This window comes from Chromohalobacter canadensis, assembly GCF_029544075.1.
GTDB classification, from domain to species: domain Bacteria; phylum Pseudomonadota; class Gammaproteobacteria; order Pseudomonadales; family Halomonadaceae; genus Chromohalobacter; species Chromohalobacter canadensis_A.
In genome coordinates, this window is the sequence record NZ_JAJQJH010000014.1 from 57672 (window position 1) to 100047 (window position 42376).

A 42376-nucleotide genomic window follows, 5' to 3' on the forward strand; every position below is an offset into this window, starting at 1 on the left:
AGGGATTTCGAAAGCCTTGACCGCGACGCCGTGGCACGACACATCAGGCAACGCGTGGCGGGGAGCAGGGACCAGCGTTGAACGTTCGTCATTGTGAAAACAAATCACAATTCTTATCATATGCGATAGGCTTTGCTTGACGCGCGTGCTCCCGGGCGTCTGCTAATAAAATGTCACAAGGAAACCTCATGTCCCGCTCCTTCTCCCCGTCGCTGCCGATCAACGTGCTGTCGTCCCCGGCACGCTGCCTGGCCATGGCAACATTACTGCTCGGCTGCCCGCTGGCGGCGCAGGCACAAGATAACGCAGCACAGAGCGATACAGTGGTCGTCACCGCGACGGCGCTGAAGGTTGCCATGCCGCTTGCCGAGACGCCGCGTTCGGTCTCGAGCGTTGATCGCGAAGAACTCGATGCACGTAACGTCCAGAGCCTCGATGAAAGCTTCCGTTATCGTAGCGGGGTGCTGTCGGGGCATTTTGGCGCGGATAACAATACCAATTGGTTCAAGGTGCGCGGCTTCGATCAGGCGACCTACTTGAACGGATTGCGTCTTTACTCACCGGGATATTACAAGTGGACGCCCGAGCCTTATGGTTTGGAGAGTGTCGATGTCTTTAAAGGACCGGCGTCGATTCTCTACGGTGAAGCGCCCTCCGGCGGCATCGTCAATGCCGTGAGCAAACGCCCTACCGCCGAGAAGCGTGGTGAAGTCGAGATCCAGGCCGGCAATCGCAATCATCGTCAGTTCTCCTTCGATACCTCGGGGCCGGTCACCGAGAGTGGTGATGTTCGCTACCGGATGGTGGGGCTGTATAAGGAGCGTGATGGCGATTTGAAGGACACTGATAATGAGCGTGTCTACTTCGCGCCGAGTCTGGCATGGGATATCAGCGATGATACCCAACTGACAGTGTTGGCCAGCTACCAGAAGGATGACGGCGTCCCTGAAAACCCCTTCAAATTGGCTTACAGCACACTTGAGGACACGCCCTTTGGTAAAGTCGATCCCGAAACCAATTATGGCTCACCGGACTATGACAAGGATGAGCATACCCAGTTAGGGATCGGTTATGAACTTCAGCACCAGCTCGACGACACTTGGAAGTTCGAGCAAAACTTTCGTTACAGCCACTTAGACCTGGAACTGCGTAGTACGTACCTTATGTCGTATCGCAACGATGCGCGGACAGCTTATCGTGGTCATCTGCAGCGTGACGGTGAGATCGACAGCTTTACCATCGATAACCGTATGGTCGGCAAATGGTATACCGACAACACGGAGAATACGCTGCTTTTCGGGGTCGACTACCAGAACCTGAGTCTTGATGGCAAGGAGTACGACAGTTATACCTACGATACCGTCGATATCTTCGCTCCTGACACAACCGCTACACCGGTGCCTGACAGCCAACTGATAGGCAGGCAGATCGACAAACAGCAGTTGGGTATTTATGTACAGGATCAACTGCGTATTGACGATCGCTGGGTGCTGCTGGGCAGTGTTCGCCATGACAGCGCAGATGTGAAGAATACGAATCAGGACACCGATGTCACAGTTGATGAGACCCAGTCCGAAACATCGTTCTCCGGCGGCGTGATGTACTTGGCTGACAATGGAGTGAGTCCGTATTTCAGTTATACCGAGTCGTTCAGACCGCAAGCCCAAACTGATGACCAGGGGGCGGTTTTCGAAGAGATCGAAGGCAATCAGTGGGAGGCGGGTGTTAAGTACGCACCTGCATCTTGGGACGGTTACATAAGCGCGGCTGTGTTCGATATTGAGGAATCCAACTCCTTTGTTACCCAGCCTACTGGGGATCAACAGCAGGGAGGTGAAACAACCTCTACTGGATTTGAGCTCGAGGGCGTTGGCTATCTCACTGATTCGCTCCAGTTGACGGCCGCATATACGTATACAGATGCACGTAACCAAGATGACCAGCGCAAGGAGCTTATTCCGCGTCATCAGGCTTCCGCGTGGCTGGATTACGACTTCACCAAAGGGGCCGTCAAAGGACTGAAACTGGGCGGTGGTGTGCGCTATGTAGGCAAATCCGTGGCTAGCCCGGGTAGTAGCATCGATAGTGATGTGCCGTCCTATACGCTGTATGACGCCATGGCGAGCTACGACTTCAATACGCACTGGACTGCTCAGATCAATGCCAATAACCTCACCGATGAAGAGTACGTCGCCAGCTGCGACTATTATTGCTACTACGGTGAGTCGCGTAGCGTGATCGGCAGCCTCAAGTATCGCTGGTAAGCGGAAAGTTATACGAAGTCAGAAGAAAGATGTAAAAAAATGGCCCGGGATCCCCCGGGCCATTTTTTATTGATCGTCATACTTCATGTGCCGGTACTATTGTCTTCCGTCTTCCGTCTTCCGTCTTCCGTCTTCCGTCTTCCGTCTTCCGTCTTCCGTCTTCCGTCTTCCGTCTTCTGCCTGCCCACAGCGCTACAGTCGCCGCAGCGTCCACATGAAGTAGGCGCCGCCGAGCAGGGAAGACATCAAGCCGGCGGGAATTTCCTGGGGGAACAGCCACTGGCGTCCCAGCCAGTCGGCCAGCACCATCAAGAGCGCCCCCAGCAGGGCGGCGGCGAGCAGGTGAGCGCGTGCCCGCGACGCGCCCAGCAGGCGTGCCATGTGCGGTGCGAGCAACCCCACGAAGGATAGCGGTCCGACCACCAGCGTGGCGGCGGCGGTGAGCAAGGCGACGACGCCCAGCAGCGCGAGACGCGCCCGGTCGACATTGACGCCCAGCGCGCGGGCGCTGGAGTTGCCCATCGGCAACAGATCCAGCCAGCGCGACAGGGACTGCATCGCCAGCGTCAAGATCACGGCGCTTGCCGCCACGGCGACGGCCAGCACGGTGTCGACGTAATAGGTCGAGCCGGACATCCAGGCGAGCAGTTGCTGCGTGCGCGGGTCACCGTTGGCCAGCACGATGCTGCGCAGGGGATCGAACAGAGCGGTGATGGCGATCCCCGTCAGCAGCACGCGCTCCGGTTGAAAGCCGCTGCGGCGGTTGATCAGCAGCAGCACCCCGAGCGTCGCCAAGGCGCTCAGGGTGCCGGCGATCAGTAGCATCGGCAGGCCCACACCGGGCACGAACATGACCACGCCGATCAGGCCGATGGCGGTGCCGCCACTGATCCCGACGACTTCCGGACTGGCCATGGGATTGCCGGTGACGCGCTGGATCAGCGTGCCGGCCAGGGCGAGTAACGTCCCGGCACCCGCCGCCGCCAGGGTACGCGGCAAGCGCCATTCATGGGTGGCTTGCCACACCGACCACGAGGGCAGGGCCCAGCCTTGGCCGTCCTGGCCGAGCAGCAGGGATGCCGCGAGCGCGACCAGCAATGCCAGCCCCAGTGCCAGCTGCAGGCGCATCGGATGCCGACGACGTGGCGCCGCCAGCATGGGGGCGGTCTGGGGGCGATCGCCGCCGAGCTTGAGGCGCGGAATCAGCCAGAGCAGCAGCGGGGCGCCGAGGGCGGCGGTGGTCGCGCCGGTGGGAATCATCGTCGGCAGTGCGCCGGAAACATGCTGCAGGAGTTGGTCGGTGGTGGTCAGCAGCAAGGCGCCGAGCAGCGGCGCCCACAGCAAGCGCTGGGGCAGCGTGCGCGCCCCCAGCAGGCGGACGATGGCCGGTGCCGCCAGGCCAATGAAGCCGATGATGCCCACCACGCTGACGACACAGGCGGTGATGAAGACCGCCAGCCCGAGGCTCAGCAAGCGCAGATGCCTGAGCGAGACCCCGAGGCTGCGGGCATTGACGTCGTCGAGCTCGAGAATCGCCAGCGGGCGCAGCATGAGCGCGGCCAGGGCAAGCGCGATGAGCAATCGCGGGAGCAGGTAGAGCACGCCGTCCCAGCTGTTCTGCGAGAGCGAGCCCGCGCCCCAGACCATCAGGCCGCGCAGCTCTTCCTGATGGAAGAGGATCAGCGTGGTGCTGACCGCGCCCAGGTAAAGGTTGACCACCAGCCCCGCGAGCACCACCACCATGGGCGCCAGGCCGCGTCGCCAGGCCAGCGCGAACACCAACCCCATGGCCAGACCGCCACCCGCCACGGCCACCCACTCGCGGCCGAGAACGAGCAGTCCCGGTGCGAACAGGGTGGCGAGCAGCAGGGCGAGCTGTGCACCGGTGGCGACGCCCAGGGTCGTGGGGGCGGCCAGGGGGTTGCGCAGCACCTGCTGCATCAGCACCCCCGCGATGCCCAGGGCACCGCCCGCCAGCAGAGAGATCGTCCAGCGCGGCAGCCAGCTGTAGTGCGTGAGTACCTGGTCGATATTGCGTTCGTCGGGCACGAACAAGGCTTGCGCCCACTGCGCGGCCGGCAACTGCGTGGCCAGCGAGTAGCCACTCAAGGCCAGGCAGGCCAGGGCCAGCAGCACGCATAGGCGCGCCGGGGTCATCACGACATGAGGAAACGGCAAGGAGCGAGAGATCCAGTCACGCATCGGGTGCCTCGCGGTGGGCAGCGGTGCGAGGCGCCTCATGCAGGGCCTGGGTCAGGTTGTCGGCGAAGCGCCGTGCTGAAGGGGCGCCACCAAAGCTCCATACCGGTGGCAGCGTGAGAACGTCATCGCGACGCATGGACGGCAGGTGTTGCCAGAGCGCGCTCGTCTCGAGGCGTTCCTCGACGCCCACGGGCATTGGATCGACCACGACCAGGCGAGCGTCGTCCAGCCCGGCCAGGGCTTCCAGGCCTACCATGGAGAAGCCCCAGTAATTGGTCTCCCGCTGCCACGCATTTTCCAGCCCTAGGCGCTGCATGACGGCGTTATAGAGGCTATGGTCGCCGAACACGCGCACATGGCGGGCATCCATGAACTGCACCACGAGCAGTGGCCGTGCCTTGGTCGCGTCGCTAAGCCCGTCCCGCAGCTCGGCCAGGTGCGCGTCCAGCGAGGCGAGTAGCGTGTCCGCGCGCTCCTCGCGATTCACGAATGCGGCGATTTCACGGGTGGCTTTCTCGAGTCGCGTCCACAGGTCGCTGCCCGGCGTATACAGCGCCACCGTGCTCGTCGGTGCGATACGTTCGAGGCTTGGCTGCAAGGTGCTGAACATCGGCGAGATCAGAATGCGGTCGGGCGATAACTGGGCCAGCAATTCCCGGTTGGGCTGCGCCCGCAGGCCGATGTCGGCCACCTCGTCGGGCAGCGGCGGCGCGCCGACCCATTCGCGGTAGGCGTCGGTTTGTGCCACGCCCACGGGCGTCACGCCGAGGGCCAGCAAGGTTTCGGCGATGGTCCAGTCGACGGTGGCGATACGCGGTGTATCAGCGGCGCTGGCGGTATACGGCCCGGCGAGAAGCACCAGCAACGCCAGGGCAAGGAGGTGAAAGCGGAGAGTGTCTCCGCGCATCGACAACGGCGTCACAGCGACTCCATCAATGCAGCACGGCGATGGGGTGCTCGCCGCCGGGGTGGGACATGACCCGCATGGGGATGCCGTAGATGGCTTCCAGGGTGGCATCGCACATCAAGTCGCTGGGCGCGCCTTGGGCAAGCACTTGTCCGCTGTGCAGGGCGATTAGATGATCGCAGTAACGCGCCGCCATGTTTACGTCATGAAGGACGATGACGACGCCTAGCCCCAGCTCACGACACAGTGATCGCACCAAGGCCAGTACTTCCACTTGATGCGCGATGTCCAGCGCCGCCAGTGGTTCGTCCAGCAGCAGAAACCGGCTTTCCTGGGCCAGTAGCATGGCGAGCCACACACGCTGGCGCTCGCCGCCGGAGAGCGTGTCGACCAGGCGGTCGGCGAAGGCTTCGGTATGGGTCAGCGCGATGGCGCGATCGATCTGCGTCTTGTCCTTGCCGTTGAGACGCCCCAGAAGGCCATGCCAGGGATAGCGTCCGAAGCCCACCAGCTCGCGGCCGGTAAGGTTATCGGCGCTGGGCAGGTGTTGGGGCAGATACGCCACATGGCGAGCGAACTCGCGCGTGCCCCAATCGGCGAGTGGGCGCTTGTCGAGGCGGATCTCGCCTCGGCTCGGGGCTTGCTGCTGCGCGAGAAGCTTGAGCAGGGTCGACTTGCCCGAGCCATTGTGGCCAATCAGCCCATACACCTTGCCTTCCTCGAAGGTGAGGTCGGTGGGCTGCAATAGGCACTGGCCGTTGACCTCGAAGCTGGCAGCGTCGACGTTGAACATCAGGTGGACCCCAAGCGGGAGAAAGCATAGGGCGCAATCGTAATTCAAATAAGAACGGTTATCAAAACTCCTTGCCCCGTCATGTCAGGCGTCAATGGCTTGGCGACAGGCGCGCAGCGCTTGCTCGATGTAACGTCCGGCCATGCGTTCCGAGACCCCGAGGCGGGCCGCGATCTCGCGTTGGGGCAGTCCCTCGAGGCGATGCCATAGCAACGCCTGACACACGTGACGAGGCTGTCGTCGTAGGCAGGTGCGTACGCATGCTAGGCGCTGAGCTTGGCAGACATCGGCCTCGGGGCAATGCCGTGCGCAGGCGAGTCCGGTCGTGGTGTCTTCTAGGGGGATCGTCTCGGGCCGGGCCCTGGCCTGGCGCTGATGATCGATCAGCAGGTTGCGGGCAATGCGGAACAGGTAGGCGCGAGGATTGGCGAGCGGTTGAGTGAGTGTCGCGCGCTGCAGGCGCAGATACACCTCCTGGCAGAGGTCGGCCGCTAGCTCCGGCGTATCCAGCTTGCCGGCCAGATAGCCGACAAGCTCCCGGGAATGCTCCATGAACAGTCTATCGAGTGTATCGACCATATATCGGGTCCGTCCGTGGGTAGCGTCGCGTGATGGCGTCATGCCGTCTCGGCGTGGCGCCGGGCATCGTCCGTGTCATGCGTCCTTGGTCGCCAGGGGGCGATCGGGTTGCTCAGTTCGCCGACCAGCTGCAGGTTTTTCGAGGGGGCGGCGAGGTCGATCATCTGCCGGTTGTTACCCAGTTGCAGGCGGTTGAGACAAGAGCGCGCGAAGGTCGGCGTGAACAGGTCGTGACGCGCGAATTTATCAGCGAATTCGGGATGGCGACGCTGGTAATCGAGAATGCATTCGGCGACGCAGTGCCAGAAATCGGGTTCGGTGAAATCGCCCCGGGCTTCGCCATGCTCGACCATGATCGGGGCCAGGTAGCGGAAAAAGCAGTCGAAGGTATCGGTGAACAGCGACAGCACCTTGAGGTGCTCCGGTACGGCCACGGCCAGGCGCTTCACATCTTCAGGAAGCGCGGCGTCGGGGTCCATGATCGCGCTTTCCTCGGCGATGTCCTTCATGATCGCGCGTACCGGCACGTGCGCATCGAGCTGCAGGATCACGTTTTCGCCGTGGGGCATGAAGACCAGGTCGTGGGCGTAGAAGCAATGCAGTATCGGCGTCAGGTAGACGGTGAGATAGCGCCGTAGCCAGTCGTGGGGCGCGAGCCCCGAGGCCTCGACAAGCGCCGGGAGGAGTGCCTGGCCGTCCTTGTCGCGATGCAGCAGCGCGGCCATGGTCATCAGGCGCTGACCGCGTGGCAGATGATTGAGCGGACTTTCACGCCACAGGCAGGCGAGCATCTTCTTGTGAGGGCTGTCACGGGCGACGGCATCCTCGAAATAGGCGTTGCGATACCCGATGGCGGCTTCCTCGCGCAGCAGGGTGAAGCCGTTGTCGGCCAGGAAGGCGTCGCCGTCGAGCAGTGCCTTGAGCCATTCATTGATGGCCGGCGTCGCCTGCATGTAGTAAGGCGAGAGACCGCGCATGAAGCCCATGTTGAGGATCGAGAGCGCCGTCTTCACGTACCGGCGCTGGGGCTGCGAGGTGTTGAACAACGTACGGATCGATTGCTGGGCACGGTAGCGGTCGTCGCCGGTACCCAGGTACACGATGCGCCGGTTGGCGATCTCGCTGGCAAAGCTGGTCGCCAGCTTGTTGTGCCATTGCCAGGGATGCAGCGGCATGAGCAGGTACGCGCCAGGGTCCAGTCCCCATGCCTGCAAATGGCGGTGGAAGCGTGCCACGGTGTCGCGGCCCAGCTCCTGTTCGAGCAGTTCGGTGTAGGGCAGATCGCTCACGCTGCTGAATTCGGCACACTGCGTATGCACGGCCAGCCACACCAGATGGATGTCGGCGCCGGCCTCGGGAGCGTAGGCATGGTAGTCGTCGGCGTCGAAGCCGATGCGTCCGTTGTTGGCGACGAAGCTCGGGTGGCCCTCGGTCATGGCGCTTTCGATGGTCTGGAAGTCGCCATGGGCCAGCTCGGCCGCCGTGAGTCGCTGATGCGCCTGCTTGTAGGCACTGCCGGACAAGGTGCTGCCGATCTCCTCCAGATACACGGGAAGCGTCTCGTCGTCGAGGCCGAGCACGGCGCTGAACTCGATGATGAAACGTTGCGCATCCAGCTCGGCGGGCTCGTCGTCGACGATCTTCGCGAGGGAGCCGGGGGCGATCCACCAGTGATCGAGCTGCATGCGACGCGCCCGGAAGCGGTAATGGCCGTTCGCACCGGGAATGGGCAAGGTGTAGTCGCCCCAATCGCCTTGCCGGTCGAGTCGGCGGGGCGCCACGAGGCGTTCGTGGGCGAACTCGGCGATGGCCTTGCGGATCAACTGACGATTGGCCCGGGCCCAGCGCTCGGGGTCGAGATGGGCGAGGCGCGGGTCGATTGCCGGAGGCGTCTCCATGGCGGTGGTCTCCTGTTCCCTGGATGGCAGTGGTTCTCTGACTGGCAGACTTTCACGGGAGAGCGCTGCCAGCGCCTGGTGATAGGCGGCGTGGAATTGGGCACGGGTGCAGAACGCCAGATGCGCGGTTTTTCCCGGCAGGCGCACCTGGCGGTCGTAGCGAAAGCCCACCCGGCGGTTGAGCGGATGGATACGTTCGTTGCGGACATCGGGTTCGACGACCACGCGGTCTGTGTCGGGATCGCTGAACATCAGCGCCATCACGCTGCTGAGCACGCCCCAGGTGAAGCGGGGGATGCGCGTTTCCGGTGGTGCCACCAGCACGTGCATGCCCCGATCGCCGGGGCGCACGTCGTAATGCGCGCCGATGGGATCGTGTTGAGGCTGGTAGCACTCGACCAGAAAGGCGGGGCGGCCTTCGAAAAAGCCCAGATAGCCCTGGCTGTGCGGACTTTCGTGCAGCCCTCGATAGAACGCCGCCACCTGCTCGCGGCTATCGCCGCGCATGCCCCAGAAGCGAGCGTAGTCGCGGCTGACCCAGTCATGAATCAGGGCGCTGTCCGCATCGCAGTGGATGGCGCGCAGATGAAAGCGGCCAAGCCCGGGAATGGCGTCGGTGTAGGTATTGCCTGGATCGTACAGCGGGCTGAGAAAGGCGGATGTCGTCATTTCGGCACCTCACAGGTCAACGGGGCGGACTCGTCGGCGGTTGGCTGGCGCCGGGCCGGCCGGGGCGCGGGGCGGAAGACGGCGTCGTCGGGCGTGCCGAACGTCTGGAAGGCGATGCGACGCTCGATGGGGTAATGCTCGATTCCCGTCAACTCGCGGATGATGCAAGCGTTGCGATAGCAGGCCATGCCCAGGTCCGGCGCCGCCAGGCCGTGCGTGTGTCGCTCGGCGTTCTGCACGAAGAGGCGCGAGCGGTCGTGATCGATGCTGTAGAAGCGGTCCACCGCGAAACGCCCGGCGGCGTCGCGGCGAATGTGCGCGTGGATGGGTGACAGGAAGCCCGGCTCCCGATAGCGATAGCCAGTGGCCATCACCAGTGCCGGGGTCGTATGGCGGTAGGGCTGTCGTTGTTCGGTCTGGTAAAGGCCGAGTTCGAACGTGGCGCGTGCCGCGTCGTAGTGGCAGTCCTGCAGCTCGGCGTTGGTCAGCAGGTGCGTGTCGACGGGACCACCGAGCCGCTTGGCATACAGCAGGTCGTAGATCTCGTTGACCAGCGCCAGATCAATGCCCTTGTAGAGGTTCGCCTGTTGCGACATCAAGTCGTCGCGGGTGGCCTGCGGCAGGGCGTGGAAGTAGTCGATGTACTCCGGCGAGGTCATTTCCAGCGTCAGCTTGCCGTATTCGAGAGGAAAGAAGCGCGGCGAGCGGGTGATCCAGTTCAGGGTGTAACCGTAGCGGTCGATGTCCTGCAGCAGGTCCTTGTAGATCTCCGCGGCGCTCTGGCCGCTGCCCACCAGCGTGATCGCCGGCTGCTGCTGGAGCCAGGCCTTGTGCGCAAGGTAGTCGGCGCTGTGGGTGATCCGCTCGGCGTGCGGCCGGCAGCATGCGGGCAGGTCGGGCTGCGTGCCGGTGCCGAGTACCAGCTTGCGGGCCCGATGGCTCGTCGCGGTATCGCGGGCGGTATCCACGCAGTGCACGACATAGCAATCGTCGTCGGCATCGAAGTCGATGCGCTGCACCTCGTGATGAAAGCGGATCGACGTGAGCTGATCGATGGCCCATTGGCAGTAATGGTTGTATTCGCGTCGCAACGGGAAGAAGTTCTCGCGAATGTAGAAGGCGTAGAGCTTGTCCTGGCGCTTGAGGTAGTTGAGGAAGCTGAATCGGCTGGTGGGGTCGGCCAGGGTGACCAGGTCGGCCAGGAAGGGCGTCTGCAGGGTGGCGTCTTCCAGCAGCATGCCCGGGTGCCAGTCGAAGCCGGCCTTGCGCTCCAGAAAAAGGCCGTTGACGTCCTCGAGCGGGTCCGTCAGGCAGGCCAGGCCCAGGTTGAAAGGGCCCAGTCCGATGGCGATGAAGTCGTGAATCGGCGTTGGCATGATGGCTCTCATCGTTGAAGACCGGGGATCAGGAGAAGGCGGCGGCGAGGTCATGCCGCCTGGGCGGCGCGGCATCGTCGCGCGTCAGGAAGTCGGCGCCATGGGCCTGAAGGCGCTCCACGATCGTGGCCAGATCGTCGATGCCGGTCTCCGGGTTGAGCAGCGTGAACTTGAGGTATCGGCGCCCCCGGACACGCGTCGCCGCGACGACCGCCTCGCCGTGGCGCGAGAGGGCCTGTCGGATATGGGCGTTGAGCGCATCCAGGCTGGCGTCGTCCAGGTCGTGGCCACGCGGTCGGTAGCGAAATACCAGCGTGGTGAGCTGTGGTGCCGTGACCACCTCGATGTCCGGCGCGGTCCGCAGCAGATGGTACGCCTCACGGGTCAGCGCGATGACGCGATCGAACAGCTCGCCCAGGGCATCCGGCCCCAGCAGGCGCAAGGTCATCCACAGCTTCAGGGCGTCGAGGCGGCGCGTGGTCTGCAGGCTCTTGTCGACCAGGTCCGGCGGTGCGTCGTCGTGCCGGCCGGCAGGGTTCAGGTAATCGGCGTGATGGGTGACATAGCCGAGCCTCTGGCGTTCGGCGACCATGAAGGCGCTGCAACTGACCGGCTGAAAGAAAGACTTGTGGTAGTCGACGCTGACCGAGTCCGCCTGTTCGATACCGGCCAGCCAGTGGCGGTGCCGTGGCGATGTCAGCAGGCCGCCGCCGTACGCGGCATCGACGTGCAGCCACACCCCATGCCGGCGGCAGAGCGCGGCGATATCCGCCAGTGGGTCGATGCTGCCGAAATCCGTGGTGCCGGCCGTGGCGACCACGGCCATCGGAATCGTTCCTGCTTGCCGGCTCTCGGCCAGGGCGTGTGCCAGCGCCCCGGTGTCCATGCGGTAGCGGTCGTCGCAGGGAATCGGCACCACGGCACGGTGTCCCAGCCCCAGCAACGCGGCGGCCTTTTGCAGACTGACGTGGCTCGCCTCGGAGGCGAAGATGCGCAACCTGGCCGCGTCGGCGGGCAGGCCGTATTCGCGATTGCCCTGATGCCCGTCGAGGGCTGCGCAGCGATGATCGCGCGCGATCAACAGGGCCATCAGGTTGGACTGGGTGCCGCCGCTGGTGAAGACACCGTCCGCGTCATCGCCCAGGCCGATACGGCGGACCGTCCAGTCGATCAGTGCCTGCTCGATGAAGGTGCCGCCGGCGCTCTGATCCCAGGTCTCGATGGCGGTGTTGATCGGTGTGGCGATCGCTTCGGCGAGGATCGACGCCAAGGTGATCGGACAGTTGAGGTGCGCGACATAACGCGGATGATGAAAATACACTGCGTCGTCGAGATACAGCCGTTCGACTTCCGCCAGCACGGCGTCGAGGTCGTCGAGCCGATGGTTCAGATCCAGCCCCTCGAAGCGTCGCTGCATCTCGCTGGGCAGAATTCCCGAGAACGGCTGGCCGGTCTCGGTCAACTTGCGTTGCACGAGTTCGATGCAGCGCTGCATGCCCTGACGATAGGCATCGGCATTGCGCGGCATGAACAGGGCATGGTTCGCGTCTTCGCCCATCGCCCGAGATGCGAGCGGCCGGGAAGAAAGCGGCGCCATCCGAATGGCAGCGTTTTGACTCATGGCATCACCTATATCCTGGTGGCGTAAGAGGTCGCAACGGACATCATGAGGTTGCGACTTTCTTCCTTGTGTTAATGATAATCGTTAGTAAATCAGTGTGGCCTACAGGAAGACGATGCCGGCCCCGGTTTCTGAACCGAGCGGACAACTTTTTTTCACCCGGTTTTGTCATCCGGTCGTTGGTGCCATGGGGAGGTAACGGGGAATGACCGCTCGGCTGCGGCAGGCCGGCACGCAAGACGGCCCGCCAGGGCAGCGGGCCGTCGTGAGCGTGCGGTCTTGAGGTGTCGTGGTCTTGAGGTGTCGTGGCCTTGGGAAGCGGCGCCGAATGCCTAGTAGGCGTGCGACCAGGTCAGGGTATAGGTGCGTCCACGCCCCTGGAGATCCCACAGGGATTGCGCGTCATAGACTTCATAGAACACGGCGGCGCGTTGTCCCCAGATCGTCACGTAGCTCTCGTCGAGCAGGTTTTCGACGCCCAGGCTGAAGGTGCCGTAGGCCGTGTCCTGGCTGGCGGTGGCATCCACCGTGGTGAAGCCGTCGATCTCGTTGCCCGAGGCGTCGTCGATGCCGAAGGCACGGTTGACCTGCAGGCGCGCGCGGGTATCGACGTCCGACCATTCGCCATACAGGGTGGCGGTGGGCAGGCTGGCTTCGGTGACGCTGGTATCGACCCATTCACCGCCGACCTTCTCCTCGGACTTGACCCAGTTGAAGGCCGAGCCGAACAGCCAGTTGGCGCCGACGAAGCGCTCGACCTTGCCTTCCAGGCCGTACGTTCTCACGTCCTTGTCGATGGTGGTCACCCCGATCTCGAGTTCGCCATCGTTGGTATAGAGATAGTCGATCGCCTTGTCCGACCAGCTGTAATACGCGGCGATCTGCGATTGCCAATCGCGCCCGGTGAGGCGCCAGCCGGCCTCGAGCTGCTGGGTCTTGATGCCGTCCACGGGGTTGTCGGAGATGTCGAAGCTGACGTCGCGATACGCCTTGGCGATGTCCGGAATCTCGAAGCCCTGGGTATACGCCAGCCAGGTCTGCTGCCCGTTCTGGAAGTCGTAGAGCGCCTTGAGATTGAACAGCGAGACGTCGTAGTCGTTGGAGCCGCCGTCGTTGCCGCCCTGAGGCTCGACCTCGACATCGGTTTGCTCCACCCGCGCGCCGCCGGACAGCTGCAGGTTCGAGGTGAGCTGATAATCCGCCTGCACGAACGCGGCCAGGGTGTCGGCCTGGAACGATGGATAATACGGGTCGAGCACGTCGGTCTGGTCGAGTTCCAGGCCGCCCTCGGAAGGCGCCAGCGTATAGCGCTTGGAATCGAATTCCTCCCGCGAGGCGTCGAGCCCGTAGGTCACGCTCAGCGGGTCGCTCGGTGATGCCGTGAAGACCGCCTTGGCGCCGGTCAAGTCGGTGTTCTGTTCCGAGACGGTGAAGGTGCTGCCGCCGGGGAACGGGTTGAAGACCGAGGACTCTTCGCGGTGGTAGGCCTGGAAATAGAAGCGCTGGCCGAGCAGGGCATCGTGATGGTAGTTGGCGTTGAGATACAGCCGCTCGGTCTCGGGGTCGACGTCCGAGTCGTAGCCGTCGCGGACCTCGCTGTTCTGGATCTTGTCCGAATATTCCGCGCCGCTTTCGTAATTCGGGTAGTAGAGCCCCTTGTCGCCCACGTAGGCGGAGTCGTAATACTGGGCGGTGATATCCAGGCGCTCATGGTCGCTCAGCTTGGCCTCGATATTGCCCATCAGGTCGACGGAGCGATTTTCCTGGAGTCCCGTCTGGGCGATGTCGGGCTTGATGATGTCCCCGTCGGCATCGTAGAACGAGCCGTTTTCCTGCACCGCCACGGCCAGTCGCCCCTGAACGCGCTCGTTGCCGCCCGAGACCGATTGCGCGGCGCGCCGAGACAGGTCGTCCGAGGCATTGAAGCCGCTGGTCAGGCCCAGCTCGCTTTCGAAATGCGGGCCGCCTTGCTCGCCCTTCTTGGTGATGATGTTGATGATGCCGCCGGTGGCGCCGCCCCCGTAGAGGCTGCTCGCGCCGGAGAGCACCTCGATGCGCGCGATGTTGAAAGGGTCGATGGAATCGAACTGACGCGACAGACTGCGCGAGTTGTTCAGCGACACACCGTTGATCATCACCAGCGCATCGCGGCCCCGGAAGTTCTGGGCGTAGTTGGTGCGGTTGGTGCTCGAGCCGAAGTCGAATCCCGGAATCAGCCGCCCCAGGGCCGACTTCAGGGACTGCCCCGAACGCAATTGCTGCTGGATCTGTGCTTCATCCACGACCCAGACCGCCCCGGGGATCTGGCTGATTTCCGTGGGCGTGCGCGCGCCGACCACCACCATCGTCTCCCCGGTCTCCTGCGCCGAGGCGCCAAGCGCCACGCCCCCAGTGGCGACGACCAGGCCGAGTGACAGAGTCTTCTTCATGACGGGTCCCTTGAGATTGAGTGTTATTCGTATGCGCGTGCCAGCATACGCATGCGAAAACAAAACTCAACGATAATCATTATTATTAGAGGGCGTTCAACAAGCAGGAAGACACACAGGGGGCAGACTCAGGTTCGTTCAAGAATGCGCGGGGGGCTCGTGCGCCTGGGGTAACGCGATTACGCTCAAGAGCCGCCGTGGGTCCGCCACGTACTGGCCATGGCACGGTGTGTCGGCAGGCCAGTCGGGGGCAAGCGTGGTGAGAAGACGAAGCGTGACGCGGCCTTCCTCGGGCTGCCAGTCCGCGAGTTCGGCATCCTGGAAGTAAAAGCGCCGCTGCACGAGCGGAAAAAGTGCCTTGAACAGGCTTTCCTTGCAGGAAAATGCCAGGGTGGTGAACAGTGCCTGCGCCTCGGCGGGGAGCCGGTCGCGCCAGTCGCGTTCCCGAGGCGTGAGAATCTGCGGCGCGAGGCGTGTCGCGCGCGCCGCCGGCATGGGCGTCTCGGCATCCAGCCCCAGGCCTTGCCAATGGCGAGCCGGCGCCGCCAGGGCGGCGGCGAAACCGGCACTGTGCGTGATGCTTCCGACCGTGCCCGCCGGCCAGCAAGGGGCTCGTGTCTCGGCGACTCCCGGCACCTCGGCATGGCCCGTCACGGCGCGCAGGGCATCGCGCGCGCACAGGCGTCCGGCGAGAAACTCGGCGCGGCGCTTGGCAACGGCAGACCCCAGCCCCGTCGGCAGGGCGATGCCGTGCTCGGCAAAGGCCGCTTCGCACATCGCGTCCGCCGTGAACGTCACCCCCCGCCAGACGACATGAGGCAGCGCATGCGGCCAGGGCCACGTCTGCCGCCAGTCCTGACAGCCGGGGGGGAGGTCGAGCGCTTCCTGCATGCGTCAGCGGTCCACCAGCACCGCGTCGAGCTCGACCGGCACCTCGTCGTCGATCTGCTGATAGCCGAGCAGGCCGAGCACCGTGCGTGCGGTCTGGTTCTGCATGATGACCTGGCCATCCAGGGCCACCGCCTCGGCATTGCGAACGCGTATCTCGCCTTCGCTCTCACGCGTGAAACGCACCTTCAGCGGCTCCTGCTGCGAGGCATCGCCATCCTTCACGCTGAGCATCAGCGTCTCGGTACGGGACTCGCCGACGGGCAGGTTCTCGAGCACGCTCGGATCCATTTGCGTGACCACCGTGGTCAACTCGGTATCCGACAGACTCTCCATCCACGGCGGCAGGTCGCCCAGCTGCTCCAGCACATCGGTTTGATTGAGCCGCACGGGCAGGCGCAGCGTGCCATCCTCGGCGATATGACCGTCCATGCGCTTCAATGCATGGCGATGCGCCACCGACTCGCCGGACGACGTGATCTCGGTGATCGTCGCCTCGACGTGGGAGCGCGCCGGATCCAGTTGCCAATCCGCCTGCGCCGCCCACGGCAATGCCGCCAGTCCCAGCGCGACGACCCCGGCGGCCCGACGCCCCATACGCTTCATCTCATACATCACCAAACCCTCCTTGGGATGGAACGACAATCCAGGGGATGCCCCCCTAGTCTCGCCTATCGGCTTCCGCTATGATACTGCCCCGTCGCGATAGGGCCTATAGCTCAGTTGGTTAGAGCAGGGGACTCATAATCCCTTGGTCGCAGGTTCAAGTCCTGCTGGGCCCACCAATGCAAGACGCCTCGCCGCGATTTCAATGCCTCCCTGTAACCGCCGTATGCCAAGTTGTTGATGCGTCCGTGGACTCATGTGTCACTTGGGGTCTAACTTTAATTAACGTTTCGGCGAAAAAGTCAGTCAATCAAGATGCATGCTCCCCATCCTCTGGATGCCTCGCTCTCATGGGATGTCTTGACGCCTCAGTCGGTTCCCTTCTTTTACTCATGAACCCACTAAGGTCAGGGTATGACAGATACCCATGCACTAGATATGCTGCATGTATCAGGATGGTGACAAGGCCAGGGAGCAGCCCATGCCCGAGAAAGCGTGGTTCAAGCAGGTCATGCAGGATTCGGAAGACGCATACCTTTTCATCTCGAAAGACAGCATGATCGAAGATGTGGCAGGGGCTATCCAGAATGTCTTGAAGGTGCCAAGAAAAGAGCTTGTTGGTGCCGCGTTATCCGATCGGGATATTTTGCGAGCGGATTTCCTGAAAAGTTTCATCGCAGAGTCCGTCAAAGCGCCGTGCTCCAGCGACAAGAAAAACGATGCCTATCTGGATCGGCGGAACCAGTTGCGCTGGAAATACTATGAAGCCAGAGATGGCAATGTCGTAGCCAAAGTCTCTCGCATGAATACCCACCTGGAGGCTGAAGAAGCGATCGTCGATCAGCTCGCGGATGCGCTGCCGATGATGATTACTTATGTCGACAGGAATTGGTGCTTTCTTTTCAACAATAAAGCCTATGAAGAATTCATCGGGCTGACCCGTGAGGAGTTGTACCGAAAGCCTGTCTCCTCGGTCATGACCGAGGAGTCATTCAAGAAGATCGTGCCGCGTTTTGAGAGAGCTCTGAGTGGAGAGCGAGTCAACTATGAAGATAGGTTGACTCTTGCCGATGGCCGGTCTCTTCACTTCAACGTCAGCTATATTCCTTATTTTATTGGTGATGAAGTCGGTGGTTTCTATGCCGTCATCAATGATGTCTCGGAATACAGCGCGATGATCAATCTTCTAAAGGGCATTCATAACGCTGTCAACCGAACGGATATTGATACACAAGAGATTATCAGCAATCTGCTGCGTGATGCACTGGATTATCTGGGGCAGGATATCGCGATCGTCAGCCAGGTGGTGGGGGATCAGTACACCATCATGTGGAGCGAATCGAAGGAAGCAGCGATTGAGCCGGGTACGGTATTTTCCCTTGGAGATACATACTGCCGTCTGACGCTGAACCATGATGATGTGTTTCACACCATCGATGCAGGCAATGATATACGCTTTTCAGGCCATCCTTGCTATGAAACGTTTGGCTTGGAAACCTACATCGGAGCCCCCGTGCGCATCAATGGCATTGTCTGGGGGACCGTCAACTTCTCCAGCGCTTCGCATCGCGTGAAACCCTTCAGTGATATCGAAGTGGAGCTCGTGCGCTTGGTCGTGGGGGCAGTCGAGAAGGTAGTAACGCAATTCGAGTATTTATCGCAGGTCAAAAAAGAGCGCGATGAAATGGCGGCGCTGGCAAGAAAGGACCAGTTGACGGGGTTACCTAATCGAGCATACCTCAACGAATATGTCGACATGCTCGTCAAAAGCCCCGACGTTCAGTACCACGGTATTTGCCTCGCCGTCATCGACATCGATCATTTCAAGGTCATCAACGATACCTATGGCCATGATGTTGGCGACAAGGTAATCATCTGGCTCTCGGAGCTCGTCACGGAAGTTCTTCGCGCCCGAGAGGGCGACTTCGCGGCACGCGTGGGTGGTGAGGAATTCGTCGTCATGATCAATAACTCGTCACTGGAGGTGGCTCGCAGCGTGATGGAACGCGTGAGGTCGAAGGTCGAATCGACGCCGATTCCCATCGAGGGAGTGTCCCCGCTTTTCGTAACGATCAGCAGTGGCGTCACTCAGTGGCAGCCCACCGACACATATCCCCATGTATTCAAACGTGCCGACGAAGCGCTGTACGAGGCGAAGCACGGTGGGCGCAATCAGGTGTGTATTAAAACGTAGGAGAGCCATATTGCTTGCCTCAGGCTTCCACTGAGGGCGGAACGGCCGATCGCGAAGCTACGCTAGCCATGAGAGACGCTTCATGGCCCCTTGTGTGAAGTGGCTGCCGCCCGTCATGCGGTAGTATCCAAGAAGATCGGCAGAAGGCTGGCATGGATAAGCGCTAGGCAGTGTATATGGTGCGCGTACAGGCAACATCGAGGCGGTTACGCGCCATGCCCGGCGTGGTTCTTGCCGTGACCCGGGATCGATGGCTCGGCCGAATTCCAGGTCATTGACCATGAGGCCAGGAAGGCGCGTCGCGTCGATCGAGGCGGATGTCGCAACGAAGACAGTGATCCGTATGCAAGTGCTTAACATGGCGGTAAATTTCAACAACAAGTGTCATTCGCCATGATCTATACCGCTGCCATCCTCTTGAGCCTCGTCGGCTACTTCATTATCGGCAATCTGGCCGGCCGCCGGGTCAAGAATCTCGACGACTACCTGGTCGCCGGGCGTAACGCCCCCACGTTGATGATCCTCGGCACCCTGGTCGCCAGCTACCTGAGTACCAGCGCCTTTCTGGGCGAAACCGGTTTCGCCTACCAGGGGTATCCCTTCGTCATGCTGATCTTCGCCGCCATCAGCACCTCGGGCTGTCTGCTCGGGGCGCTGGTGTTCGGCCGTTACCTGCGCCGCAGCGAGGCGCTGACGGTGCCTGAGTTCTTCGGCAAGCGCTTCGCTTCGAAACGCGTGCAGATGATCGCCGGGCTCACCACCGTATTCGGGCTGGGGGCTTACTTGCTGGGCGTGATGCAGGGGGCCGGCATCATGTTCGAGGAGCTCACCGGCTTGCCCTATTGGGCCGGGTTGGTACTGGTATGGCTCACCTACACCGGGTTCATTCTCTACTCCGGCTCCCAGGGCGTGGTGCTCACCGACACCGTGATGTTCGTGATTTTCTCCATCGCCGCGGTGGGCGGCTCGCTCTACATCATCAGCGATCTCGGCGGCTGGTCGGGGGTTATCGAGGGGCTGCTGGCGCAGTCCGACAAGCCCGGCATCGCGCTGTGGCACGGCGTGATCGAGGGTGAGGGAGCGACCTTCTCATCACCCGGCGAAGCGCTCATCTGGGGGCTGACGCTGGGGCTGGTATGGGCCACGGTGCTGGCGGCCAGCCCCTGGCAGGCGAGCCGCTATCTGATGGCGCGCAACGAGCACGTGGTGATGCGCTCGGCCATGCTCACCGCCGTGGTGCTGGCGGTCTTCTACGCGCTGATGATGATGACCGGCGCGGCGATCAACCTCTACGACCCGACGCTCGACGGCGAGCGTGCCATGGTGTGGGCGGCGCTCAACGTGCTGCCGAGCTGGCTCGGCATCATCATCCTCACTGGCGTGTTTGCCGCCGGACTCTCCTCGTGCTCGACCTTTCTGTCGATCATCGGCTTCAGTCTCGCCCACGATATCCTGCCGTCTTCGCGCAGCCAGCGCAGTGCCATGCGGGCCAGCCGCATCGGCGTGCTGGTGGCCGGGCTGGTAGCGCTGCTGCTGGCACTCTTCCAGCCGCCGGCGGTGATGGCAGTGGTATGGTTCGCCGCTACGCTGTTCGCCTCCTCCTGGGGACCGGTGGCGCTGATGAGCATCTGGAGCCGTCGGATTACCGCCGCTGGTGCCGGCTGGGGCCTGGGGGTCGGCTTCGTCGGCAACCTGATCTTGTCGCTGATGGTGCAGGCGGAATGGGTCTCGCTGCCCGTTTATCTCCACCCGGTGATACTCAGCACCCTGGTGGCGCTGGTGGCGATCGTGATCGTCTCCAGGTTGACCCACGTCAGCCAGGCAGAGAGTGAGTACCGCGCCTTTCTGCACCGTAGCCCGGTGGAGAACGAGCGCAGCTGGGCGGCGGTCAGTCGACGGGTGGCCGGGGCGACCATGCTGGCCGGCGTCGCGGTGGGGGCCTTTCTATGGTGGCAGTACGCCGGCTCGCTGGCGGCGCTGGCCGGACGTTTCGGCGTGGCCGATAGCGCGGTGACCGGCGCCTACCTGCTGGCGACGGGATGCGGTGTCATGCTGGTGATCGCCGGTGCGGTGGGCTTCCGCCTGGTGAGCGCACGCAGCACGAAAGTCGGCAGTGCCCACATGGCGAAGCCCTGAGCGGTTCTCTTAGCGCTGGTGATAAAGCCTCATCGCCAGCGCTAGTCGTCGCCGGTCTTGTCAGCACGCCCACATAGCCGGTCTTTGGGATGTTGACCCAGACGCGGTCGCCCTCAGCACGGGTTGGCCTCAGCACGGGTTGGCCTCGCACCGTTACCTGCTTGACGGCTTCGAGCTTGAGTTCTTCGGTGTATTGTTGAGGGCCCATGGTTCCTCCTGGTGCCTTCAGTATCAGGCCTGGAGGTATCTACGAAACTAGGGGCGATTCAATCATGTTTCTGCCATTGCCATCAGCGCCCCTGCGCGCCTCTGCGAAGCCAGTCATGTACAAAGGCGAGCTTGCGGCGCGCAGATTCCGATAGCACGAATGGATAAAGGTCCGGTAACCCCATTGAGCGGTTGACGTGGTTGACCCCTACAGTGAGGGAGGCAGCCACACTGATCAGACGTTCGGCATCGGTTTCCGAATACGGATCCCAACCCGGGCTCGGTAGCTCTGGAGACGACAGGCCCGTCGCGACGAAGCTATCAGTAATATCGGTCAGATGTAGCAGGTGCGCGGTGGTCTCGGCCCAGTCCTCATGCGGATGTGTAGATGCGTAGGTGGTCAGGAAGCGCTGCTTCCAATCGGGCGGAGGACCGTCATTGTAGTGTCGCTGGAGCGCGGCGGAGTAATCTGTGCGCTCGTCACCGAACGTGGCGCGGAAGGCATCGAGAAAATCGGCACGCAGGCTGAGCCGCCACCAGAGCATATGCGCGATTTCATGGCGCATATGACCGATCATGGTGCGGTAGGGCTCCCCCAAGGCCTGACGGCGGGTGACACGCAAAACTGGGTCTGCCTCGGCTACGCTGATGGTCACCACGCCCTCGACATGTCCCATAGGCGCGGGCGTCAGTCCATCAGCGAGCATGTGAAAGAGAGGGCGCACGCCCGGATCTTCCGGCCGGAACCAGTTCCAACGGCCCAGGTTATCGAGCACCCAGCGCTTGGCGGCCTCGGTCTGCGCCCAGTTGGGAATAGCATTGGGGATTTGCGGGTCCGGGGCAAGCGCGGTCATTGCACAGGACTGACAAAAGGCGCCCTGTTCCGGGGCGATCCAGTTACAGCCGATGATCTCGCGATTGGCGCAAAAAGGTGGCATGGGCAGGAAGGTGCGTGCCTGCGGGTCGTAAGCTATGGCAGTGCCATCGGCTGTGGCGAGATTGTCGAACCATAGTGAGCCGGAACCGACGGGATTGGAAAAAACGCGCATGATAAAGGTCTCCGTGACAGGGACCGCAAGAACTATAGAAATTAAGAATAGCTTCTCTTTGTTAAAGCGAGCGCCAAACCTTCTATCAATTCCCGAGCAAAACGAATGGAATGCAAAGAAAAACCCGGACTCCCAGAAAGTCCTGGGGCCGGGATTTCTACTGCTGCGTATCCTTACTTGCTTCCACGAGCGTCCTGCTCGTGCATCCTTGGCATACTTGAGCTATCCGTGTTCGGTCTTCCTACGGAGAGCGTCCTGTGCTCTTCGGTATGACTATAATCGCACGCTTTCATGACTATAGATATGGCTGAACCATATATATTTCATGCGCACTACGAAAATGCTGAATACATCGAAGAGGATAATGAATCACAACGCATGCGGGGTGAAAAATATATTTAAAAACATGAAGTTGCTCGTTGCTTCGAACGCCGCGTAACGCAGCGATTCGCCCGCGAAAAAACTTATTCAGTGTTTCTTTAGCGCTATTTGCGAGACGCTCATTAAAGGTCAATATTGAAACAAATGATGCCATTTTAAAAACCCTTGGGAATCAATGGGGCGCCGGCTGTATTTACGTTATTTAACCAATAGGCTACGCTCTTGATACAGATTTAAATTTAAAAAAGGCCTCGGAAGGCTGGTGCTTTTTTGAGAGTGCTCTGGATGTTTAGCTGTGCAGAGCTTAGCATTTTAAAAATATTCTATAGAACATTGTTGAGCGTTACATGTGATCCAACTATTCGGGGGCCGACACTTCCGGATGCGCTTTGCCAACCGCCGAGGGCCGAGTGGTGGGTATCGCAAGCACCAGATGGTGCCGGGCGCCATCGAGCGGCACACGGACTTTCCCGGCAACACAGGCGATCGCTTCTCCATCCAGGTGGGCTTGCGAGGTGGCAAGGTTCCGTGACTGATCCACCTGGATGGTGTAATGCGACGAGGCCACTACAATGGTCGCTTCGAAGCCCGGCCAGGCGGCGGGCAGGCATGGGGCGACGACCAGGAAGGCCCCTTCGCGACGGATGCCAAGGATGCCTTCGAGCCCTGCCCGATACATCCAGCCGGCGGACCCCGTGTACCAGGTCCAGCCGCCTCGCCCGGCATGCGGGGCAACGGAGTACACATCGGCAGCCACGACATAGGGCTCGACTTTATAACGTTCTGCTTCTTCCACGGTGCGGGCGTGGTTGATGGGATTGAGTAGCGAGAACAGCTCGGCGGCTTTGTCGCCTTCGCCCAACTGCGCATACGCCAGGATGACCCACATCGAGGCATGGCTGTATTGGCCGCCGTTTTCTCGCAGTCCGGGAGGGTAGCCGCCTATATAGCCGGGGTCGCGCGTGGGGTAGTCGAAGGGAGGCCAGAACAGCAGCGCCAGCCCTGGGTCCTCGCGGATCAATTCGCGCTCCAGCGAACGCATGGCGAGGGCGGCGCGCTGTGGATCGGCCGCACCGGAGAGTACCGCCCAGGACTGGGCAATCGAATCGATACGACACTCATCGCTCTCCTGGGTGCCGAGCCAGCTACCGTCGTCGTAGGTCGCCCGCCGGTACCACTCACCATCCCAGGCATGCTGTTCGAGCGACTCACGCAGCGAGACCGCGTGGGCCCGCCAGCGCTTGGCGCGGGCATCTTCGCCGCTGCGTTGTTCGGCGAAGGGCAGGAACAGGTCCAGGGTGCGTGCCAGCAGCCAGCCCAGCCACACGCTTTCGCCCTTGCCTGCCTCACCGACCCGATTCATGCCATCGTTCCAGTCGCCGCCGCCGATCAGCGGCAGGCCATGCTCGCCCGTCAGCGCCAGGCACTGGTCGAGACCGCGCGCGCAATGTTCAAACAGCGAGGCGCTTTCGTCGGCGATCATGGGCTGGAAGAAGGCATCGTGCTCACCGTCGGCGAGCAATGCGCCTTCCAGGAAGCCCACCGACTCGTCCAGCACGGCGGCGTCGCCCGAGGTCGCGATGTAGAGGGCGCTGGCGTAGGCCAGCCAGACCCGGTCGTCGGAAATGCGGGTGCGCACGCCCTGGCCGGAATGGGGCAGCCACCAGTGCTGGACATCGCCTTCGACGAACTGCCGCGAAGCGGCACGCAGCAGATGGTGTCGGGTCGTCCCGGGGCTGGCGAAGGTCAGGGCCATGCCATCCTGTAGCTGGTCGCGGAAACCATAGGCGCCGCTGGCCTGGTAGAAGGCGGAACGCGCGGTGATCCGGCAGGCCAGGGTCTGATAGAGCAGCCAGCCGTTGAGCATGATGTCCATGGCGCGATCGGGCGTAGAGACCTGCACTGCGCCAAGTTGCCCTTGCCAGTAAGCCGTGACCGCGGCGAGTTCGGCGTCGAGATCGGCCTGGCGATAATGAACGACGAGCTCCCTGGCCTCATCGGTGGAATGGCACTGGCCGATGAACGAGACGATCTCGACCGTCTCCCCCGCTGCCAGCTCGACGGTGCACTGCAGGGCCGTGCAGGGATCCCACCCGGCGCCTGTGGCTCCGGAAAGGGGGGTGCGGCCGGCAAGACCCGCGGGGGAGGACAGGCTGCCGCCATGGCCGAGGAATTCACCGCGATCCGCCGTCCAGGCCGTTTGCAGGCCGCCCAGGTCGGCGAAGGCGACGCGTCCGGGAAAGGCCATGTTCCAGGGATTGCTGACCAGCATCGCGCCACAGGCTTCATCCCTGCGCGAGATGATGAACGGGCCGGATGCGCTGCGTGACAGACCCAGCGACCACTCCACGTAGGCGGTGATGGATAACCGGCGAGTGCGGCCCGAGCGATTCTCGAGGCTCAGGCGCGAAATGCGGATGGGGTCGCCGAGCGGCACGAAATGCACCAGATCGAGGGCGATGCCGTGAGCCTCGTGCTCGAAGCGGCTATAGCCGAAACCGTGCCGGGCCACGTAGCGCCCCTCGTCACGCACCGGCAGTGCCGTCGCCGTCCACACCGCCAGGCTCTCTTCGTCGCGCACGTAGATCGCGTCGCCGCAGGGGTCCATCACGGGATCGTTCGACCAGGGAGTGAGCGGGTTTTCGCGGCTGTTGTCGGCCCACAGGTAGCCGGAGCCCTCCGCCGAGACCTGGAAACCGAACCCGGTGTTGGCGATCACGTTGAGCCACGGGGCCGGCGTAGAGCGCCCGCTCTCGAGGATCGTCACGTATTCCTTCCCCTGCTTGTCGAAGCCCCCCAGGCCATTGAAGAACTCGAGCGCAGGCGGTACCTCAATGTCTCGTACTTGCGTTCCCGTTCCACGCAGCCGGGTCTTTCTTGAAATCGGTGCAGGGGGCGGGTACCGCAGCGCGGGCGGTATCAGCGCGAGTTGATCGGCAATCGGCCCGCGGTGCGCCACCAGCGCCACCCGGGCCACGGATTGCAACAGCAGACGGGCGTCGAGGCCCATCAGGTCGGCACGCAAGGCGATCACCGAGCCCTGGGCATGCCCCTCATGGATACGTGGCCGCGACTGGCTGCTGTGCACCGCGGTCTCGATGGCCTGCTGGAGATCCTGCATATAGGAGGAGGCACGCTCGTTGACAATCACCAGATCGACGCCGAGACGCTTCATGCGCCAGTACTCATGGGCACGCAGCAACTGGCGCACCTGGGCCATGTCATCGGTCGAATCGATGCGCAGCAACACGATCGGCAGGTCGCCGGAAATGGCGTGCGGCCAGAGTGCCGATTGCGGCCCCGCGCCGCGCGCGATGGCCTCACGCGAGGCCCTGAAACGCGGGTCGGCATACAGGATGGGGGCGGCCAGGCGCTGGAAGTCCGCCGCTTCCTCGGGCGTGATGCTCAAGTGGCGAAGCTGGACTTGCGCCTGGGTCCAGGCCAGGGTCTTGGCCCGCTCATAGGCGCTGCGGTCGTGATGCTTGTCGATCAGGTCCAGCAGGGCCTCGCGTGATGCCGCCACGACGGTCCAGAAAGCGACACGGGTGACTTTGCCGGGGGCGACCTTGAGGCGATGCCGCAGCGAAAAGATCGGATCGAGCACCGTCCCCGTGGTGTTCGTCAGCCGCTTTTCCCCGCTCAGGGCAGCGGCCGTGGTCACCGTACGTCCCCGGCCGATGAAACGAGCGCGATCGGTCTCGTATTGCGGCTCGCTCGGGATGTCGCCTTCCACCACGCTGAAGTGGGCGGCCCAGATTTCTGCTTCGTCCGGCCCACGCCGACGGCGGGTGGCGATCAGCGCGTTGAATTCCTTGAGGTATTCGGTGACCACGAACAGCTTGGCGAAAGCGGGGTGGGCGTTGTCGGCGGCTGGCGTGGTCAGCACCAGTTCCGAATAGGAGGTGACGTCGATATTTCGCGTCCGCCGCCCGCTATTGGTCAATGATACGCGCCGCACCTCGCTGTCGTCCTCGCCCGAGACCAGCACATCGAGGTGGGTGGTCAGGTCGCCATGACGGTGCGTGAAGCGGGCATAGTCCTCGGCAAAGAGCACATCCTGGCTATCTTTCTCGACGTTCGTTCCTTTGTCGGGCATGGGGCCGCCGGCCGACCAGAGGTCGGCTGTGTCTCTATCGCGCAGGAAGATGAAGCTGCCCAAATGGTCGCGGGTCGCGTCTTCTTGCCAGCGACTGATGGCGACATGCCCCCAGCGGCTGTACCCCGCCCCCGTCGCCGTCAACATGACCGAATAGCGTCCGTTCGACAGCAGATGGGTCACCGGTGCGCCTACGGTTGTTGGCGCTATACGACGAATCGCATGGCTTTCGTTGAGCGTCTCGCTCGGTGGCGATTTCACTTCCTCGGCGCGGGGATGGGCTATGGCTACGTCGCGTGGGATGCGTTCCTGCAACAGCAGTGCGCTGGCCTGGATGATCGGTTCACGATGGAAGCGTTCACGCATCCGTCCCTCGTGCAGGGTATTGGCGATGGCCACGATGCTCATGCCCTGATGGTGGGCCATGAAGCTACGCACGATGGCGAACTCCTCACCCGCCGGGACTCGCGAGCGGGTGAAGTCGAGCGCTTCGTAGAATCCATAGCGGCCCAGTGCCCCCAAACCGGCGAGCCGGGTGAAGTTGCGACGCGCACCAAGTGGATCGACCATCGTCGCCAGGCCGGTCGCATAAGGAGCCACCACCAGGTCGGCGGAGAGACCGCGCTTCAGCCCCAGGCCGGGCACGCCGAAGTTGGAATACTGATAGGTGAATTCCCTATCGCGGGCATTGTAGGCGGATTCGGAGATGCCCCAGGGAATCCCCAGCGAAGCGGCATACGCCACCTGACGCTTGACCACCAGGCGGTTGCTCTGCTCGAGAAGACTGCCCGCGGGGGCGCGCATCACCAGCGACGGCATCAGGTATTCGAACATCGAGCCCGACCAGGAAATCAGCGCCGAGCCGTGATCCAGCGGCGTGGCCGTGCGTCCGAGACGGAACCAGTGGCGCGTCGGGACATCACCCTTGGCAATCGCCAACAGGCTGGCCAGCCGCGCTTCGGAGGCCAGCAGGTCGTAGCAACTGCCGTCGAGCGTGTTGTCGTCCACGGAATAGCCGATCGACAGCAACTGGCGTTCGGGGACGAACAGAAAGGCGAAATCCATTTCCAGTGCCATGCGCCGCGCGGTGGCGGCGATCTCTCTGAAGCGTTCCAAGAGTCGTTCCCGAGGCTCGGGCCTGGCGATCTTCTTTCGGTCGCGGCAATGCTCGGCGATCGACTTGCGCAAGGCTCCCACCCAGAACAACACCTCTTCGGCCCAGGTGTCTTCGGCGCCTTGCAGGGCCTCATGGGCGAGCCCCGTGACGTGATCACTGAGTCGTTTCAGTGTCGGCGACCACGCCACGACCAGGGGGTCGTCCTGCAAATACGCCTCGATCTCCTCCAGACCGGCCTCGAGCGAGGCGACATGCGCGCCATGTGCCGGCGGTGTCGCCTCAAGGGCCTCGCGCGCCAGATGCAGATTATCCGCGATACCTGGACGAGGATCGGGCGACAGTTCGCCTTGCGACCAGGCTTCACAGGCATTGGCGACGGTGAGTAGGTGGCCCGCGAGATTACCGCTATCGACCGAGGAGACGTACCTGGGAGTCAACGGACGAAGGTCCTGAGTGTCGTACCAATTGAAAAAATGCCCGCGATAGCGCGGGAGGGTCTGCATGACCCTCAGCGTGTCCTCCAGGCGCTCGGCGCTATTCAGCGCGCCCAGCCAACCGAAGTCGCGGGCGGCCAGCACCGACAGGAGATACAGCCCCATGTTGGTGGGGGAGGTGCGCCGGGCGACCACGGGTTGAGGCGCTTCCTGGAAGTTGTCTGGCGGCAACCAGTTGTCTCGAGCTGTGACGAAGGTTTCGAAGAAACGCCAGGTGCGCCGCGCGATCAGACGCAGTTCCTGTGCCTCGGCTATCGAGAGCGGGTATTCCGGGGCGAGACTTCCGGGCCGGCTGATCCACGCAGCGATGACCGGCGCCACCAGCCAGAGCAGCACCGGGAGCAGCACCACGGGCCAGGCCTGAGGCGCCAGGCTCAAGACACCCGACGACACTACCAGCGCCAGTACGGTCCCCGGCGCCATGCTGCGATAAAAGCCTGTCAGCGTCAGTCTCGGCCGTCCCATCGACTGTGCGGCCGTCGTCCACTCGAGCAGGTGGCGACGGGTGACCAACACACGAACCAGGGTCCTGACGATGGCATCCAGCATCCGCCAGGTCTGGTCGGGCAGGAAGGCCACCCACAACAGGGTCTGGGCCGAGGCCAGTTTCAGATCGGAAAGCCATTGGTGAAAATAGTGTCGCGGGTTGACGCCTGCTTGAGTCGGAATCAGCGACAGCAGCAGTGGCAGCAGCGCGGGCGCGGCGATGACCGTGACGACGAATAGCGTGCCTGCTAGCGCCGCGGGCAGCGGTAATAACCAACTGGCGGCAAGGCAGGCCAGCAGCAGTGGCGCCAGCAGTGAACGGCGTAAATTGTCCATCAGTTTCAAGCGCCCGGTCCAGGGCATCGCCTGCGCGAAAATCCATGGCAGCAATTGCCAGTCGCCTCGTGTCCAGCGATGTTGGCGCTTGGCGGCGACATCGTAGCGGGACGGGAATTCCTCGATGACTTCGATATCCGAAGCCAGGCCGGCGCGGGCGAACACGCCCTCGAACAGGTCATGGCTGAGCACCCGGTTCTCCGGCACGCGCCCGCTGAGCGAGGCTTCGAAGGCATCGATATGGTAGATGCCCTTGCCGGCAAAGGAGCCCTCGCCGAGAAGATCCTGATACAGATCCGATATGGCCGCGGCATAGGGATCGATGCCACCGGGTGCGGAGAACAGGCGTTGATGGATCGACCCCTGGCGGCCCAGCGGCAGCGAGGGCGTTACCCGCGGCTGGAGAATAGCGTAGCCTTCCATGACGCGCTGGCGGCTTGCATCGAACCGGGGTTGATTCAGTGGGTGTGCCATCTTGCCGATGAGCTGGCTGGCCGCCCCGCGGGGCAGCCGGGTATCCGCATCCAGCGTGATGACATAACGTACATCGCGCGGTATAGCGGTCGAAGCCAGGAAGGTGGTGTCGAGGGCGCCGCGGAGCAAGCGGTTGAGCTCATGCAGCTTGCCACGTTTGCGCTCCCAGCCCATCCAGCAATTCTCACCACGATTGAACACCCGCCGACGGTGCAGCAGGAAAAAGCGCTCGTGACCGTCATTGTCGCCATGGCGGCGGTTCAGTTGGGCGATTGCCGCACGGGCACTCGCTAACAATGGGACGTCCTCGGCAATATCCTCGTGCTGGGCATCGACTCCATCGGTGAGCAGGGCGTATACGATGGCGCCGCCACCGCTGGCCAGGTGATGGACCTCTAGCCGCTCGATCTGCTCGCGCAGGTCGGCCTCGTTGGTCAGCAACGTCGGCACGGCGATCAGCGTGCGCAGGGTAGTTGGAACGCCTTCGGAGAGATCCAGGCTCGGCAGGGGCTGGGCACCGACGCTAAAAATGATCAACCGATTGACCAGTAGCGTCGCCACTTCGGTGGCGGGGAGTAGCCCCAGCAGCCCCAGCAACCACAGCCACACGAGGGGGAATTGACCCGCGGACAGCGACCATAAAGCTGCCAATGTCATCGTCAGCAACCCAGCGGTAGCTACCGCGATCAGGCCAACGTAGCCGCTCATGCCACTGGTCAGAATGGCCTGCCGCAAGCGCTGACGCAGTGAAGGTCGAAAGCCGATTGCTTGCTCGAGCGAAGGCCGCCCGGCGGCGATCAGGAAATAGCCGGGATCGCCCACGCGGGCGGTCTCGATGGGGCCATCGGCGTTCGCCATCGCCTCGCGTGATGCGGCCAGGGCCTGGTCCACTACCTCCAACTCCTCCCGCGCAGAGCCCCGGGCCAATTGTTCCACGGCACTGCGATAACTGTTGCGCGTCGGGAAATCCAGTGTTGTGAAGAGACCACTTTGTTCTAGCCGTTCATCGACCAGGCTGACGCTTTCGAACAGCTCCGCCCAGTCGATGCTCGACACGAAGCGCATGCTGGTAATGATGTTGCGAACGGTGACGTTGGCGGCGCCTTGACGCTGCTGGGCCTGCTGGATCACGTCATCGATGGCGTCGTCCTGGGCGCTGACCTGTTCCTCCAGCCAGCCCACCATGGGGTTGGTTCGCGGGTCTAGACCGCGCAAGCGCTTGGCCAACTGAGCGACGAAGGGCCCTGCCAATGGCATCGTGCTGCGGGGCAGCGTACTGGCATCCAATGAAGAACGATGCCCCTCCGGGACCAGCCACCGGGTCGCCAGGGCATCGGCCTCGTTGTGTGCAGCCTGTTCGCTGACGATCTGCTCGGCGAGTCGTCGCAGGTTCTCTATGAGTACGATCCGCAGAGTGATCGCTACCGCCCATAGCTCGCCGATGGTCAATGGTTGAACGCGTTGGTAGGCCGTAATGAAGCCACGTAGGGTAGCGGGGTCGAAATGGCTGTCGGTGTGGGCGACAAAGGCCCAGGCCAGACCGAAGACACGTGGGTAGCCGGCAAAGGGCCCATCGGCCAGTTTGGGGAGCTGGCGATAATAACCGGGTGGCAGATCGCCACGAATCTCGCGGATCTGGGCGTCGATGAGGTGATAATTGTCGAGCAGCCAGGCCGCGGCGGGCACGATATCGCGCCCTTCGGCGACTTCCAGGGCACATGCACGATAGGCCCTCAACAAGACCTTGGCGTTGTCCTCAAGCCGCCTTGCCAGCGGCAACACCCTGGGCGGTTTGTCGGTGACACGCTGAGCTTTTGCGAGGCTGCCGGCATGTTGTTCGAGCCGCTCGGCACTGAACAGCTCTTCCCGCACCGGGGCCGTATCATGCCAGGGCGATGGCGAGGTGAAAGCCTGGCGTACAATACTAAGCAGAGAGGCCACAAGCGCTATCCTGGTCGATGCGCATTGCCCATTGGGGCAAGCGATGTTTCGTTACCAGAATTATGCGAATTAACCACGAATTTGTCGGTGCGCCAGCGCACACTGCACTTCCAGAACAGGCGAAAAATAGCTACTTAAGCGCGCTAGCGCACTGAACGCCTGGGGTGCTTAAGGCACTATTGCTTTGTCGCTGTCATGCATTTCGCGGACGGCGTCATCGAGGTCTTACCATGAAAAATCTCAGCATTCTGTCTGTCGCCACCGGTGCTTCGCGGGGCTTGAGCCCACTGGCTGCGCGTCGCTCCGACCACGAGCCGGTCGTTTTCAGCACGCTCAAGTACCTGCACGTTCCCAGCCAAGCTAGCCTGGGTGAGCCATTGCAAGCGGCTCGCGGGGACGACGACCTCATGAGCATGCAGCCCGGCCAAGTCTGAACGACCTGGCGGACCTCATGGTCCGCCATTTCCAAGGATTACCTCGCTTGCCGGTTTACGTGGTCGTGTAATAAGGCATCAGGCGATCGCTCTCCTTCTTGACCACGGCATAACATTCGCAGCTAAGCTGCTCGAGCAGGGGTCTGTCGAGCACCGTGATATGGCCGCGCCGGTATTCGATCACACCCAGCCTGTGCAATTTGCCGGCCGCCTCGGTGACCCCTTCGCGACGCACCCCCAACATGTTGGCGATCAGTTCCTGGGTCATGTTCAATTGATTGCCTGGGAGCCGGTCCAGAGACAGCAGCAGCCATCGACATAACTGCTGATCGATCGAATGGTGGCGGTTGCACACCGCCGTTTGCGCCATCTGGGTGATCAGTGCCTGGGTATAGCGCAACAACAGGTGCAGCATTTCCCCATGGCGATTGAATTCATCCTTGAGCTGGTGCACCGGTAACCTCAGCGCCTGGCCGGCACTCTGCACGATCGCCCGGCTGGTGGTACTTTCGCCACCCATGAAGACGGCGATACCCACCAGACCTTCGTTACCCACCACCGCGATCTCCGCTGATGCTCCGTTCTCCGTCACGTAGAGCAGCGACACGATTGCGTCGCTGGGGAAATAGACATGACTCAGCGCACCCCCCGCCTCGTGCAGTACTTGTCCCAAGGAAAGCTGTACCGGCTCCAGACAAGGTGATAACCGCTGCTTGACCTCGCTGGGTAGCGCTGCCAGCAGGTGATTTTTCTCAAGAGAAAGGCTCTCGGTCATGCATCTTCTCCATCGGAAAGAACTTTCAAGCCTTGCTGTGCCATCTTTCTTCAATCTTATCGTAGTGGACGCAAGGTCATTCACGTCGCGTAGCCGACACGTCGACCGCCGGGTGTAACGCCCCCACGCTGATGATTCTCGGCACCTTGGTCGCCAGCTACCTGAGTACCAGTGCCTTTCGGGGCGAGACCGGTTTCGCCTACCAGGGGTACCCCTTCGTCATGCTGATCTTCGCCGCCATCAGCACCTCGGGCTGTCTGCTCGGGGCGCTGGTGTTCGGCCGTTACCTGCGCCGCAGCGAGGCGTTGACAGTGCCTGATTCTTCGGCAAGCGCTTCGCTTCGAAACGCGTGCAGATGATCGCCGGGCTCACCACCGTATTCGGGTTGGGGGCTTACTTGCTGGGCGTGATGCAGGGGGCCGGTGGCGCTGATGAGCATCTGGTGCCGGCTGGGGTCTGGGGGTCGGCTTCGTCGGCAATCTGATCTTGTCGCTGATGGTGCAGGCGGAATGGGTCTCGCTGCCCGTTTATCTCCACCCGGTGATACTCAGCACCCTGGTGGCGCTGGTGGCGATCGTGATCGTCTCCAGGTTGACCCACGTCAGCCAGGCAGAGAGTGAGTACCGCGCCTTTCTGCACCGTAGCCCGGTGGAGAACGAGCGCAGCTGGGCGGCGGTCAGTCGACGGGTGGCCGGGGCGACCATGCTGGCCGGCGTCGCGGTGGGGGCCTTTCTATGGTGGCAGTACGCCGGCTCGCTGGCGGCGCTGGCCGGACGTTTCGGCGTGGCCGATAGCGCGGTGACCGGCGCCTACCTGCTGGCGACGGGCTGCGGCGTCATGCTGGTGATCGCCGGTGCGGTGGGCTTCCGCCTGGTGAGCGCACGCAGCACGAAAGCCGGCAGCGCCCGCATGGCGAAGCCCTGATAGGGTGAGTAGCCGTGCCTCTCTTCGTGCGTAGACCATCATAGGTACTTTTGACGGTTTGGTGCTATCATTGATTGCATTGAGATCGTATGGAGAGGCTAGTATGGCATCGATCACGATTCGCAATTTGGACGAGCAAATAAAGGCTCAGCTTCGTATGGAAGCGGCCAAGCATGGCCACTCCATGGAAGAGGAGGTGCGTATTATTCTTCGCGGCGCCTTGAACCAGCCTCAAAAAGGGGGATTAGGCAGCCGTATACGAGAGCGCTTTGCAACAGCGGGAGGTGTCGAGCTGGAGATGCCAGCCAGGTCTGACAAGCCTCGCGCTCCGGATCTCGACGTATGACCGTCCTGGATACCAATGTGCTATCCGAGCTTATGCGGCCCACACCAGACGCGTGCGTTGTCGACTGGTTGGATAGCCAAGATGCGAGTGAAGTGACTATTACCGCTATTACCGTTGCGGAAATACTCTATGGCATCGAGCGCTTGCCCAGTGGCAAGCGCCAACGCCGTTTCGCCGCCATGGCAGCAGCGATGTTCGAGGAAGATTTTGCAGGCCGCATTCTGCCGTTCGATGAGGTGGCGGCGGTGCACTACGCAGAATCAGTAGCAATCAGTGAGCGTGCAGGCAGGGTGGTGCATACCGCTGACGCTCAAATCGCCGCGATCTGTCGGCAGCATCACGCGATGCTGGCGACACGCAACGTGAAGGACTTCGAGGCGCTTGGCATCGATATACTCAATCCGTGGGAGCATCGCTCAGTGCCAAGATCGTAGGTGTCGGACGATGCTCCCTCGTCATTGCCATCAGGCCTCGGTCAACGAACTCGCCTTGTGCCGGACTTCATCGGTCAGCGTCTTCAGGGCGTCATCGTGCTGCAGCAGCTCGATCGCGTCACGAACGGCGCGGCGAATCGCATCGCGTTGTTCTTCCATGGTGGTCGTCCCGCGCAGCACGTCGAGCAGGGGCGTCTCCAGGTACAGAGGATGATGGCGATTGGCCGGGCGTTCCTCGAGGTGATCGTAGAAGTGCCAGCCCCGGTGAGGCGTCCGCTCGCGAAGCTGTTGCACGAGTCGCCGATAGCTCGGCAGTTGCGGGTAGATGTCGTGCAGCTTGACCGAGAAGTCGAGAATGACGTTCAGCATCACCCGGTCGGTATGCCGGTTCTGCACCAGGTGGTCGCGCCCGTCGAGAATCACCCCCACGAACAGCCCCGGCATCCAGTGAAGGGGACCACCGGCGGGGATCAGCTCGAACCCCAGCCGGCCCCAGCGCGTCTTGGGGTTGCGTCCTTCATAGCGCTCCGCGAGCGGCCACTCCTCGTACGCCAGCGGTGTCAGCGCATCCGCCAGTTGCTCCGGAAAACGCCACGCCACCGGGTAGAACGCCACCGCCTGATGGCTGATCGGCGCCGCCGGATGCAGCCCCTCGTGCCGTAACAGGGCCAGGAAGCTGGCGATATGAAAGTGCTCCGTCGGGTCGCTCAGCGTTTTGTGGCGTGTCTCGAGCAGTTTGTACACGTCCTCCCAGCACAGGCAGCCGTGCGCTTCCGGCCGATGCTGACCGGTATTGGCGGAGACCACGATCACCCGCGCGGACTTGCCGGGAAACTCCGACGCCGCCAGCTCGCGATACTTGTTCACCTGCTCGGCCGAGAGCGGCGCATGCACCTTGTGCTCGAAAAGCAGAGCGCCGCCCGGCCACTGGGCGAGCATGTCGAGCCGCGCCCCCGGATAGGGCGCTTGTGTCTCCCAGGTGATGTCCTGATCGGCATCGGGCAGTTCGAGGCGGTCCGCCTCCGGCACATGGCTCATGACGGTGTCGAGAAAGGCATCGGCCACCTCGCGGGAATTCCGCAGCAGCCAGGCGAAAATCTCGGTGAGGTAATCCTCGAGGCTATCGCGGCCTTCTCGGGGGCGATAGCGGCGGAGGCTGACCAGCAGGGAGTCGTCCATCGATGCAGTCCTGGCAGTAAAGGGAAGAGGCGCCATGTGTCACGGCGCGCAAGGCGCGTAAAGGTACCTTGTAAAGGACGCGATCCCAAGCCCGGTGGTCATGGTGAAGGACCATTACGAAAGATCATTGCGAAAGGCCATCGCGAAGAAGCCATCGCTCCCTCCTGACCTGCACGCCTCGACCTTCCTCTCCATCGCCAGCACAAGCGCCAGAGGTTCGTGTTTAGACAAAAGTCTTTCTAGGCGCTCCACATAGTGAATACTAGTATATCAGTCGGCTCCATAGAGAGCCTTCGATGCCAGCGCCTGTATCAGCGAACGGAGAGCACAACAAATGACATACTCACTCCCAGCCATCATAGGCCGCACTCTGGTTGGTTCCGCATTGGTGGGAACGGCCATGTTTGCCGGAAATGTCTACGCACAAAGCACGGCGACCATCAAGGTCGCGAGTTACTTCGCGGAAGATCATCCTCAAAACGTGGCCATCCGCGAAAAATTCAAGCCGTATGTCGAAAGCCACTCCGACATGCAGGTGAAGATCTATCCCAACAGCTCGCTCGGCGACGAGCGGCAATACACCAATGGCGTCAGAACCGGCAGCATCGAAATGGCGATTGCCGGAATGGGGCTGCAGACCGCCAAGCCGCAAATCGGGTTTCCCGAGTGGCCGTTTTTGTTCGAAGACTATGATCAAGCGCAGTCGATGCTGAATGGCCCTGTCGGCGAGAAAATCGATCCCTATTTCCGTGAGCTGGGGGTAGAGCCCTTGGCGTGGACGGCGAATGGGTTCCGCGTTTTCTCGAGCAAGGAAAAAATCGACAGCATGGACGACTTCGATGGTTTCAAGCTGAGAATGCCCAACCTGGAACTGTACGTGGAAGTGGGGCAGGCGTTAGGCGCCAACGTACAGACCATGGGGATGTCCGAAGTCTACCCGGCGCTCGAGCAGGGAGTGATCGATGGACAGGATAACCCCCTCGCCACGCTGTATCGCTCGGGATGGTACGAGGTGCAAAACAACGTGCTGGAAAGCCGGCATATGTTCAGCCCCAACGTGTACCTGATGAACCAGCAGTTTTACGACAATCTGAGCGATTCAGAGCAAGACGTCATCCAGGAGGCCTCTCGCCAATCCATGGAAATGGAGTGGAATTTGATGCGTGAGTCCGCTTCGGATATCAAAGATAAACTCGAAAAGGCTGGCCTGGAAGTGACGGAGCCGAGCCAGGCACTTCACGATGAAATGGTGAAAGCCGTTCAGCCGATCTATGACGACTTTTACAGTCAGTATGATTGGGCTGAAGACATGGTGAACATGGTACGTGAAGGCTCCTGAGGTTCGTCATACGCATGCCATGCGAACTCCTGGAGTTCGCATGGCAAAACCGAGTGGACAAGAGGTGGTTTCATGTCGATGACGACCTTGTTCGGTTTCTTGAAAACATCCATCAGGCTGGCCATTGCCGTGGCCCTGGTGCTGATGGTGGGGTTCGTCTTTACCAATGTCGTGCTCCGCTATGCCTTCGATAGCGGACTGACATGGTCCAGTGAGGTGGCGCGATACCTCTTCGTATGGGTCGTGTTCCTGGGTTCCATCCTCGCGGTGATGGAACATAGCCACCTGGGTGTGGACATCCTGGTGCGCCACATTCCCGGCTGGCTTCAGAAGCTGCTGTTCCTGCTGACGACGGCCCTGACCGTGGCGGTGATGACCCTCGTGGTCAAAGGACTTCTGGTCCTGATCGAACTGAACGTGGGGATTACCGGGCCCGCCACCGATATTCCCATCAACAATTACTACTATGCCGGCATGATCGCGGCCATTCTGATGTCCGCAGTGATGGCGTACCAGGCGTTGAGCTTTGTCCTGACCGGCCGCAATGGCCCCACATGGGCATACGATCATGACCAGGAGTCGGTGTCATGATGGTCGTCGTCTTTCTCGCCGTGCTGTTCTCGTTGATGCTGATCGGCATGCCGATCGCCTTCGCCATGCTCAGCTCCGCCGTGGTGATGATGTGGACCCAGGACATGTTCAATGTCACGACACTGGCCGAGCACTTCATCACCGGGGCCAACAGCTTTGCCTTGATGGCCATTCCCTTTTTCATCCTGACCGGCGAGATCATGAATGCCGGGGGTGTTTCCAAGCGCATCGTCGACTTTGCCTCGTCACTGGTAGGCCATGTGAAAGGCGGCCTGGGGTATGTCGCCATCGTGGCCGGTGTGATCTTTGCCGGGTTATCCGGCTCCGCCGTTGCCGATACCGCAGCACTGGGCTCGATCCTCATTCCCATGATGGTGGCGCAAGGCTACGAGAAGAAGCGCTCGACCGCGCTGGTGGCGTCTGTCGGCATCGTGGGCACCGTGATTCCGCCGAGCATCCCCTTGATTCTTTACGGGGTCGTGGGCGGCGTCTCGATTACCGGGTTGTTCATGGGCGGCATCGTGCCCGGGATCATCATGGCGATCGGCATGACGTTCACCTGGTGGCTGGTCGCGCGCAAAGCCGATACCAAGCGGCTCGAGCGTGCCAACTGGCAAGCGCGGCTTCACAGCTTCAAGCGTGCCTTCTGGGCCTTGCTGTTGCCCCTGATCATCATCGTCGGGCTACGTGGAGGCGTGTTCACGCCGACAGAAGCGGGCGTGGTCGCCGCGGTATACGCGCTGTTGATCAGCCTCTGCTATCGAGAAATTCGCCTGACGCAGCTGTTCGATGTGCTCACCAATACCGCCAAGACCACGGCCATCGTGATGCTGATCGCCTCGGCGGCCATTGTCACCGCATATGCGATCACGGTAGCGCAGGTTCCCGCCCAGATCGCGGCAGGGCTCACGAGTATTACCGACAGCCCGACCCTGATGCTCTTGATCATCATGGTCATACTGCTGCTGTTCGGCTGCGTGATGGACATGACACCCGCCGTGCTGATTTTCGCGCCCGTGCTGATCCCGGTGGTCGAGCAGCTCGGTATCGACCCCATCTACTTCGGTGTGGTGATGATCATCAACCTCTCCATCGGCTTGATCACACCGCCGGTGGGTACGGTGCTCTATGTAGGGTGCAGCATCAGCCGAATCAGCATCATCGACATTTCGCGCGGCATATGGCCGATGCTGTTGATGTACGTGGCGATCCTGTTTGCACTGATTCTCTTCCCCGAGATCGTGACCTATCCCTTAAGTATTCTGCACAACGGTTGAATGATGGAGCTGACATGAAAAGAAGCATGCCGCGCAGACGGCGCTACGATCAGGCACTGAGCATCGCGGAACTTGCTGAGATCGCACGCCGACGGCTTCCGAACTTCGTCTATGAATACATTCATGGCGGCGCCGACGATGAAGTCAGCCTGCTCAACAATCGGGCCGTCTTCAACCGCTACCGGTTCACGCCCAAGACGTTGACCGATGTCAGTCAGCGGGATCTCGGCCGAGACCTGCTGGGCCACCGGGTGAGCATGCCGGTCGTAATCGGGCCGACGGGGTTCAACGGCATGATCACCCAGGACGGAGACTCCAAATTGGCCCGCGCTGCGGCGGACCGGGGCATTCCCTTCACGCTGAGCAATGCCTCGACCGAGCCGCTGGAGGAGATCGCCAAGGTTCCCGGTGGATGGCCATGGATGCAGATCTACTTCTATCGTGACCACGACTATGTGAAGAACCTGGTCGACCGCTGCCGGGCGTCGGGCTACGACACCATCGTCGTGACCACGGACAGCGCCATCTATGGTAATCGGGAGTGGGACACGCGCAATTACGCGCGCCCCTTCGTGCTCAACTGGCGCAACAAGTTGCATGTGTTGAGCAGGCCCGGCTGGATGAAGGATGTGCTGTATCCGCACGGCGTGCCCACCTTCAAGAACCTGGGGGATCTGTTGCCGCCCGAGGATTCCTCCGTGCAGGGCGCGGCCGCCGAGATAGGCAAGCACTTGATGCCCTCCCTGAACTGGGAGGACATTCGCTGGCTGCGGGACAACTGGTCCGGCAACCTGCTGATCAAGGGCATCCTGTCGGTGGAAGAAGCCCGCACGGCGGTGGAATACGGCATCGACGGCATCGTGCTGTCCAACCATGGCGGACGCCAACTGGACAGCTCCGTCTCGCCGATGGAGATCCTCCCCGACGTCAGGGCAGCCGTGGGCGATGCGCTCACCATCTTGCTGGACGGCGGCTTCAGGCGCGGCAGCGATATTCTCAAGGCGGTGCTTCTGGGAGCAGACGCGGTACTGCTCGGCCGCACGACGCTCTACGGGCTCGGCGCGGGCGGCCAGGCGGGCGTCGAGCATGCACTTGGCTTACTGCACAAGGAGATGGACCGCACCCTGGGGCTTCTCGGATGCAGCAATCTGCAGGAGCTCGACCGCTCCTTGATACGCGATGCCTGCGCGTCGCAAACGGTTAGCCCCGCCTAGGGCGGCAGGGTAGGATGGGCGGTAACAGAGCGTAATCGGCCGCGTCAGCCAGGAGCCAAAAGCATGATGAAAGGGGTGCAGGAACGGTCGTCGAGTGATCGTGCCTATAGCGATATACGCGACAAGATCATCACCACCGTACTGAAACCCGGTGAAAGGATTCATGAAAAAGCGCTGTCGGAAGAGTTCGGCATCAGCCGCACGCCGATTCGTGAAGCCCTGATGCGACTGCGCTACGACGGCTTCGTCGATATCTTCGCCCAGCGCGGCACCTTCGTGACGCCCATCCGCCTTGATGTCATCAAGGCGGCCCACTACACGCGCTCGGTGCTGGAATGCGCCCTGATACGCGACGCCGCCATGCAATGCAGCGACCGCGATGCTCGAGATCTGTACGACAACCTCGAGCATCAGCGGCTCGTGTATCGGCAAGGGCAGTACTACAAGATCGAAACCCTCGACGAAGAGCTTCATCAGAAGATTGCCGACATCGCGGGGCAACCCTCAGTCTGGCAAATCATTTACCACGTTCAGCTGCATATCAACCGAGTGCGGATGCTGTTTCTCAACGAAGAACGCGTGCCCGCCATCGTCGAGGAACACACGCGGATCATCGACGCCATCGCCAACCGCGATCCTGACGCTGCGGAAAGCGCCATGAAAGCGCATTTGCAATACATGGACGAGAACATCCAGAAGCTGGCCGAAAGCTACTCGGAATATCTGTCTTGAGGGGCAGGGCACCAGCTTTGCAACACCACATGCACGCGTTGAGACTCACCAAGACTCGTCGATTTTCCAGGCCTGCTTCAGCCGTGCCACGGTGTGCTCCCACTTTGGCGTCGTCGGCTTGCAGACGGTGTTCTGGTTACCGAACAGGCCGACTTCGCTGAATGCCTGGGACGCCGGGAAAGAAGCGATCCAGCGAACCGGTACGAGGTACTCCGTAGCCTCTTCGTCGTCTTCGTCGATTGCCCAGTGGAGATGATCACTTTCCGGCGCCCACATAGCCGGTCTTGGGAATGATGACCCAGACTCGGACAGCGTGACCTTTCCCTTTTAGTTACAAGAAAGTCTTGTGATGATGACGCCATGGTCCTAAAATTAGGACCAACACGGCCCCCGCCTCTTGGCTCTCACGAGCTTACGCGGGGGTTCTTATTTGTGTTCTCGCCCGCTACTCAGTCCACCAGCGCTCCCAGCCCGTTGGTGCGCCCATGTCTTCCAGCGATAGCCTCCGCTCTGCATGCGGTACCGGGAAACTCTCTAGATGTGTCTGTAAGCGTTGATGCCAGCCGGTATTCGGGCAAATCACCTTGGTCATATGCCGGATGATACTCAGCAGCAAGAAAGGGCGAGCGATCAACTGCGGTTGATCGTGGAACGCGTCGCACCACGGCAAGACGCCTATCTCGGGCAGCTTGGGCTGATCGATGACGTTACGGTTCCAGAGCCGGCTGTGGTGGGCGCAGACGTTGCGCAGGTAGTTCAGCGAGCGAAGCCAGCTCTGGAAGACCTTCCAGTCCTGAACGTCATATTTCTGCGCGACCCGTACCTGGTCCGGCACCTTCATCATGGCGAAGAGCTGCGACAGGGTGCCGAAGTCCCAAGTCTCGACGGCGACCCAGATCGGCAGTCGCGGCCCATGCTTCTGGCGATAGTGCTTGACGAAGTCCTCCTTGGAACGTCGCTCCATCCCCTCGCAGCGTTCCTGCCACTTCTCGAAGCTGTCGCGCGGGTCACGTCCGGATTTGCGGCGGGCGAAGGAGGGGTGGAAGGTGGCGCGATGCAGGTGTGCGAAGGCATCGCTCTTGCCCAATAGGTAGGCGATATCCACTCGCAGCGCGATCTCGATGCGCTCAAGTGCATCGGTCAGGCGCAGCCGAAGCTCCTTGTCGAAGAGGTAAAGTCGCACCGCGTCGACGAACTGGGTATCGGGAACGAACCGGTCGGTGGCCTGGGTAATCTGTCGACCATGCTGGTCGTGATCCACCGTCTCGAAGACCCGAAAGGGGTACCAGTAGGCGCTCAGGCGGTAGTAACCGACGCGCTCCAGATACTCCAGGGCAGCGGCCTCGTCGCCTACCTGCATCCCGCGCTCGGTGAGGAGACCCAACTGCTCTTGAAAGGACTTCCATGGTCGATCGTAGGCCATCAGGACACCGCCTGTTCCACTACCGCTTCGGCCAGATGAGTGCGGGTCTCGCCCGCCTCGCCCAGACGGGCTTTGAGCTGGTCGCAGAGGGCCATCAGCTCTTCAACTTTTTCGACGATACGGTGTTGCTCTTCCAAGGGTGGCAGAGGGAACTTGATGTTCCTTATCTTTCCAACACTAAGGTTGTACAGACCGCTTGTCGTTACAGCAAGACGCTTCATCTCTGCTATCCCCGAGGGAGAGTTGAGAAAAAGCGCGATAAAATCGCTTCCCCCTTCAATGGCTGGCCTAACTCTTATCAAATGATTCTGATAGACACAGTTTGGTATGCGACTGTCCCAGATTGCACAACGACCTATTTCATCGGAGCTGCCATTTCCCTCTACGATGAGTATGTCGCCCCCGTTTAACCTGTATTGTTCCAGCTCTTCATCAAAAATTTCAAACAATGGTAAGTTGTGGCAATTAGAAAGCTCCCCCCTTTGAACCCTGAATTCAACCAATAAGCGCAGCACCTGCGGTATCCAGGGCGCCGGAGTATTCCCCCAGAAACACCTGTGCCGGT

The 42376-nt window shown here is 61.8% G+C and carries 31 protein-coding genes and 1 tRNA gene; 15 read left to right on the forward strand and 17 right to left on the reverse strand.

Annotation, left to right across the window (positions count from 1 at the left end; genetic code table 11):
* The first annotated feature begins 188 nt into the window (after positions 1–188).
* Positions 189–2264: a TonB-dependent siderophore receptor gene (locus LUN51_RS14695; protein WP_277811821.1), complete on the forward strand. Its 2076-nt coding sequence runs from the start codon at positions 189–191 to the stop codon at positions 2262–2264.
* Positions 2265–2456: 192 nt separating this feature from the next.
* Here LUN51_RS14695 and fhuB read toward each other — a convergent pair whose 3' ends face one another.
* The 10 genes from fhuB to LUN51_RS14745 form a co-directional block, all read right to left on the reverse strand.
* Positions 2457–4466, reverse strand: a complete 2010-nt coding sequence (fhuB, locus tag LUN51_RS14700; RefSeq protein ID WP_277811822.1) for a Fe(3+)-hydroxamate ABC transporter permease FhuB — start codon at positions 4464–4466, stop codon at positions 2457–2459.
* Positions 4459–5388 (reverse strand): ABC transporter substrate-binding protein, encoded by a 930-nt coding sequence (locus tag LUN51_RS14705; protein ID WP_277811823.1) that lies wholly within the window; start codon positions 5386–5388, stop codon positions 4459–4461. Before LUN51_RS14705 ends, fhuB begins: the two co-directional genes overlap by 8 nt.
* Positions 5389–5398: 10 nt before the next feature.
* Positions 5399–6166 carry an ATP-binding cassette domain-containing protein gene (locus LUN51_RS14710; RefSeq protein WP_246895313.1) on the reverse strand — a complete coding sequence of 256 codons (768 nt, stop codon included), beginning with the start codon at positions 6164–6166 and terminating at the stop codon, positions 5399–5401.
* Positions 6167–6250: 84 nt separating this feature from the next.
* Positions 6251–6745, reverse strand: coding sequence for an RNA polymerase sigma factor (locus LUN51_RS14715; protein ID WP_277811824.1), 495 nt, complete (start codon positions 6743–6745; stop codon positions 6251–6253).
* A gap of 38 nt (positions 6746–6783) precedes the next feature.
* Positions 6784–9312 carry a GNAT family N-acetyltransferase gene (locus tag LUN51_RS14720; RefSeq protein ID WP_277811825.1) on the reverse strand — a complete coding sequence of 843 codons (2529 nt, stop codon included), beginning with the start codon at positions 9310–9312 and terminating at the stop codon, positions 6784–6786.
* The gene (locus LUN51_RS14725; protein ID WP_277811826.1) at positions 9309–10688 is read right to left on the reverse strand and encodes a lysine N(6)-hydroxylase/L-ornithine N(5)-oxygenase family protein; all 1380 of its coding nucleotides are present in this window, start codon (positions 10686–10688) and stop codon (positions 9309–9311) included. Before LUN51_RS14725 ends, LUN51_RS14720 begins: the two co-directional genes overlap by 4 nt.
* Before the next feature lie 28 nt (positions 10689–10716).
* Entirely contained in the window at positions 10717–12309 is a 1593-nt protein-coding gene (locus tag LUN51_RS14730; RefSeq protein ID WP_277811827.1) for a pyridoxal phosphate-dependent decarboxylase family protein, read from the reverse strand.
* Between the two features lie 332 nt (positions 12310–12641).
* A complete protein-coding gene (locus LUN51_RS14735) occupies positions 12642–14738 on the reverse strand; it encodes a TonB-dependent receptor (RefSeq protein WP_035410891.1) in 2097 nt (698 codons plus the stop codon).
* A gap of 138 nt (positions 14739–14876) precedes the next feature.
* On the reverse strand, positions 14877–15629 hold the full coding sequence (locus LUN51_RS14740; protein ID WP_277811828.1) for a 4'-phosphopantetheinyl transferase family protein: 753 nt from the start codon (positions 15627–15629) through the stop codon (positions 14877–14879).
* A gap of 3 nt (positions 15630–15632) precedes the next feature.
* Positions 15633–16241 (reverse strand): hypothetical protein, encoded by a 609-nt coding sequence (locus LUN51_RS14745; protein ID WP_277811829.1) that lies wholly within the window; start codon positions 16239–16241, stop codon positions 15633–15635.
* 93 nt (positions 16242–16334) lie between these two features.
* Here LUN51_RS14745 and LUN51_RS14750 point away from each other — a divergent pair.
* From LUN51_RS14750 to LUN51_RS14760, 3 genes are all read left to right on the forward strand, one after another.
* Positions 16335–16411: transfer RNA gene (locus LUN51_RS14750), tRNA-Ile, on the forward strand.
* 302 nt (positions 16412–16713) lie between these two features.
* Positions 16714–18426, forward strand: coding sequence for a sensor domain-containing diguanylate cyclase (locus LUN51_RS14755; protein ID WP_277811830.1), 1713 nt, complete (start codon positions 16714–16716; stop codon positions 18424–18426).
* Between the two features lie 393 nt (positions 18427–18819).
* A complete protein-coding gene (locus LUN51_RS14760; RefSeq protein WP_277811831.1) occupies positions 18820–20562 on the forward strand; it encodes a sodium:solute symporter family protein in 1743 nt (580 codons plus the stop codon).
* Between the two features lie 290 nt (positions 20563–20852).
* Here the strand turns inward: LUN51_RS14760 and LUN51_RS14765 are convergent, their stop codons facing one another.
* Positions 20853–21818, reverse strand: a complete 966-nt coding sequence (locus LUN51_RS14765) for a zinc-binding metallopeptidase family protein (protein WP_277811832.1) — start codon at positions 21816–21818, stop codon at positions 20853–20855.
* A gap of 739 nt (positions 21819–22557) precedes the next feature.
* Positions 22558–31143: a GH36-type glycosyl hydrolase domain-containing protein gene (locus tag LUN51_RS14770; RefSeq protein ID WP_277811833.1), complete on the reverse strand. Its 8586-nt coding sequence runs from the start codon at positions 31141–31143 to the stop codon at positions 22558–22560.
* Between the two features lie 230 nt (positions 31144–31373).
* Between LUN51_RS14770 and LUN51_RS14775 the strand changes: the two genes are divergently transcribed.
* Positions 31374–31577, forward strand: coding sequence for a hypothetical protein (locus LUN51_RS14775; RefSeq protein WP_277811834.1), 204 nt, complete (start codon positions 31374–31376; stop codon positions 31575–31577).
* Positions 31578–31632: 55 nt separating this feature from the next.
* Here LUN51_RS14775 and LUN51_RS14780 read toward each other — a convergent pair whose 3' ends face one another.
* Positions 31633–32352 carry a Crp/Fnr family transcriptional regulator gene (locus LUN51_RS14780; protein WP_277811835.1) on the reverse strand — a complete coding sequence of 240 codons (720 nt, stop codon included), beginning with the start codon at positions 32350–32352 and terminating at the stop codon, positions 31633–31635.
* A gap of 131 nt (positions 32353–32483) precedes the next feature.
* On the opposite strand from LUN51_RS14780, the gene LUN51_RS14785 reads away from it, so the two are divergent.
* The 5 genes from LUN51_RS14785 to LUN51_RS14805 all read left to right on the forward strand — a co-directional run bounded on the left by LUN51_RS14785 (position 32484) and on the right by LUN51_RS14805 (position 34056).
* Positions 32484–32711 (forward strand): hypothetical protein, encoded by a 228-nt coding sequence (locus LUN51_RS14785; RefSeq protein WP_277811836.1) that lies wholly within the window; start codon positions 32484–32486, stop codon positions 32709–32711.
* A complete protein-coding gene (locus tag LUN51_RS14790; RefSeq protein WP_277811837.1) occupies positions 32702–32836 on the forward strand; it encodes a hypothetical protein in 135 nt (44 codons plus the stop codon). The genes LUN51_RS14785 and LUN51_RS14790 overlap by 10 nt, the downstream gene beginning before the upstream one ends.
* 2 nt (positions 32837–32838) lie before the next feature.
* Entirely contained in the window at positions 32839–33276 is a 438-nt protein-coding gene (locus LUN51_RS14795; RefSeq protein WP_277811838.1) for a hypothetical protein, read from the forward strand.
* Between the two features lie 103 nt (positions 33277–33379).
* Positions 33380–33622: a FitA-like ribbon-helix-helix domain-containing protein gene (locus LUN51_RS14800; RefSeq protein ID WP_035410883.1), complete on the forward strand. Its 243-nt coding sequence runs from the start codon at positions 33380–33382 to the stop codon at positions 33620–33622.
* The gene (locus tag LUN51_RS14805; protein WP_277811839.1) at positions 33619–34056 is read left to right on the forward strand and encodes a type II toxin-antitoxin system VapC family toxin; all 438 of its coding nucleotides are present in this window, start codon (positions 33619–33621) and stop codon (positions 34054–34056) included. The genes LUN51_RS14800 and LUN51_RS14805 overlap by 4 nt, the downstream gene beginning before the upstream one ends.
* Before the next feature lie 30 nt (positions 34057–34086).
* Here LUN51_RS14805 and LUN51_RS14810 read toward each other — a convergent pair whose 3' ends face one another.
* Entirely contained in the window at positions 34087–35235 is a 1149-nt protein-coding gene (locus tag LUN51_RS14810; RefSeq protein WP_277811840.1) for a hypothetical protein, read from the reverse strand.
* 334 nt (positions 35236–35569) lie between these two features.
* On the opposite strand from LUN51_RS14810, the gene LUN51_RS14815 reads away from it, so the two are divergent.
* From LUN51_RS14815 to LUN51_RS14835, 5 genes are all read left to right on the forward strand, one after another.
* Positions 35570–36574: a TRAP transporter substrate-binding protein gene (locus LUN51_RS14815; protein WP_277811841.1), complete on the forward strand. Its 1005-nt coding sequence runs from the start codon at positions 35570–35572 to the stop codon at positions 36572–36574.
* A 72-nt stretch (positions 36575–36646) separates the two neighbouring features.
* The gene (locus LUN51_RS14820) at positions 36647–37165 is read left to right on the forward strand and encodes a TRAP transporter small permease (protein WP_277811842.1); all 519 of its coding nucleotides are present in this window, start codon (positions 36647–36649) and stop codon (positions 37163–37165) included.
* Complete coding sequence (locus LUN51_RS14825; RefSeq protein WP_084075598.1) at positions 37162–38442, forward strand: TRAP transporter large permease; 1281 nt, start codon at positions 37162–37164, stop codon at positions 38440–38442. Before LUN51_RS14820 ends, LUN51_RS14825 begins: the two co-directional genes overlap by 4 nt.
* Positions 38443–38456: 14 nt before the next feature.
* Positions 38457–39656, forward strand: a complete 1200-nt coding sequence (locus tag LUN51_RS14830; RefSeq protein ID WP_277811843.1) for an alpha-hydroxy acid oxidase — start codon at positions 38457–38459, stop codon at positions 39654–39656.
* Between the two features lie 63 nt (positions 39657–39719).
* Positions 39720–40388, forward strand: coding sequence for a GntR family transcriptional regulator (locus tag LUN51_RS14835; protein ID WP_011506379.1), 669 nt, complete (start codon positions 39720–39722; stop codon positions 40386–40388).
* 45 nt (positions 40389–40433) lie between these two features.
* Here the strand turns inward: LUN51_RS14835 and LUN51_RS14840 are convergent, their stop codons facing one another.
* The 3 genes from LUN51_RS14840 to LUN51_RS14850 form a co-directional block, all read right to left on the reverse strand.
* Positions 40434–40664 carry a hypothetical protein gene (locus LUN51_RS14840; protein WP_277811844.1) on the reverse strand — a complete coding sequence of 77 codons (231 nt, stop codon included), beginning with the start codon at positions 40662–40664 and terminating at the stop codon, positions 40434–40436.
* 169 nt (positions 40665–40833) lie between these two features.
* A complete protein-coding gene (locus tag LUN51_RS14845) occupies positions 40834–41811 on the reverse strand; it encodes an Abi family protein (RefSeq protein WP_277811845.1) in 978 nt (325 codons plus the stop codon).
* Positions 41811–42326, reverse strand: coding sequence for a restriction endonuclease subunit S (locus tag LUN51_RS14850; protein WP_431355582.1), 516 nt, complete (start codon positions 42324–42326; stop codon positions 41811–41813). The genes LUN51_RS14845 and LUN51_RS14850 overlap by 1 nt, the downstream gene beginning before the upstream one ends.
* Positions 42327–42376: the final 50 nt, after the last annotated feature.

Coding starts and splice junctions, on each gene's coding strand:
- LUN51_RS14735 (WP_035410891.1), bottom strand. CDS start 14,738: ATGAAGAAGACTCTGTCACTCGGCCTGGTCGTCGCCACTGGGGGCGTG.
- LUN51_RS14845 (WP_277811845.1), bottom strand. CDS start 41,811: ATGGCCTACGATCGACCATGGAAGTCCTTTCAAGAGCAGTTGGGTCTC.
- LUN51_RS14730 (WP_277811827.1), bottom strand. CDS start 12,309: ATGAGTCAAAACGCTGCCATTCGGATGGCGCCGCTTTCTTCCCGGCCG.
- LUN51_RS14720 (WP_277811825.1), bottom strand. CDS start 9,312: ATGACGACATCCGCCTTTCTCAGCCCGCTGTACGATCCAGGCAATACC.
- LUN51_RS14800 (WP_035410883.1), top strand. CDS start 33,380: ATGGCATCGATCACGATTCGCAATTTGGACGAGCAAATAAAGGCTCAG.
- LUN51_RS14830 (WP_277811843.1), top strand. CDS start 38,457: ATGAAAAGAAGCATGCCGCGCAGACGGCGCTACGATCAGGCACTGAGC.
- LUN51_RS14785 (WP_277811836.1), top strand. CDS start 32,484: ATGATTCTCGGCACCTTGGTCGCCAGCTACCTGAGTACCAGTGCCTTT.
- LUN51_RS14765 (WP_277811832.1), bottom strand. CDS start 21,818: ATGCGCGTTTTTTCCAATCCCGTCGGTTCCGGCTCACTATGGTTCGAC.
- LUN51_RS14825 (WP_084075598.1), top strand. CDS start 37,162: ATGATGGTCGTCGTCTTTCTCGCCGTGCTGTTCTCGTTGATGCTGATC.
- LUN51_RS14740 (WP_277811828.1), bottom strand. CDS start 15,629: ATGCAGGAAGCGCTCGACCTCCCCCCCGGCTGTCAGGACTGGCGGCAG.
- LUN51_RS14745 (WP_277811829.1), bottom strand. CDS start 16,241: ATGTATGAGATGAAGCGTATGGGGCGTCGGGCCGCCGGGGTCGTCGCG.
- LUN51_RS14810 (WP_277811840.1), bottom strand. CDS start 35,235: ATGGACGACTCCCTGCTGGTCAGCCTCCGCCGCTATCGCCCCCGAGAA.
- LUN51_RS14820 (WP_277811842.1), top strand. CDS start 36,647: ATGTCGATGACGACCTTGTTCGGTTTCTTGAAAACATCCATCAGGCTG.
- LUN51_RS14815 (WP_277811841.1), top strand. CDS start 35,570: ATGACATACTCACTCCCAGCCATCATAGGCCGCACTCTGGTTGGTTCC.
- LUN51_RS14710 (WP_246895313.1), bottom strand. CDS start 6,166: ATGTTCAACGTCGACGCTGCCAGCTTCGAGGTCAACGGCCAGTGCCTA.
- LUN51_RS14840 (WP_277811844.1), bottom strand. CDS start 40,664: ATGTGGGCGCCGGAAAGTGATCATCTCCACTGGGCAATCGACGAAGAC.
- LUN51_RS14760 (WP_277811831.1), top strand. CDS start 18,820: ATGATCTATACCGCTGCCATCCTCTTGAGCCTCGTCGGCTACTTCATT.
- LUN51_RS14835 (WP_011506379.1), top strand. CDS start 39,720: ATGATGAAAGGGGTGCAGGAACGGTCGTCGAGTGATCGTGCCTATAGC.
- LUN51_RS14805 (WP_277811839.1), top strand. CDS start 33,619: ATGACCGTCCTGGATACCAATGTGCTATCCGAGCTTATGCGGCCCACA.
- LUN51_RS14725 (WP_277811826.1), bottom strand. CDS start 10,688: ATGCCAACGCCGATTCACGACTTCATCGCCATCGGACTGGGCCCTTTC.
- LUN51_RS14695 (WP_277811821.1), top strand. CDS start 189: ATGTCCCGCTCCTTCTCCCCGTCGCTGCCGATCAACGTGCTGTCGTCC.
- LUN51_RS14780 (WP_277811835.1), bottom strand. CDS start 32,352: ATGACCGAGAGCCTTTCTCTTGAGAAAAATCACCTGCTGGCAGCGCTA.
- LUN51_RS14775 (WP_277811834.1), top strand. CDS start 31,374: ATGAAAAATCTCAGCATTCTGTCTGTCGCCACCGGTGCTTCGCGGGGC.
- fhuB (WP_277811822.1), bottom strand. CDS start 4,466: ATGCGTGACTGGATCTCTCGCTCCTTGCCGTTTCCTCATGTCGTGATG.
- LUN51_RS14715 (WP_277811824.1), bottom strand. CDS start 6,745: ATGGTCGATACACTCGATAGACTGTTCATGGAGCATTCCCGGGAGCTT.
- LUN51_RS14755 (WP_277811830.1), top strand. CDS start 16,714: ATGCCCGAGAAAGCGTGGTTCAAGCAGGTCATGCAGGATTCGGAAGAC.